Source organism: Paenibacillus sp. PL2-23 (genome assembly GCF_040834005.1).
Taxonomy (GTDB): Bacteria; Bacillota; Bacilli; order Paenibacillales; family Paenibacillaceae; genus Pristimantibacillus.
Genome location: NZ_CP162129.1, coordinates 1933015 through 1990685 on the forward strand (window position 1 = coordinate 1933015; position 57671 = coordinate 1990685).

The window sequence follows — 57671 nt, forward strand, 5'->3', positions numbered from 1 at the left end:
AATGAAAGTGTCTATGGCTTCTAACCAAATGCCTGACATTTTTCATTATTGGTCGGGGGATTCATTTAAGCTGTTTGTTGACGCTAATGTAGTCGCTGACTTAACGGATCATATCAACAAAGATGAGTCATTTAAGAACAGCTTGATGCCAGGGGCACTGGATAGATCAAGTTACGATGGTAAGGTGTATGGTCTTCCTAACGCCATCAACAATGTCATACTCTGGTACAACAAAGATATTTTTGCTCAGTATAATCTGCAACCGCCAACTACCATGGAAGAATTAGAAGCAGTAGTTAAGGTGTTGAAAGAAAATGATGTGACCCCAATTTCATTAGCAGGTAAAAGACGTTGGCCTGTACTTCATTGGTTCTCCTATCTGTCCAATCGTATTGGAGGCAACGAGCCTTTCCAGAAGGCTATCGCTGGTGAAGGGGACTTTACCCAAGAAAGCTTTATTCAGGCAGGAGCAAAGCTTCAAGAGTTAGTTCAGAATGGCAGCTTTACAAATGGATTTTTAGGCGTGGATAACGAAGCAGCCGAAGCAGAATTTACGTCTGGAAAATCCGGCATGTACTTGATGGGTGACTGGTCTTTAGGCAACCTGAAGAAAAATTCGAATTTTGAAGTCGGTTATACGATGTTCCCTGTTATAGACGGTGGAGCTGGGGAGCCCAATCATGTGCATGGCGGTTTTGGCACCGGCTACGCTGTTTCTAATACAGCAGACTTAGATGCAGCATACAAATTTTTGGCCTTCTTATTAGGAACGGAAGAAAGAACCAAATTCATTGAAACCATGGGTGAACCTTCACCCGTTAAGACCAATCCTTCAGAGGATAAGCTTGATCCTGTATCCTATTCGTATTTGAAGTTTGCAGGTTCCACGCCTACGGGATATTTTCCGTTTTATGATCAAGCACTTGGACCTAAGAAAGCAGAATTATTATTAAATGCTGTTTCAGCTATTGCTGGGGATCCAAGCTTGGATGTGAAAGCAGAATTGTCGAAAGTAAAATAATTCATTAATTGAAAATAGGGGTCACCGCAGGGTGACTCCCTATTTACTCATAAGGAGAAGGTTTCATGGAAAAAGGAGTAAAGGGATGGATCAATCGTATTGTATTTATGTCTCCGGCTATGCTGATTTATCTTATCTTCATGATCATACCTATTATTTACAGCTTCTATTATAGTATCTTCCAATGGGACGGCGTTTCCGATAAGGAATTTATAGGTTTTGATAATTATTTTAATTTAACGAAAGATGCAGTTATATATAAGACGCTTATGAATTCAGGCTTACTGACTTTCTGGGCTCTAGTTATTCAACTGCCAGTAGGGCTGCTATTAGCAGTATTGTTAAGCAGACAGATTAAAAGAGGCATTCGTTTTTTTAAAACAGTCTTTTTCTTGCCTGTCGTTCTCTCGACTTCAGTTGTAGGTGTGCTATGGGGATTGATTTATGATCCTAATGTCGGCCTGCTTAATCAAGTGCTTAGCGCTGTAGGTTTAGATGAATGGACACGTGTATGGCTTGGCGAGACTGAGTCTGCGTTAAATTCAATCATTGCGGTTGTTAGTTGGCAATATATAGGGTTTTATATGGTCGTATATTATGCTGCACTTCAGAATGTTCCAGATGATGTGCTGGAGGCGGCCAAAATTGATGGAGCTTCTGAATACAGGTTGCTGTTCCAAATCAAGATTCCGTTAATCTGGCATGTTATTAACTTCACCATTATTTATTGTATTGTTAATTCATTAAAATATTTTGATTTGATTTATATCATGACAAATGGCGGTCCCAATGGATCCAGCGAGGTCATTGCCTCATATATGTTCAAACAAGCGTTTAGGTTTTATGATTTCGGCTATGCCAGCACGATTTCAATATTTTTATTTTTATTAGGCGTACTGCTTGCAATAGTGCTTAACAAATTATTTAGACGCGAAGCAGTAGAGTACTAGGGGGATAATATGTCGAAAGTAATTAAGCTGTTTTTTTTATTCGTGTATACATTGATTACTGGCTATCCTTTAGTATGGATGATAATATCTTCTATGAAAACTAATTCTGAATTTCATGCAAACCCATGGGGATTTCCTGAAAAGCTGCAGCTATCCAATTATGTGAATGCATGGGAAAATGGCATTCAGAATTATTTGTTGAACAGTGTGTGGATTACGATTATTACTGTTATTGCCACGCTTCTAGCTGCTTCATTAATCGCATTTATTCTTGCGCGCAGACCATTTAAGGGCAGTAAGATTGTTCTCTCTTTATTTTTACTTGGTATGATGATTCCCATTCACAGTACTTTGATTTCCCTGTTTGTGATGCTAAACAAAATGCATTTGTTGAATACTTACGGGGCATTATTTTTTCCTTATGTGTCATTCTCGCTTCCGGTCGCAGTGTTCTTATTATATGGATTTTATTTGCAACTGCCCAAAGAATTAGATGAAGCCGCTTATATGGACGGCTGCAACATATATTCTGTGTTTTTCAAAATCTATACTCCCTTATCCAAACCCATATTAGCAACGGTTGCGATATTTACTGCATTACACGTGTGGAATGAATTTGTATATGCGTTGGTGTTCATTTCTGACGAAGCGATGAAAACACTTCCCATTGGATTATTATCCTTTAATGAGGAATACAGCATTGATTACGCAAGTCTCACGGCTGCATTAGTCATAGCTACATTGCCTACAATAATTCTCTACATTATCATGCAAGAACATGTGACTAAAGGTGTCGCTGCAGGTGCGGTAAAAGGCTAGATGGAGTAAGAATTCAATTAGATTGTACAAACGCCCTGATTACGGGGTGTTTGTTTTTTATAGTTAATCAAAAGCCAGAAAGTGGTGAGATTCATGAGCTGCAATGATGTATTGGTCTCGGTAGCGGACATAGCTCCGGTCATCCTTCGCAGTGCCCGTAATGTATTAACCCCTGGATTCACAACGGGTGAGAGGGTCATTCCCCATTACCAGATTCAATATATTCAAGACGGGTTCGGTACCATCTCCATTGATGATAAAGAATATAAAATGAGGAAGGGCATGCTTTGTTTTTGGGGACCCGGCACGAAGCATCAAATCTCTTCGGACCCCAATCAACCTCTGATTATTTTAGGGATACAATTTCATATGAGCCATACCTTACAACCCGTTGGATTTACGGATTTTTCTGGTTTCCCTCCGGTGACAATAGTCCATGCCCAAGCTCGTGTCGAAGCCCTGTTAAGGGATATTGTTAAAGAATATATGGGGCAGCGAATATACTGGGAAGAGTCTGCCGGTGCGTTATGCAAAACTCTACTTCTGCTGCTTGCGCGCCAATCTATTATGTCAGACGGGGAGGGAGACGTGTCGTGGCAGATGACCGAGATGATTCTCAAGTTCATTGAGGAGAATTATCGCGAGCCTTTAACTAACGAGGCCATTGCTAAACAATTTCACTTTCATCCGGCCCATGTCAATAAATTAGTGATAACGTCTACAGGCGTTTCCCTTCATCAGTACTTGATGAATTTTCGAATCAGTCAAGCGGTTGAATTGCTGCTATCCACTTCTATGAGTATTCAGGAAATCGCAGATGCTGTCGGATATAACAATATTCATTACTTCTCAAGAATCTATAAGAAAAAAGTAGGAATTTCGCCTACAATGACTAGACGACAAGCCCTCTCCGTTAAATAAAGCGATAATGCAGAACCTCGCAGCCGATTAAAGACTCAGAAAGGACAAAAAGTAATGCAGTTTGTCCAAAGCTCTCTTCCAACCTGCGCCGTATAATAGGTAACAAGCAACTGCGGAAGGGGTATGATCTATGACTCAGAAGAACATATTGTTTCTATTTACAGACCAACAACGGCACGATACGATTGCTGCGCTCGGCAACCCAATGATTAAGACCCCCGTGTTGGATCGTCTCGTTGAAAGCGGAATTTCGTTCACAAGGGCATACAGTCCATGTCCAGTCTGTGTTCCGGCACGTTTCTCGCTTCATACCGGCCAGCTTCCTCACCGAACCGACTGCGTTATCAATGAACGTATGCCCGAGGGGCATCGCAGCTTTATGGAGCTGCTGGCTGATCAGGGGTATCAGACGCACGGCGTAGGAAAGATGCACTTTAATTTCAGAGATAAACCGACATCTACATTATGGGGATTTGAATCGAGAGATGTCAGCGAGGAAGGCGGACCGCGAGATGATTTTAAAATCTTCCTAGAGGAAAATGGTTACGAGCATGTTCACGACCCGCAGGGCGTGCGCAGCGAATATTACTATATTCCGCAGCCTTCTCAGCTTCCCGAACGGCTGCATAATACGACCTGGGTAACGGACCGAAGCATTGATTTCCTGAAGCAGCGTGATCAAGAACGACCATTTATGCTCATGACGAGCTATATTAAGCCTCATCCACCTTTCGAGACCCCGACGCCTTGGAACAAGCTGTACCGAGGACCGGAAATGCCGCTCCCCAAAAGGCCGCAAGAGAGTGAAAAGCTGATTTCGTATTGGAATCGGTTCCAGAATCGATATAAGGGTCGCGATCAAGGGATTGACGACAACTTGATGCGTGTGATGAAAGCAGCTTACTATTGCACCATCTCCTTCATTGATTATCAAATAGGAAGACTGCTCAGCTATATGGAGGAAAACGGACTATTGGAGAATACATTAATCGTGTTCTCGTCCGACCACGGAGAGATGTTAGGCGATTATAACTGTGTGGGGAAACGGAATTTCTTAGATTCCGGTGCTCGTGTGCCTTTGATTGTTGTCGATCCCAACGGACCAAGGGGCCAGCGTTGTGAGAAGCCAGTCTCTCTCGTTGATATTATGCCAACCTTCTTACAAGCCGCAGGAACAAAATCAGAGACTCCGCTTAGCGGTGAAAGCCTCCTTGATATCGCCAATGGCATCGTGAAAAGAGAATGGATTGCCGCTCAATATCATCGTAATGACTATGGTATGTACATGGCGGTCAGCGATCGCTTCAAATATATTTACTCCGCGCCTGACGATAAGGAATGGCTCTTCGATCTTAAGGTTGACCCTGACGAGACAAGGAATCGAGCGGGGAATCCAATGTATCTAGAGCAGACTGAACAAATGAAGAAGGATCTCATCACATTCTTCAAAGATGAGGGTTATACAGCACCGATTGACGGGGATGACTGGATTCGCTATCCGAAACAAAGCATCCCTGAGGATCCCGATGAGATGCTGCTCTTTCAAGATACGCAATCCAGCATACCGAACATACCTGGGTATGAGCGGAATAACCCCAAACCAACCGCGAAGATGAAATTTAAGGTAGGATTTTAATCATTATCAATGACAAGAAGGCAGCAGACTGCAAATCTGCTGCTTTCTTGCACTTGATGATATAGATACAGATGATCCGGCATATTAGAAGTCTGTTCCCACCAAGCCGGACATGTCAGCAATGAACACCCGGCGGGTGCCTCCTACAAAGCCATTGAATACAAGATGCTTATAATCTGGAGTCCAAGCAGGGTGAGGATCTACGCGAAGCGCATTCGTCACCTTTGTTCCCGGATTGGCGACAGGGATTCGAACGATTGTTGCTTCCCTTCCCGACTGCAGATCAATAAAGCGCAGAGGCACCGTTCCATCGCCGAAGGCTACTTTCTCTTGCTCATAGGAGTCCGTCACCATATGCAGTCCATTCGGATGGACGGTGGGGTGGCCTGAGCCGGGAATGTTGTCGATGATCTTCTTCATATTGGAGCCATTCGCATCGACTTGGACCAATGATAACTGCTTGTCGTCATCCAGACATAGATTCATAGAGAGTCTCTGTCCGTCAGGGAACCAGTTAATATGATGACCGCCCTTCTTCCATTGCTCCGGCCCAACCGCGACACGAATGTCACTGCCGTCTGTATTCATGGTGACAACCCAAAACCGGAGACCCTCTGCGATTTTGTTCCATGGCTGCTGTTCATCTGTATGAAACCATCTCATGGTGAATAATATACGATCGCCTTGCGGGTTGAATTTGCAATGGAAGCCATAACATTCGCCATGCTTGTACATTTCCTTATTGATAGCAGGCTCGGCGCGGTCGAATACATCCTGAATGGAGACTAACAGCTTTCTCTCGCCGGTTTCTGTATCCAAAGTATATAAACCGTCATCATCCCGGAAGCCATAGTTACGCGGCACATGCTCGTCAGGAACAACGATGCCGTAACCATACTGCGTGCGTCGCATTCTCTTGGTGCATGCGGATATAATCGTTTTGCCGTCCGGGGAAATTTTGTAGATACTTCCCTTCATTATTTTTTTGTCCCCGGTATGCGGGTTCAGACGTACACACAGCTCTTGCCACGTCTCTGGATCAACATCGTTGTAATAAATAAATTCGTCGTCAGGTCCCCAGTTGATGTTAGCGCCCAGCTGTGTCTCCCAGCCGTAGGTTGGAGAGACGATTCGCTCCTCGGCTGTATGCAAATCAACGAGCACAATATGAGCCGCTTCACCAGGCTCTGGCAGTCGCTGCTCTTGCGGCAGCTGAAGCAACGCGGCATAACGCCCGGAAGGGCTGATTGGCGAGGTGTCGAAAAAACGATGAAAGCAGCCATCTGTTTGAGGGGTTATACATCTTACCGGAACAAGTGGATTAAAGTCAGTATAGGTAGGGAAATCCTTGCTTATGTTCACTAGAGCTCACTCCTGTCAGTGTTATAGGCGGATCAAGTTAAGTTGTCCTGCTACTATTGTATAGGCTGTATAGGGAGGAGTCTTTGCTTGGATGAAGGCATTATTTATCTGAAGGAAGGTTTTGTGCTGGTGGAACGGGGGGATGCCTATGCACAAATTGGAGATAGAGTTGATCTGGGTATCGCGATATGATTACGAAAAAGGTATACAACTGGCTGTGCACGCTCATGACTATTATCAAATCATTTATTTGATTGATGGGGACATTAATTTCTCATATGGAGGGGAGCCATATCCGTTGAGTCGAGGGTATTGCGCCGTTATTTCTCCTGGAGTAGAACATGGCTTTATTCATGATAACCAATCAGTTGTCAAAACACTTGATGTCAAATTCCGCATTCACAGCACCAGGTTAAACCAACTGATGAAGCAAATCACTGGACTGCATACGAAGGTGCCCAAGGAAATGGTGGTTTTGCTGGAGCAGATCAAATATGAGGGAACGCATCAACAGCCTTTTTTTCGCGAGATGGCCAGCTTGAATTTGTTGAAAATCGTGTACATGCTCCATAGAAAATCAACAGAGGCACAGACCTTCAGTCATAGCCGCTTATTAGGTATGGAGGTATTGTCTGGGACGGAAGATGGACAGGTAATCGTTGAACGGACAAAGGCATATATTCAGCATCACTATTCGGGCGAGCTGCGAGTGGCGGATATGGCGAAACGCATCGGGTTTCATAAAAATTACATGGGACAAATGTTCAAGCGAGTATGCGGCCAATCGATCTCCATGTATATCAAAGAGCTCCGAATCGGGAAGGCCAAGGAATTACTGGCCTATTCGGAACTGACGCTTAAAGAAATTGCACCGGAGGTAGGCTTTAAAAATATACATCATTTTAATCGCGTGTTTAAGCAGGTAGAAGGAATTAGTCCTGGACAGTGGAAGCGAAAGGAAATTCAGGGCATACGCAAGGACATTCATTTTTGATTCGAGCATGTAAGGATCATGCCAAAGGGGCGATAACATGGATAAAGTATGGTCAGCAAGCTGGTTAATGGATAAGGCGTTTGAAGGGGTGTCCCCTCCTGACAATCTTTTTCATAAAGAACAGAGCAAGCCTGTTGCTATAGAGCACAGAGTGGATCTAGCCAATCGTCACTGGTTAATTAGGAAATCGTTCGAGCTGGATAAAAGCATGAAGCGCGCTGTACTGGATATTACAGCTGATGATTACTACAAGCTATATATCAATGGGCATCTGGCAGGTCAAGGACCAGCCCAGTCTACATTTGATCATTACTATTATAATCGTTACGATGTGACGGAGCTTCTTCGTCCTGGGCCCAATGTAATTGCTGTTCACGTCTATTATCACGGATTAATCTGCAGAGCGTATAACAGTGCAGACAATCGGCAAGGTATGATTGCGGAGCTTCGAATCGATGATGAGGTATTCGTGCATACGGATTCAACCTGGAGATGCTGGAATACGGAAGAATACGGTCACGGTGAAATCATAGGGTATGATACACAATTTGGAGAGCCCCTTGACCTGCGGCTCAAGCAGCCGGAATGGAAAGCCAACGGATTTGACGACTCTGCATGGGAAGAGGCTGTTGTCCAATCCACCGATCATGTGCTGTATCTGCAGCCTACCCCTCCTGTATCGGTATATGAGAAGTCTCCTGTTCAAATAACACAAGCGGCGCCGGGGCATTACCGCATAGATTTTGGCGAAGAAGTGACGGGACAAGTGAAGTTCACTGCTAACGGACAGGCTGGAAGCAAAATTGAGGTTCGATATGGTGAAGAGCTTCAGGACGATGGCGCTGTTCGTTATGAGATGAGATGTAATTGTACTTATCAAGAGGTATGCACCTTGTCGGGTGGCGTTGACGAGTTTGAGTTTTTTGATTACAAAGCGTTCCGTTATGTAGAGCTTTTGTCTTATGAACCGGGGATACACATTGATTTGACGAGTATAGCAGCAATTGTGAGGCATTACCCGATGAAGGAGGACGCGTGTATCTTCGAATCCTCTGACTCTTTGTTAAATAATATTTGGTCAATCTGTCGGAATGGGGTGAAATATGGCTCTCAAGAGGGGTATGTGGATTGTCCGTCGCGCGAGAAGGGACAGTACTTGGGAGACAATACGATAATTGCTCCAACCCAGGCCTACTTAAGTGGCGATCTTAGATTATACCGTAAAGCACTGCTGGATTATGTGATCCTCTCCTCCAAGGTGTGCCCGGGTCTAATGGCTGTTGCGCCGGGACATTACATGCAGGAAATTGCCGATTTCTCCCTGCAGTGGCCGATGCAGCTGTTGAAGTACTACAAAATGAGCGGCGATATGGAATTCCTGCGTGAGATGTATCCGCATGCCTTGGGAATATTAGAGCATTTCGCTGCTTATGAAAGAAGTGACGGGCTCCTGGAGCGGGTCACGGATAAATGGAATCTAGTAGATTGGCCTGATGGACTGAGAGACGGATACGACTTTGATCTAAGAAAGCCGGTTGGCGATGGCTGTCATAATGTCTTAAATGCCTTTTATTATGGAGCGCATGTGAGTGTAATGGAAATGGGCGGAATTCTTGGCGAATGTTCAGATGAGCAGAAGCTAGCAAGCTTGCGCCAGGCTTATACCGAAGCGTTCTATCATGAGGAAACTGGATTGTTTGTCGATGCGGCAGGCTCCTTACATTCCTCTCTGCATGCTAATGCATTGCCGCTGTTGTTCGGATTAGTCCCAGCAGATGGGAAGCAGCCTGTCATCGAGCTCATTCGGAAGAAGCGTCTGTCATGCGGCGTGTATATGGCATATTTTGTCCTGAAAGCTCTTGCTGTCGCAGGGGAACACGAGCTAGCTTACGATTTGATGACGTCCACGGATGAAAATTCCTGGGCAACGATGATTAAGGAAGGGGCCACTACCTGCTTTGAGAGCTGGTCCAAGGAGCATAAGTGGAATACAAGCTTATGTCATCCGTGGGCCAGTGCTCCGATCTTGATTCTCATTGAGGATATCATGGGCCTGTCTCCGGCAGAGCCGGGCTGGACGAAGGTAGGCTTCAAGCCTCACATTCCTCAAGCGCTCGATGCTCTCCAGTTAGAATTCGAGACACCAGCAGGGCGAATAAGCGTGTGCTATAAGGACAACAACATACAAGTTCGTGTACCTGTCACTAAACAAATTGTTTAACAGAGGCCGCCAAAAAACATAATGATGGATATGGAAGCAATATGAACACAAACGTTTATATATAAAATTATGTTTGACATAAAAAACGAGGGGGGTATAATTGAAGTAATTGAACGCAAAGGGGAATGCGGGATGCGGATAACAAACATTCAAGTGCACGTCATGAAATCGCTGCTGGAGGAACCTTTTTATTTCTCTCAAGGCTGGGTGAAGCAGCGCTCTTCGGTGCTGGTGGAGATCGAGACGGATGCCGGTATTACAGGATGGGGAGAGTGTCTGTGCCATGGGCTCCAGCCGCCGGAGATTGCCGCCGCCTTTATTAGACACGCGTTTGCGCCACTTCTAATAGGAAGAGATCCTCATGACACGGATGTGCTCTGGGAGGAAATGTACAATCTGTCTCGTCCTTACGGCCAAGGCGGCGCGGCGGTGAATGCTATAAGCGGCATTGATATCGCATTGTGGGACATTAAGGGCAAAAGCTGCGGCCTTCCCGTCAGCAAGCTGCTCGGCGGCACGTTCCGCACGCAGGTTATGCCGTATGCGACCGGCTTCTACCGGACGGCGAAGGGCAGCTACCCCGCGGATGGCGTAGCAGAGGCGTTGCAGCATAAGGCGAATGGTCTTCGCGCCATGAAGCTTAAGATCGGCTTCGGCATAGACGAGGATCTGGCCTTGATCACCTCCGTCCGGGAAGCGGTGGGACCGGAAATGCGGCTCATGGCGGATGCCAATGGCGCCTATAACACGGGACTGGCAAGAAGGCTGCTGCTGGAGTCGGAGTCGTCTAAGCTGTATTTTATGGAAGAGCTGCTGGCTCCTGAGGATATTGACGGCTATAAAGCGATCCGCCATCTTACAGGAACATTGATTGCGTCCGGTGAGAATCTGTTCGGCAAGATGGGCTACCGTCACTGGATTGCGCAAGGCGCGCTTGACATTGTGCAGCCGGACCTCTGCTCCTCGGGAGGCTTCACGGAATGCAAGAAGATTGCGACGCTCGCGCAAGCCTGGAATACGATGATGGTTCCGCATGTATGGGGCTCTGGAGTTGGTCTTGCCGCCTCCCTCCAATTCATTGCGTCATTGGCGCCGACCCCGCTGGGCCTCTTCCCTGAGGAGCCTATGCTGGAATACGACCAATCATCCCATCCATTCCGCGCGGATCTGATTGGTCATGCCATTACGATGAAGGATGGTATGGTGGCGATTCCGGATGGACCTGGTATTGGTGTGGAGATTAATCGAGACATTATTGACAAATATGCGGTGAAGGCTTAAAGCGAGCATCGAAGTGCCGAATAAAGAGGAGATGAAGGGATGTTAACTGTACAGCAGCAGATAGAGACAAGCAAGGTTGTGGCCATTCTGCGCAATGTCCCGCTGGACAGACTGCCCAATGTGATGGAGGCGCTCTATGAGGGCGGAATTCGGGCAGCCGAAATTACGTTGAACTCGGAGGGGGCTCTGGAGGGGATTCGCTCTATGAGGGGCCAATATGAGGGGAAAATGTCGATTGGCGCCGGGACAGTTATTACCGCTCTGGACGTGGAACGCGCGACGGATGCAGGGGCCGAATTTCTAATCTCGCCCCACACGGATGAAAGAGTGATTGAGGCGGCGTTATCCCGCTCCAGCGTCCCAATTCCCGGAGCGCTTACGCCGACGGAGGTTGTGCGTGCTGTAACGGCGGGAGCGCCGTACGTGAAGCTGTTCCCTTGCACGTCCTTTGGCCCGAGCTATGTGAAGGAGCTGTTAGCGCCATTGAATCATGTCAAGTTCATGGCGGTCGGCGGGATAACAGCTAAGCTGGCGGCGGCTTATATACAGGCTGGTGCGATTGCGGTCGGTGCCGGAAGCGGTCTGGTCTCCCATGCCGATGTTATGGCGCATAACTATGCCGCGATAACGTCCAATGCGCGTGAGCTTGTAAGGCATATTGAAGGCTGACCTGTATCAATGGTAGGATGAATAGATAAGCTTATGGAGGAATCGTTCCGGCGATTCCTCTTTTGGTTGGAATGGAACAAGAGGAGGCGTTGCTGATTATGCAGCATACCGTCAAATTCCGAACGGATCGGGTGCCCGCCGTGGACAATGTTGGCTTGTTCAGGACAACCGCATTGTGGGCCCATATGGACCGTGTTCTGCCTCATGACGTGTTGATTGTTGTCAGGGAAGGACTTGTCCATATTATTGAAGATGGCACCGAATATCATATTTCGCCCGGCGAGGTTTTCCTGATGAAGCGGGGCGTGCGCCACTATGGCTTGCCGCAAACGCTGCCAGGCTCCGAATGGTATTGGATTACGTTCGGCGCTCCGGAGACGGAGGAGCATGATCACCAGATGGCAGAGACGGAGACAGAAGCAGAGGCAGAGATTGCGGATGCTAAGGGAATGAGCCTTCTGAGGGGCCAATTGCCCCAAACCATTGAGCTGAAACGTCTCAAGGTGAGCGACTTTCAGGGCATCTGCGTCAGAATGAATAAGCTCTTGCATCACTATGCTATGGGAACGGCTTACGACCGGCTGAAGCTCATTCGATTACACGGCAAGAGATGGCGGTTATGCTCTATCGCGCCAAGGCCTATATCGACCGGATTCCGGCCCATGGGCAGGCCAAAACGGCGTCAGATCTGGACGAAGCAGCAGGATGGGCGCAAGAAGCGATTGCCGATATGCTGAAGCTTGGCTGGATGCAAGGACGCGGTGAAGACGTATTTGCTCCGCTGGGGATTACGAGACGGGAAGAGGCAGCACAGGTGCTTGCCGCCATTCTCGCGCCTTAGCGGCAGATTGATAAGAAGAAAGAAGGAAGCCCGGACGTCGATGTCCGGGCTTCTTTATGTGCGACGGGCAGTCGTATCACTAGCGCTTATGCGCTATGAGTGATCAATTACAGGCGGCGGTAACGATACATAAAGTAAAAACGAGCCGAGAGCCTGGAACGAAAACTTTTCTCGAAGGTGTAAGTCCTTCCTCAAGAGTTCTGGTACAGCTTGAGAAGCCTAATCTAGGGCAGGAATCGCGAGGTACTTGTCTGAAGGAGATGCGGATAGTCGAGAGACCCGTAGGCGGATGAGCAGACCCAAATGCGAAAGCGTGAAGCACGCAGCGGCGGGGTAAGTCGGCGACTGTGCGTAAATAACGGGAAGCCTGCTACACGGCAAACTGTTGCCCCAAGAGCCAGACGAGCAACAGTGACTTATCATGTGAAGGTGCTGGGTATGTTCAGAAGGAAGATACGATGACCCCGTGAGGTTCTCTGTCCTCCCTGCAAAGGATGGGTATCTATAAGGCTTCGCCGAAGTGATACTCATGTCAGAGAATTCAGACGTTCTCATAGTACGGAAGTAGGCAGGCGACCAAACGTCTGCTGAACGGAAGGGGAACGACCTCGTGAACGAACACTTGAATGTAGCGTCGAACAACCGTAACGATACTGCGGTAAGAACGAACGGAATGGGCGCAATGAAAGGTGGGAGATAGACATGAATCAAGAGTTGAAGCTAAAGTGGCACAGCATCTACGGGCAGATTTTGTTCGAGAGGCGACTTTATGAAGCGTGGGAACAAGTCAAGGCAAATAAAGGAGCCGGAGGCATCGACGGAGTAACACTGGAAACGTACGGGAGGAAACTGAAGGACAATCTTGCCAGTCTCCTGAACAAGCTGAGGGCGAAGGAGTATGTCCCATCTCCCGTGCGCAGACGGTATATACCCAAGAAGAACGGGAAATTGCGACCGCTAGGTATACCCAATATCGAAGATCGGATCGTACAGCAAGCCATTGTCAACGTTCTTCAACCAAAGTGTGAAGAACTCATCTTCCATCGTTGGTCATGCGGATACCGACCCAACTATGGGGCGAAACGGGTAGCACAGATCATCCTATGGAACGTCGAGACAGATCACAATTACATTTACGACTGCGATATCAAGGGCTTTTTCGATAACATTTCGCACAAGAGTCTTATGCGAGTGCTTACGAAATATATAGCGGATGGAACAGTGTTAGACATGATCTGGAAATGGCTGAAGGCAGGGTACATGGAAGAAGGAAAATACCACGAGGTAGACTCTGGCACCCCCCAGGGCGGATTATGCAAAGCTTTGCATAAGCCCCCTTATGAGAAGTAACTCGTTATGCAAAGTAAACCCCACAAGCCTCTGGTAGTAAAGGGATTTGTTCCAGATTACTTTGCATAATATCCGAAATGTTTAGTAGGAGAAGAACCTTCTCACTACACATTTCGGGGGTATCATCATGGAAATCCTACCTTTTCGAGAGTTAACGACCTGTCTCGAGAAAGAACTGTACCGTCTGCATTACAACGAGCAGACGATCAAGTATTACAGATCGATGTGGCGACGAATTGCCAGCTATTTGGAGTCGGAAAGCATTCATCACTTTTCCGAGGAGGCCGGACTTCGCTTTCTCGAACGGGAGTACAATTATTTCGAACTCGAGAAAGCCGGGAACCTTACACAGTCCATCATCAATGTCTTCCGGGTAGTTAGAATGCTTGGAGATTACCAACTGCATGGCTGCATTCTACGCCGATATTACAAGCAGAAAAAGTTATTACAAAGTATGGCGTACGAAGAAATGCTCCAACGCTACTGCATGCACTGCGAAAGGAAGGACTATTCAAGAGCAACACAGCAACATTACAGGAAGGCCACTGAAAAATTTTTGAGCTTCTTGGAATCTAAGGGGATTTCAGACTGTGCGGCTATCTCCGCTGCCAGCTTGAACGACTACATCAACACCTTACTCGGATACAGTTACAAGATGGTCGAGCAACAACTTTGCGCGCTTCGTTCTTTTCTTCGTTTCCTTCACAACAACCAGCTTCATCCGCTGGATCTGACTGCAGTCATCCCGTCCATAAATGCGAGAAAGCAAAGCCGTATTCCTTCCGTCTGGTCACCAGAGAATGTGACGAAACTGCTTGAGGCAATTGACAGAGGCAACCCAGCCGGAAAACGGGATTATGCTATGATTCTCATCGTTGCTCGTCTGGGGCTAAGATCCATAGACCTTAAACGATTGAAGCTGGAGAATCTGAAATGGCAAGAGAATCGTATCACGCTTATGCAGTCGAAGACTTCGAGAGAGCTACATTTGCCGCTTTTACCGGACGTCGGTTGGGCGATTATTGACTACCTCAAACACGGGCGTCCGAAAGTGGATTCTCCCTTTGTATTTTTGCGGCATCTTGCACCGCTTGAGCCTTTCGCAGACGAGCACCATCTACACCGGATCATTGAGAAATACATGAAGCTAGCCAAGATCCCAATGAGTCCCCAGAAGAAAAGAGGAATGCATTCTTTACGGCATACGCTGGCTAGCCGGCTTCTTCAAGAGAATACTCCTTTGTCTGTCATCTCCGACATATTGGGGCATGTGAGTTCGGACTCGACAGCCGTTTATCTGAAAGTTGATGTAGAGATGCTACGCGAGTGTGCCTTGAACCCTGAGGGGGTACTCCCCCATGCCTGAATACATCTACAGTAGTCCATTCCAAACCTACATCCGGGAAGTGATCTGCCAAAAACAGTCGCTCGGCTACAAATACGACAGTAGCGCCCGGTCACTGTACAAATTTGATCAATTTTGTTTGGAATATGGCTACACCGAGTCTGTACTCTCTAAAGAACTCGTTCAAGCCTGGAACCAGAAGAGGCCAAATGAAGCCCAGGCAACCCTCCGTAACAGAGTCGTGGTGGTCCGGCAGTTAGCGTTGTATATGAGTCGGCTTGGCATCCAAGCTTACATACTGCCCAAAAACACCTTGCCAAAGGAACCACGATACATCCCATATATATTCAGCAATGAGGAACTCGCGGCGATTTTTAGGCAAGCTGATGCTTGTCATTACCGTCCCGAGGTTCCCAACAGACAATGGATTATGCCACTCTTATTTCGTATGCTTTACGGATGCGGTCTGCGGATTTCAGAGGCCCTTCATCTTAAAATGCGGGATGTGGACTTGGAAAACGGTGTGCTAACCATTCTGGATGGGAAGTTCGATAAAGACAGGCTCGTCCCCCTTTCTCATGAGCTTCTTCAGCGATGCCATACCTATGTGAAGCAGGTTCATATGTTTTCGGGTGCGGACGTCTATTTTTTCCCGAACCCGAACGGACAAGCAGTCACTCACAACAATGTGTACAAGAACTTTCGAAAATTCCTATGGAAGGCTCGAATTTCCCACGGAGGGTGGGGAAAGGGACCACGCATCCACGACTTCCGCCATACGTTTGCCGTCCACTGCCTGCGTCGCTGGGTTCTGGAAGGAAAAGACCTAACCGCTTATTTGCCAGTCCTTAAAACGTACTTAGGACACCATTCGTTTAGCGATACATCCCAATACTTGAGACTAACCGCGGAGCTTTACCCGGATATTACGACAAAGGTGGAACATGCTTTCGGCCACGTGATCCCCGCTAAGGGAGGCGATGATCTTGAAGCCGACTGACTTTGCCAAGGTGTTATCCCGCTATTTATCTGCTTATCTTCCGGGACAGCGGAATATGAGTCCTAATACGATCTCTTCCTACCGCGATACGTTTAAGTTGTTCCTCACGTACTGCAAACAGAACGGGCTCTTGATTGAACGGCTTACCTTGGCGCAAGTAGATGAGGCACTTGTTCTCGCCTTTCTAAAGTGGCTCGAAGAGGAAAGAAACAACGGCATTTCTACGCGGAACCAACGTCTGGCTTGCATCCATGCGTTTTTTCGCTATGTACAGACGGAACATCCTGTCGGTTTAGTCATCTACCAGAAGATCCTAGCCATTCCAATGAAAAAGACACCAAAGCCGACGGTGAAACATCTTACCCCCGATTCGTTGCAACTCATACTGGCGCAGCCCGATCTGGAAACGCCCGGAGGCCGCAGAGATGCGACGCTGCTATCCGTTTTGTACGATACGGGAGCACGGGTACAGGAATTGGTTGATCTTCGTGTCCGAGACGTTCGCTTAGACCCGCCACCAGTTCTAAGTCTGACTGGCAAAGGACGAAAGACAAGACATGTCCCTATTATGTCAAACACGGAGGCTATACTCCGGCAGTATATGGTCGAGAACCGCTTGCTACACAATGGCGAGCAAGACCGGCCGCTTTTCTGTAACCGCCAACATAGCAAGATGACGCGGGAAGGTGTCGCCTTTATCTTGGATAAATATGTTGCTCGTGCTCGTGCAGTCTCTTCCGCCATTCCAGATAAGGTGACTCCACATGTACTGAGACATACTAAAGCGATGCATTTATTACAGGCCGGGGTAAATCTAATTTACATTCGAGACTTGCTCGGACATGTTGATATTGCGACAACGGAAGTGTACGCACGGGCAGATACAGAGTTAAAAAGAAAGGCGTTGGAGCAGGCCTATCCCAACATGGTGGTGGAGGGGCTTCCCCAATGGAACCAAGACGAGGGCCTCATCGAGTGGCTGACCAGCCTTTAGCTTGACCCGGTATTATGCAAAGTAAAATTGCGGTCAACCCCTGATCTATCCTAGGTTCGTACTGTTTACTTTGCATAATACTTTACTTCTCATAAGGGGGCGTGATATCGCCGCTACTTGCCAACCTGTATCTAAACGAGCTCGATTGGGAGCTAGAGGAGCATGGCATCCGATTCGTGCGCTATGCAGATGACTTCTTGCTTTTTGCCAAAACAGAAGAGGAGATCAAGAGAGCCGCGGAAATTACCCAAACGAAGCTACAAGAGCTAGGGCTCGAAGTAGCCATAGAGAAAACGAAAACGGTAAATTTCAATGACGACGATTTTGATTTTCTGGGCTTTACATTCCAGCATTGGCGGGAACGCAAAAAAGATGGAAAGCGCTACTTCATAGCCAAGCCGAAGGACAGCACGTGGAAGGACTTCAAACAGAAGATCAAAGCCAAAACGAAGAAGACGCTGACCCTCAACAAAAAGGAGTGGTTGGAGAGAGTAAATCCCGTCATACGTGGGAAGGTGAATTACTTTCTGAACTTGTTCAAAGCGATGGAGGAAAACAGAAGGTACGGGCAAGAAAGCCGCTGCTTCGTAAATGCATGTCGTAATAACCTACTAGACGTGGATGGGTATATAAGGAAGAGGCTACGAGTCGCCATGATACACAAACATCCAAGTCAAAGGAAGGGACATGCGATGAAAACGAAATGGAACAACGAGTTCTTTGCTCGTATTGGACTCATTCCTGCGCACTGGCTGTACCTCCATGAGCAATATGGCTACTCCCTTGACGATTACCTAGATTACATGAAGACGCGTCAGGCAGCAAAACAACAACGTAAAGTGCAAAAAGCAAAAGAACGCGGCGAGGAGTATTATACTCCCGAGCGCGTTCGTAAAATGCAATATGCCCAGCGACTAGCAACTTATTGATCACATGTTGAAACACGTTGGTGAGCCGTATGCCTTAGTAGGGCACGTACGGTTCGATAAGGGGGAAGCCATGAGAGTGGTTTCCCTACTTTATCATATAAGAAAGCTTTCTCTATACTGGGCTTATAGGTTTGGATGCCACAATGCTAACGGACAAAAAACGCACTTAGAGCTCCAATTTGGCGCTGCCCAGTATGTAACGGTCAAATTGGACGCTTAGCCGTCCTCAACGCACCGACATTCCATTAAATTTCGTTCTAACGTTCGAAAATGTACGTTACAAATTCGGTCGACCGATTAGAAGGTGTAAAGGTTTTTTATGTTCGTTAGAAGCCACAATGGCTGGGCTTATATTTCAACACGAAACGCAGGCTGCGCCGCCAAGGACGGCGGCAGCCGTTTCACCTTGCACGCTATGGTTTCCTGTAGCCAAGCTGCTCCGAGATCGCCTGGGATTGCTCCAGAGCGAGACCGATATAGCGGTCCATAGTCTTCTTCGACATGCGGAAGATGGGACCGGATACGCCAATGGCTCCTTCGATCTGGCCGGCCGCATTCATAATGGGCACACCGATGCACCGAAGTCCCTCACAGGATTCCTCCATGTCGAGCGAGTAGCCTTGTGAGCGAATCTGCTCCGCTTCCTCTCTGAGCTTCGCCGGATCGGCAATAGAGCCGGGAGTTGCAGGCTCCAGCTCATGATGGGCCAGATACAGCTCCAGCAGATCCGGACTGTAGGCCAGCATCGCCTTGCCCATCGCGGAGGTGTGGGAGGGATATTCCAGACCGACAGTCGAGAGAAACTTGATCGGCTCCAGACTCTCCAGCTGATCCACAACCAGCGTTCTGCCCAGCGAGCCTGGCCTCGTGAGCAAGGTCGTTTCCCTTGTGCCGTCTCTGAGGGCGCGCATGGAGGGCTCCGCTACCTCCTTCAGCGTAATCCGGTTGGCGATGGAGCTGCCAAGATAATACAGCTTGCCGGTCAGCTGATAGGTGCTGTCACTTTCCCTTTTCTGAATATACTTCTTCTCCTCCAGCTCCTTCAAAATCCGAAAAACAGAGTTTGTTGTAATGGATAATGTGTTGCTGATCTCCGTAACCGAAAAGGACTTGTTCTCTCTGGCCATTAGCTCCAGAATATCCAGCACCTTCTCGGCTGCTGGGGCCTTATATTTCTTGTTCGTCATGAGCGCGGATTGCCTCCATCATTAACCGATTCATAACTCCATAGTATGTTACTTCAATTGAAGGTTCAAGGGGAAAGTTGCTGAAGCGGTGGTCAATCGAAGCGAACAAACAGCAACACGGCATCCCATTCCATAGGGGAAGGGGATGCCGTGTCCAGGTTTGCCGGGGATGCTATTCCAGATTGGCGTGATTGTTGTACATCGCTGTACCTTGAAGCTTCATGTTCTCCATTAGCCGAAGCACGGTCGCATCCAATAGAAGCAGCAGGCATTGCTCGAACAACGTGCCCATGGGCTGATTGGAGCTGCCCGATGTGCTGTCCTTGGTAACAGCTGGGATATGCACAATGGTAGAAGCCAGTTGACCTATGGTTGAATCTGGAGCAATGGTCAAGACGCCAATCGTTGCCTTGATGTTATGGGCTTTAGCTGCCATGCTTGCCAGGGTTTTGGTCTCGCCTGAGCCTGAACCGATGAGAAGCAGATCACCTTCGGCAATGCCGGGGGTAACCGTTTCGCCTACGACATAAACGTGGAACCCCATATGCATCAGTCGCATGGCGAATGCCCTCATCATCAGTCCCGAGCGTCCGGCCCCGGCTACAAAAATGTTCCCGGCTTCTGTAATCTGCTTGGTCAGCGCCTCGATTTCGTCCGAGTTGACCGCTTTAAGCGTCCGGTCAAGCTCCTGAAGAATAGAAGATGAAACAGTCAGCATATTCATCCGTGCTTACCGCTGTTTAATAAGCTCATGCATTTGAGCTGCTACAGCCTGCTTGTCGCTTGCACCCGTAATGCCGCCGCCGACAATGACCAGATCCGGCTGCGCGCTGATGACCTCAGGCAGAGTTTGAAGCTTGATGCCGCCTGCAATTGCTGTTTTCGCCTGCTTGACGACACGCTTGATCGTAGCCAAGTCCTCAAACGAATTTTTGCCCTCCGCCTGATGGTCATAACCCGAATGAACGCAGATATAGTCTACGCCAAGCGCGTCAATCTCTGCCGCACGCGAGGCAATATCTTTAACATTAATCATATCGACCATAATCTTTTTGTTTTGCTTACGCGCCTCGTTAACCGCACCCTTGATCGTTGAGTCGTCGGACACACCAAGCACAGTAATAATATCCGCGCCGGCTTCGGAAGCCTTCATGACTCCATAACCGCCGGCATCCATAATTTTCAGATCGGCTAATACCTTCAGCGTCGGGAACGCGTCCTTTATTTCTTTGACGGCGCGCAGGCCTTCGTTAATGACGACAGGAGTGCCAATCTCGATAATATCGATATAAGGGGCAACCTCTTTAACGACTTCTTTTGCCTCCGGGATGTTCACAAGGTCTAATGCCAATTGCAGTTCCATAGGTTGAATCTCTCCTTTATTGAAGGTGGTTGATCGCAATGAGTTTATGGTAGTACGATCGCGCAAGGAATGGAAGTACGCACTTTCAAGTAAGTCCGTATCCTGGAGGAAACTGCCCTTGAAACAAAAACAGACTCCAGGCGGAGTCTGTCGATTTTAAGGAGAGCAGGAGGTTGTGCTTCTTCCGAGCACCTCTTCGCCATAATGCTTGCCCCAGTTATACATCAGCTTTAAGATCGGGAACAGGCTTGTTCCGTGCGGGGTCAGTTTGTATTCGACCTTCGGCGGAACAACGGGATAGACGGTCCGTTCCACAAGCTGGTCTTCTTCAAGCTCGCGGAGCTGATTGGTGAGAATCTTTTGCGTGATATGTGGAATAAGCTTTTGCAGCTCACTGAACCGTTTGGTCCCATCCATGCCCAAGTGCCAGAGTATAATCAGCTTCCACTTTCCTCCGATTAATGCTAGGGTCAATTCTTTCTCACAGTTAATATGATCAATTTCGATTCGGGAACGAATATCTTTCGCCACAGTTAAGCACCTCCACCTCGGTATTCCGTCTTCATAGACTATAAGAATATTAGCTTCATGTCCAGTCCAGGGAAGAACATTTGAGCTGTCACGGTTGAAGGGCTCCGCGGCCGAATCTGATTCTTATAACCGATGAGTCTTTCGGTATTCCGAGGGGCTCATCCCTATATGCAGGGAAAAAACTCGGCTGAAGTAGAAGCCATTGTCATACCCGCACTCCTGTGCGATATGATCCACGGTAAGGGGGCTCTCAATTAAAAGTCGCTTCCCGTGGTCAAGGCGAAGCTGGCGTACATATTCCGAGGCTGAGCAGCCGAATGCAGCCTTGAAGCGACGGGTAAACTGGACGGGACTTAGCCCTGTTTCATCTGCAAGCTCTTTCATCGATACATTCTGGAAGGCCAACTCTTGAAGCTTGCGTCGCGCGCTGAGCATGAGAGAATCTTCTGTGCCCCAATAATCAGCCATTGGAAGCAGCTGCTGCAGAACGTAACCGTCCCAAAGCTCTTGTATGAATCGATTGCGCCACAACATGGCCTGTTCGGGAGGAAGAGCGTCAAGCTGCTGCAAGTATCGGTAAGCAGAGGCAAGGCGTTCTTGGTCGGCGAAGGTCAGCTTGCCCAGCGGCAGGTTGGATGGAGGTGTTGACCATTCAAAGCCCAGATAAAAAAAGCTGAGCGGCTGCAAAACTTCACGCCGAAAAGCCGTTCCAGGCGGACAGACCACCCAATCGCCGTTAACGGCTTCTCCCTCTTCCAAACTGCCTAATTCGTACCGAAAGCGGCCCCCTAGCACTGCAAAAGCGACCCAATGGAGGTAGATGTCTTCTTTGTACTGAAAGGCTTGTTTTCTCTCCCAGTAATGATAATGAAGCAGTCGAATTTCTCCGGTGTACAATCCGATGGTGTTCACCTCGTCTATGAAATAAAGTATATCCCTTATGATACTTTACTGTATGTCATATGAAAACAGGGTGATATAAGATGAAATAAAAGTATATAAGAGGTGAGTCTGGTGAAATTGGAAACAGTGAAAACAGATATTACGGTCATCGGCGGCGGCTTGGCTGGTGTATGTGCCGCGGTTGCGGCAGCAAGACTTGGCCATACGGTTGCTCTGGTTAATAATCGCCCGGTCCTGGGCGGTAACTCCAGCAGTGAGGTCAGAGTATGGGTGTGCGGCGCAACCGGCCATGGGACCCATCGCTTTGCGAGAGAGACCGGCATTATGGGAGAGATGTTTGTTGAGAATCAATATATGAATCCGGACGGCAATCCTTATTATTGGGACATGGTTGTACATGAGACGGTGAAGAGGGAAGCCAATATTGGGCTGTATCTGAACACGGATGTCCATGAGGTGGAGGCTTTCGGAGATGCCGATAACCGTGTTATCCGCTCCGTTACGGGCTGGATGATGGGCTCGGAGAGGCGAATCCGCTTCGAAAGCAAGACGTATGTGGATTGTACGGGAGACGGTCTGGTCGGTTTTCTGGCTGGGGCCAAGTATAGGCTGGGCCGTGAAGCGCGAGCTGAATTTAATGAAGACTGGGCACCGGAGACTCCGGATGATATTACACTGGGCAGCACGCTTCTATTCTACACAAAGGATGTCGGCAAGCCTGTCAAATACGTGAAGCCCAGCTTTGCGATCGATATCACGGAGACCTCTATTCCCATCCGCCGCGTCATCCGCAGCGGCGATAATGGATGCGCTTACTGGTGGATTGAATGGGGCGGCGAATTGGATACGGTTCATGACAATGAACGTATTCGCGATGAGCTGTGGGCTGTTATTTATGGTATCTGGGATTATATTAAAAATTCAGGAAGCTTCGACGCCGAAAGCATGACGCTGGAGTGGGTCGGCGCAGTTCCTGGCAAACGGGAATATCGGCGATTTGTTGGTGATTATATTTTGAATCAGAATGATATATTGGCTCAAGAGCCGTTCGAGGATCGAGTGGCCTATGGCGGCTGGTCGATTGATCTGCATCCGCCGCAAGGCGTGTATTCGCAAGAGAGCGGCTCCAAGCATCTGCATGCAGACGGCAACTATCATATTCCGTTCCGCTCTCTCTATTCCATCAATGTAAGCAACATGCTGATGGCGGGACGGGACATTAGCGCCACGCATGTTGCGTTTGGAACAACTAGAGTGATGGCCACCTGTGCCGTTATTGGTGAAGCTGCCGGCACCGGCGCCGCGCTTTCTGTTCAATATGGCATCTCACCAAGAGAAGTGCATCAGCACTATCTGGAGGAGCTGCAGCAAACCCTGCTTCGTCAAGACGCCTCTGTCCTTGGCATTCGCAACGCCGACAGCAGCGATCTGGCGAGAGTGGCTCATGTATCGGCATCCAGCTCGACAGCACGCCTTGCAGTTGAACACGCTTACAGGACGGAAGCGGCCGATACCGATTTGGGCATCTTGTTTCCTGTGGAGCCTTCCCTGAACGGACTGGAGCTGCTGCTCGATATCGAGAGCCCTGCGTCGGTTACGGTAGAGCTGTATGCAACCGGCAAGCCGCAAAATTATGTGCCTCAAGAGCTTATTGATTCCTGTACCGTTGAGACAGCTCCCGGGAAAAATCAATGGGTTCGGTTCCATCTGGAGTGGCAGCCTGATACGGCTCAAAATGCGTTTGTTGTTATCAAGGCAGCTAAGGGCGTGCTCCTGCATCGGTCCAGTCTGCCGCACACCGGTGTGCTTGGGTTCCGCAAGGGCAATCAGCCCATTGTTGATCCTAGGCTTGAGGATCAGCCGGATCAGCCCGTGCTGCAATGGAGAACGGAGAAGCTGGATCGCCATCCATTCTGCTTCCGTATGCATACGGCAACCGATGCGTACTCAGCATCGAAGGTGCTGAATGGGCTGGTAAGGCCTTATGGCGGTCCCAATCTATGGCGTTCGGAGCCGCTGGAGGGACGGGAGGCTTGGCTGGAGCTTAGCTGGGAGAGCGCCGTAGAAGTGGGAGAAGTGCATCTGACCTGGAATGATGATGTTAACGAGGACTTAATTAATCTGCATCATCATCGTACTCCGTTTGACGTGATTCCGGAGCTTGTGAAGGACTATCGTATTGAACTGCTGGGGGCTGACGGAGCTTGGAAGCTTGTGCATATGGAAAAGGGTAATCGCAAGCGCAAGAGGGTTCACCGCTTGCAGGCCGGCATGGCTGCAAAACGTATGCGAATTGTAATGGAGTCCACAAACGGCTCCGCCTGTGCGGAATTGTTCGAGATTCGCGTGTACGAATAAGAATTCATTAAGCAGACAAGGAGTGTTAAGCACATGAGACAAGAAAGCTTGGCTATGCGCAGAGCAAGAGAACGCGAATATGGGAAGGACAGCACCTGGTATTGCCAGTTCAAATATGCTTCTGTAACGGGGCTGGGCTATGAGGAAGGCATTCACCGGCGCGATCCCAGCAGTGTAATCAAGATCGGAGAGGTCTATTATGTCTGGTATACCAAATCCTCGGGTTCAAGCGTCGGCTATGATACTGGCGATTTGGATGCCAAGGTATGGCCATGGGATTGGTCCGAGATCTGGTATGCAACATCCAACGACGGGGTGAACTGGCATGAACAGGGTCTCGCAGTAGGTCGAGGAGAGCCCGGCGCTTATGATGATCGAAGCGTCTTTACACCTGAGGTGCTGGCTCATAACGGCAAGTATTACCTTGTCTATCAGGTCGTGAAGCACCCCTATTTGAGACGCTCCAAGGAGTATATCGGACTTGCTCAATCGAGCTCTCCTGACGGTCCATGGGTGAAGGCTGATGAGCCGATCCTGTCGCCTGCAAGCAATGGGGAGTGGTTCGGAGAGGTGGACAACCGCCACCTAGTCAAGCATAGAGGCGACTTCGACAGCCATAAGACCAATGATCCATGTCTCTTCTTCTATAAGGATCAATTCTGGCTTTATTATAAAGGTTATCCTATGGGTGAGCAGCTCACCTGCGCGGGCAGGGAAACCAAGTGGGGAGTCGCTGTAGCTGACCGACCGGAGGGACCTTATACCAAATCGGTGTACAATCCGATAACGAACAGCGGGCATGAGACGTTGCTCTGGCCATACAAGGGGGGCATGGCGGCCTTGCTGACGACAGATGGACCGGAACGTAACACAATTCAATTCGCTCAGGACGGGCTGCAGTTCGAAATTCAAGCCTTTATCGAGCACCCTCCGGAAGCGGGAGGCCCGTTCCGTACGGAGCATTCTGATATTCATCCGCTGGAAGGGCTGCGCTGGGGACTCAGTCATGAGATTAACAGCCCATGGCATTATATTCAGAGGTTTGAGGTGGATGAAAGGACAAAACATTTGTGCAATAACAAATGTAATCACTAGATATTTACGCTACAGGAGCCTGCAAAACTTGCGATATTCGCCTGGCGGCATGCCCTCCCACTTGTGGAAAATGCGAACGAAATAATGAACATCCGTGTAGCCAATGGTATGGCCGATCCATTCGATCGTGTCGTTGGTGTCGCGGAGCAGTCGCTTGGCCTGGGTGTGACGGATCCCCTGGACAAATTTGTTAGGGCTGGTGCCCATGATTTTTTTGAACAGACGACCCATATAATCCACATTAATATTCAGCATATCCGCCATTCTTTCATTGGACCAGAGCTCTCCAGCGTTCTGCTCAATAGCAGCCGCCAGTTCAGCAATCGCCAGCTGCATACCGGCGCTGGCGCCTGCCCGTTGACGCTGATGAATAGCTCTCGACAGATGAGCGAACAGCTGCAGCAGCAGGCCCTGACAGCACATCATATAGCCTGCCGGCCGATGAGTGAATTCATGAATAACGGCTTCCAGCAGGCTGTACACCTCAGAGGTCGCATGCAGGCTGCCGGCGTTCATCCATTCCAGAAATTCCGGCGTCTGAGGCATGCTGCCAAAATGATAATCGCCCTCGTGATGGTCGAGAGAGACAATAATGTCTTCGTCCTTCGCGATAAGGAGCTCATTGTAGAAGTCAAAGTGAACGCCAAGGAACAGCGCGTCTGGCTCCGACAGCACCTCAACACGATGCTTAAGCTTCGCGGGCAGCAGGAAAAATTGGCCAGGCTGAACGCGGAAGGGCGCCTCCGATTCAATCTGAACCTCCACATCTCCATTCTCCAGCAGCAGAATTTCGAAATCTCGAATGCGCCGCTCAATTACCCGTTCCTTGGCCTGCCGATGCTGCTGCGCCCAATGGACAACCGGGTTCAATCGTCTGCTCTCCATTGTTGCTTGCACGTTGAATTCCTCCCTGTTTCATAAGTCGGTAAAGTCCAACTATTGACCTCAATCGTTCAAATACAAACAAGTATACCCATGATAACATAAGGGATATCAAGAGTCGAACAACAATATGAGGAGTGATTGGAATGTCGGATTTGAATAAGCTGCCAGAACTAACAAGTGATTATGAGCTCACGAAGGAGCAAATTCAAGAATTCCAGGAAAAGGGACATATTAAGCTGAATCAAGTCGCATCCAGCGAAGAGGTAGGTGTATACCGTTCCATCATCGGCGAGAAAGTGAAAGAGCTGAATGATCATAATAAGCCGATTGAGGAGCGGGACACTTACGGCAAAGCCTTCATCCAGGTTTCGAACATTTGGGAGAAATCGGCGGAAATCCAACGCTTCGTATTTGCGCGCCGATTCGCCAAAATCGCTGCTGAGCTGCTGGGAGTAGACGGCGTTCGCATCTACCACGATCAAGCGCTGTTCAAGGAGCCGGGCGGCGGAATTACGCCATGGCACCAGGACCAAATCTACTGGCCTGTAGATACGGACAACTTCATCACGATGTGGATGCCGCTTGTTCCTGTTTCGGAGGAAGTAGGCTCGATGAACTTTGCGAACGGCTCCCACAAGTTTGGCTATATCAGCAAGCTGGCAATCTCCGATGAATCCCAGAAAACGCTGAGCCAATATATTGAAGCCAAGGGCCTTGAGGTTGAAAATTACGGCGCGCTGGAAGCGGGCGACGCAACCTGGCATTATGGGTGGACGCTGCATAGCGCTCCGGGCAATCCAACAAACACGATGCGCGAGGTCATGACCGTTATCTATTACGCGGATGACGCGAAGGTTATCGAGCCCGACACGAACGCTCGCAAGACGGATCTGCAGAAATGGCTGCCTGGCCTGGCGCCTGGCGATCTTGCGGCAAGCAAGCTGAACCCGATTCTTTATAAGAAGAGCGAATAAGCTCCAAAGACCGCACTCGCATCCTGTCCTTATGGGCAGAATGCGAGTGTTTCTTTTGTTCATTGACAAATGCTTCGCTCTCTTGTTAAAGTATACATTGTATACAATAACAATTGAGGTGTTAACCATCATGACTATCATTGACACGCATGTGCACCTGGGCAAGTCGAAGTTTTCGGGAGTCGAAAGCCATGAAGCGGACATCCTGAACGCGATGGATCGGCATGGCGTGACGACGAGTCTCGTGATGCCGCAGCCGACGCTGGACGATGTGAGGGATGTGCATACCCGAATCGGCGTAATGGCGAAGCAATACCCTGGACGGATATACGGCATGGCAAGTATTGATCCGTGGTGGGACGCTCAGCAATATCACGAAGAGGTGAAGCGATGCGTGGAGGATATGGGCTTTGTCGCTTTGAAGCTCCACCCTCTTGGGCATAATGTATCCCCGCTGTCTCCCATTTGTGACAAGGTATATGAGGCTGCAGCCGAATACGGCGTTCCTGTATTGGTGCATACCGGGACAGGCAACCCGTTCGCCTTGCCTTCTCTGCTGCTGGATGCGGCTAAGCGATTTCCCTCCGTATCCTTTATCTTGTGCCACGCAGGGTTTGCCGTCTATACCGACGAAGCGATTGTGGCGGCCAAATATGCGGACAATATTTACCTGGAGCCGTCCTGGTGTCCGACCTATACCATTGTCAAAATGGTAAAGGAGGTTGGCATCGAAAAAATAATAATGGGCTCCGATCATATCAGCAATCTGCCCGTTGAGCTGACGAAGTTCAACCACATCGGATTAAGCCAAGAGCAGCTGGACATGATCTTCAGCGAGAATCCGAAACGAATTTTTAAGTTAAAGCCATAATGCGGCTGCGAGGGGAGCGATAAGCATGTATCGAGGAATAACGATAGGAACAGGCCACTTTGCCGGCATACAGCTGGAGGCGTGGTCACAAGTACAAGGCGCGGAAATTGTCGGCTTGGCGGGCAGAAATGCGGTTACTACAGGGGCGCTTGCGGAGCAGTTCGGGATCAAAAGGCACGGTCAGGATGTTATTGCTTTAATCGAGGAGCTGCAGCCCCATTTTATCGATATCTGCACCCCGCCGGACTCTCACCTCCATTATGCTCAAATCGCGGCTGATCGCGGCATTCCGGTGTTATGCCAGAAGCCCGTAGCGCCAACTCAGGAGGAGAGCAAGCGTCTGGTCAAGTACTGCAAGGAGCGTGGCGTTCCCATTATGATTAATGAGAATTGGCGCTGGCAAGGCTGGTATAGAGAGGTAAAACGTATTCTGGAGAGCGGGCTGCTTGGGAAGCTGTTCCATGTGTATTTCGCCATGCGTCCCGGAGATGGTTACGGTCCTCAGCCCTATCCGCTGCAGCCTTATTTCAAGGATATGGAGAGGTTCCTGCTCTTCGAAACCGGGGTGCATTGGATCGATACGTATCGGATGTTGTTCGGCGAGATTTCGAGCGTATTTTGTGACGTGCGCACTTGGAACCCCGTCTGCAAGGGAGAGGATGCCGCCATTGTATACTTCAGCTTCCAATCTGGCATGACGGGACTGTATGATGCGAATCGTGTCGTTTATATGGAAGAGGTGCGTTCACCCGCATATGGCTGGATGACGCTGGAGGGGGAGAACGGCAAGCTAAGACTAGCGCAGGACGGCAGCATCTATGTGACGCTTCGAGGCGGTCAGGAATTCAAACATCATTATGAGCTTCCGCCGGGATGGAAAGGAGGCTGCGCCGTTGCCACTCAGCAGCACTTTATCGATGTGCTGGACCAGGGAGGGGTGTTCGAGACCGACGGAGATGACTATCTGATTTCCCAGGAAATCGTATATGCCTGTTATGAATCAGCCCAATTGAAGAAAATGGTGGGCAAATGGAGTATAATAGAGGAAGCTATCGAAAAAGCAGAGTGAAGCAAGGAAGTGGTGTGCCGTGCCTAGACAAGCAAGCGGAGATACGCTGGATCATTCCGCATACGTACAATTAAAGGACATGATTCTGAACAAGCGGTTTGAATCCGGCAAGTTGATTATTCAGAATCAATTAACTGAATTATTAGGCGTCAGCCGTACGCCGCTGCGCAAGGCGATGGCCGAGCTGGAGATGGAGGGCTATTTGATTCGAACGCCCAAAGGCTGGTATGTGAAGGAGTTTTCTCTGGAGGATATGATCTCGGTGTTCGAGCTTCGGGCTGTTCTGGAGGGACTTGCTTGCAGGCTGGCCGTGGCCAATCTGGAGCGTGCTGACTTTGCTTACATGCGCGCGTTGTTCCAGCATGCCTATGAGGAGCTGGATGCCAAGGGCTCAGGGGACTATTATGCTGCGGACAAAAAATTCCATCGGCTCATCGTAATGAAATCCGACAATGCGTATGTCATCAAAACTGTAGAATCGTTTAACATCATCGAAACCAGCTTGACGCAAGGTCTCTATCGCAGCCCGCATGAAACGTATTTGGAGCACATGGAGATGATTAGCGCGCTGGAGGCGGGTGACGGCGACCGGGCTGAGGAGCTGATGAGATCGCATATTCGCGGCGCGATTGATAAGCTGAAGGCGGGCATCGTATCCGGAAGCTTGGAGATATTCAGATAATGTATACGAAACGATAGTATAATTGTACTCATTCTACTATCGCTCAAGTACATAGCTTTTATTGTATACAGTGTATTCAAAAATGGGGTCGAGGAGGCGTTTGGCGAAATGGGAAAAACAAAGGTAAGCATTCAGGGTGAAGCTTTTTACATTAATGGGAGGAAGGTATACGAGGAGATCGAGGGAAGTCGGCCGGAAGCTCATGGCTTGCTTATGAATGCCCGGTTTATCCAAGGGGTTTTCGACGATAAGGGGGATATCTCCCGTTACCAGCGTTTCGGAGGAACGTTTGACCCTGACAGCAATACCGATGAACTTATTCAAGCGCTTCCGCAATGGTATGCGTATGGCCTGCGAGCGTTTACTGTTGGCTTTCAGGGCGGCGGCCCTTGCTTCACAATCCCAAATGATACCATTCATAACAATCCGTTTGGCGATTCCGGAACTCAACTAGATCCGGATTATGCGGCCCGAATGGATCGCTTGATTCGCGCTGCGGATGAGCTTGGCATGGTCGTCATTGTCAGCTATTTGTATCCGGGACAGACACATAGATTGGCAGATGGCAAGGCGGTTCTTAACGCGGTCCGAACTGCCTCACGGTTCCTGAAGCAGGGAGCGTATACCAATGTGTTGATCGAAGTGTGCAATGAGTACGACTGGAGCCGTCATCCGCTTATTCAGCAGCCACAGGGCATAGTGGCGCTCATGGAGATTGCCAGGGAAGAATCAGGGGGCATGCTGGTGGGCTGCAGCGGCTCGGGCGGCATCATGAACGAGGAGATTTGCAAGGAAAGCGACATTATCATTATTCATGGCAACGGGCAAAGCAGGCAGCAATATTACAACATGATTGCGCAGGCAAGGAAATGGTCGCCGGGAAAACCTGTTCTATGCAATGAGGATTCACAGGCATTGGGCCAACTGGGAGTGGCCTTCGACACCAGAACGTCCTGGGGCTATTACAACAACTTGACGAAGCAGGAGCCGCCTGTGAAATGGGGAGTGACGCTGGGAGAGGATTTGTTTTTTGCGCAGCGTATGGCAGAAGGCATTGGCCTCCCCGTCCCGCCGATACCAGAGGAGAAGCGCTACATGCTCCAGGGTCTTGCCGCTGACGAGTCCTATGAGGGCAAACGCTGGATCAGGCTGGCTGCCCTGTACCCGGAAGGGATTGATCGTGTCGAATTTTATGTCAAGCAGTCGCTTGTCTACACCTGTTATGTGGAGCCCTTCACGGTCAACTTCAGAAACAACTGGCTGCAAGGCCCATGGACGGGAGATGAGCTTGCGGAGGATTGGCTGGCCGTTGTCTATTTGAAGAATGGCGAACAACTGGAAGTAAGGGCATAGGGGATAGATAAACAAAGAAAAAGACCCTGGGCTTGAGGTTTCGGCCTAGGGCTTTTTTCAATGGTTACAGGACTATAATTGAGGAGTGGTGAACAATGAAAACGTACAAGATTGCAGTTCTTCCGGGAGATGGCATCGGCACGGAGATTACGAACGAAGCGTTGAAGGTGCTGCAGACGGTGCAGGATCACTTAAGCGATGTGAGATTTGAGCTGGAATCATTTGATGCGGGTGCTGAACGATATTTGCGAACCGGCGTAACGATGCCGGAAGAAACCTTTCATCATTGCAAGGAAGCCGATGCCATCTTGATGGGGGCCATTGGCTTGCCGGAGGCGCGTCATCCGGATGGCCGTGAAGTGAATGGAGATGTGATCTTCCGTCTCCGATTCGATCTGGATCTATATGCGGGCGTAAGACCGGTCAAGCTGTATGAGGGTGTCGTGAGTCCGCTTCGAGATGTGAGCCGGGGCATCGATTATGTCATTGTGAGAGAAAATATCGAAGGGCTGTATGCCTCCCGCACAGGAGGCTGCAATGTTCGCGGGGAAGTGGCGACGGATACCATCATTATGACCAAGACAGGTATTGAGAAAATTTCAAGCTATGCATTCCGGCTGGCGGAAAAGCGAAGGGGCCGAATTTCGGACGGAGCATCCATGGTGACCTGTGTGGATAAAGCGAACGTGCTGAGCTCTTATGCATATTTCAGAAAAATATTTGATAGTGTCGGCGAGCAGTATTCCAAAATCGGCCGCGACTATGTTTATGTCGATGCGATGACGTTATATCAGGTTATGAATCCGCAAATGTTTGATGTGGTGGTGGCGGAGAATATGTTTGCTGACATCATCTCCGATCTGTCTTCGGCTACAGTCGGGGGCCTCGGAATGGCGCCTTCAGGAGACATTGGGGATCAACACGCCCTGTTCCAGCCCGCACATGGGACTGCGCCATCCATCGCCGGACAAAGCATAGCCAACCCTTACGCGATGATTCTCTCTCTGTCCATGATGCTGAATTGGCTCGGCGATAAGCATCAGGATAACAGCTTGCTTGCTGCTGGAGAGGGGATTGATCAAGCGGTTCAGCACATTCTCTCGAGCGGCGGTGCCAAAACAAGGGATATTGGCGGGAACAGCAGTACGACGGATGTTGGGGACGCGGTCGCGCAAGCGTTAAAGCTATCGGCGATGAAGTGGGTTAAATAATGTTTGCGCATAGGATTGAAGACCATTTGGAGATGGGCATTGTATACAATGCAATGTACCCAGACGCCGTTCAGGACGATGCCGCTTTGCTTCAGTCAGTCGATCCAATTTTGCACGATACGTATTTCAGGCGAATAGAAGTTTCGGGTATTCAGCATGCGGAGCTCCGCGCCCGCTTTAGGCAGAGGCTTGCCGTTTGCCGTGTGAACACAAGCTATCTGGCGCAGCCTGTTATTTTTAGAGAGGGACTTGATCTGGGAAGCCATGACCCGTCGGAACGATTGAGTGCTATGAACAGGATGCGGATCTGCATGGAGGAAGCGGAGGCTGTGGGCGCGGATATGATTGAAATGATAAGCGGTCCGTGTCCGGCAGGAGGCGCAGATGAGCAAAGCATAAAACGATTTGCCGAATCCATTCTTGAATTAAGCCAGGAGGCTCGGGAAAAAAGCTTGACGATAATGGTGGAAATGTTTGATTACGATGTGGACAAGAAACGTCTGATCGGGTCAGTGGAGGACACCATTCAATGCTTTCAGCATATTGGAGCAAGCCAATCTGTGCAATTATTGCTGGATTTAAGCCACATCCCCATGGTTAGGGCTGATATCTTCGAGGCTGTCAGACAGCTGAGTCCGTGGCTAGGCCATGTTCATGTTGGAAACACAGTAATGATGCCTGGCAACAGTAAATATGGCGATACGCACCCCTACTTTGGTTATCCCGCAGGCGCAATCGACATCGATCAGCTGGCAACTTACTTTCAGGCGCTTCATGAGGTTGGTTATATACGAGAGGACCGATCAGCAAGGCTTACCTTTGAGCTGATATGCACCTCCGCGGATAGGCCTGCTGATCTGATGGCCAATGCGAAGCGGACGCTGCAAGCAGCGTGGCATACCTTCCTTAGCAAAGGAGGGAATAGGAGGTCATGAGAGAGCAGCCGCGGGTATTGGCCTTTTATGGCGATGATTTTACAGGCTCTACGGATACCATGGAGGTGCTGGAGAGCCAAGGCGTGCGAACGGTATTATTTGTCCAGCCCCCAACGGAGGATCGGTTGAAGGCTTTTCCCCATGCCCAAGCTATTGGTGTGGCCGGTGTTGCGCGAACCATGAATCCGGTCGCCATGGAGCAGGTGCTGGAGCCTCTCTTCCAACGTTTAATTGAAATGAAGCCTCACGTTCTGCAATACAAGATGTGCTCTACCGCCGATTCCTCACCCGATATTGGAAGCATTGGCAAGGTGGTGGAGATAGGCAAAGCATTGTTTCATGCCCAGAGAGCTGTTCCTATACTCGCAGCGGCTCCGCACCTGCAAAGATACACGGCGTTCGGCAATCACTTTGCCGCCTATCAAGGCAAGTGTTATCGCCTGGATCGGCATCCCTCCATGTCCAGACATCCTGTAACACCGATGAAGGAAGCGGATCTCTTGCGCCATCTGTCCGAGCAAATGAACGGGAATATTGGCTCCTTCACGATTGTTGATCTTGAGCTGCCTCCAACAGAACGGCTTGCACGATGGGAGACTGCCATCGAGGCCTATGATGCACTCGTTATTGACGCCATGAACGCAGAGCATATCCGAACCATTGGGAGCTTGATTGGGCAAGAGGCGGAACCGTCTACGAGATTTGTAATCGGCTCATCGGGCTTGTCCCTTTCGCTTGGCGCCTATTGGAGGCAGCGTTATGGACTGACAACGAGACAGGAGCAGGAGCTTGAGCCAGCTCAGGTGCTGGTATTATCCGGGAGCTGCTCGCCGATCACGCAGAACCAGATCGATACAGCTGTTCAACAAGGCTTTAGCAAAATCAAAATAGATGCCCTCGAGCTTCTGGCCGAAAATAATCCGGGCGCAAGGAGCAAACGTGTACTGGAGGAGGCTGAGCGAAGCTGGCGGAATGGACAAAGCCTTATTTTGTATACAGCGGATGGACCTGAGGATGAAAGCATTGGGCGGCTGCATGACAAGCTGCTTCAGGATGGTGAGCCGGTATCTGCGTCAGGTGAGCGAATCGGTCGAAGGCTGGGGGAAATCGGCAAACAATTAATTGCCGCTCTCGGCATTAAACGGGTGGTATTGGCTGGGGGAGACACCTCAGGGTTTGCCGCGTTATCTATTGGTCTGGACGCATTGGAGCTGATTCAACGAACGGCGCCAGGCGCGCCCTTATGCAAAGGCTGCTCCATGGATCCCGCGATCGATGGTATTGAGATTGCTCTGAAGGGCGGGCAGCTGGGTCAGCCGGATTATTTGGTGAGAATCGCCTCAGGCGGGAAGGGGGAATAGAAGATGGACCTCAGGAAGGATTTATGCAAATTGGGGCGGTATATGCTGGAGAACCAGCTCGCATGGGGGAATTCTGGCAACATCAGCGCTCGGCTATCCCATACGCAAATGCTCATTACCGGATCAGGTACCGATATGGGGCAATTAGCTCCATCGGATCTGGTCGCCGTGGATTTCGAGACTATGGAATGGGGAGGGGAGCTGAAGCCCTCCAAGGAAATTCCCATGCATGCAGAAATCTATAAGCATCGTCCGGATGTGCATGCTGTTCTCCACGCATCGCCATTCTGGACCACGCTGATGTCCTGTACGGACATTCCTTACGTATCGGAGCTTTTTGTGGAGTCTATGTATTATTTGGAGCGGGTAGCTTATGTGGAGTACCATCATCCCGGCTCGAAAGCGCTTGGGCAGGCGGTGGGGGAGCAGTGTACAGGCGCAAATGTAATGATTCTAAAAAATCACGGGGTTCTTGTTTACGACTCAAGCCTGAAGGAAGCCAAAATGGCGCTGGAAACGGTGGAGATGACAAGCCGCATGATCATGACGGCACGCATGAGCGGCCTCACACTTCATGCTTTATCGCCGGCTACGGCCAACGATTTTCTGGAGCATGCGGGCTATAAGCCTCGCAGACGCTTAAGACCCCCGTTGCCAGACACGCACTGTCAGACATAGTATTCTGCGGCTAAGCTTTCTTAACCCATCCTGCATGCAGGATGGGTTTTATCTGTTTTCTACACATCTATGGCGTTGGAGCTTCTATGAATTCTTGACCAGAATAGAAGAGAGCGCTATAATGAATATGTCCAATAAAAATGAAATGTGTTCCGAAATTAATAGTATTATTGTGAGGAAATGGTGTTTGGTCTTAATACACACTTTGAGGAAGAAGGTATCGAAATGAAGAAAGAAAGCGCTGCAACGATTCGAGGCAAACAATATACTAAAAATGCCGACTGGTTCTGTGATTTTACGTATGAGCCGGTTGAAGGTCTGGGCTATGAAGAGGGCGTTCATCGCCGTGATCCCAGCAGTGTGATCAAGGTGGGAGAGTTATACTATGTATGGTATACCAAGTCCGTTGGCGAAGCTGTTGGCTTCCATACGGGCGATCCGGACGCCAAGGTATTCCCGTGGGATCAATCCGAGGTGTGGTATGCAACCTCTCCGGATGCTAACACTTGGACCGAACAAGGTCTTGCAGTCGGTAGAGGACCGAAGGGTTCATACGACGACCGCAGCGTGTTCACGCCCGAGATTCTGCATCATGACGGCAAGTTCTATCTGGTGTATCAAGTGATTGAAGGCCAGTACCTGCTCCGGAAATATGAAAATATTGCAATGGCCGTCGCGGAGTCGCCAGAGGGACCTTGGCGCAAGACTGATGCGCCGATTCTTCGTCCGGCCATGAACGGCGAATGGTTCGGCGATGACGATAATCGCTTAACCGTGAAGCATAAGGGCGACTTCGACAGCCTGAAGGTGCATGATCCCGTTCTCTTCCATTATAATAACCAATTCTGGCTCTATTATAAGGGGGAGCAGAAGGGCGAAGAGATGACCTTCGGCGGACGGACGACCAAGTGGGGCGTGGCCATCTCCGATCATCCGGAGGGTCCTTACGTGAAGTCGGAATACAATCCGGTGACCAACAGCGGTCACGAGACGCTGCTCTGGCACTATCGCGGCGGTATGGCAGGGCTTCTCTCGACAGACGGTCCGGAGAAAAATACGATCCAATACGCACATGACGGCATTAACTTCGAGATTGAAGCCGTTATTAAAAATCCGCCGGAGGCTGCTGGTCCATTCCGGACTGAGGATACGGAGCGCAGCCCGCTTGAGGGTATTCGCTGGGGCTTGTGCCATAACGTCCATGCCAAGTGGAACCACATTCTGAAATTTAGAACGGTGGAGGATTATAAGCATCACTATGCCAATAAGGTGAACCCTGAGGTGCTCTGGTTAGGCAAAAAAGCGGAGCAAAAAAAGGATTAATGGTGTAAGGCCGAGTTGTCTGCTGCAGACACTCGGCTTTTTGCCATTGGTAGGTTCTGCAGTTCGTAACCAGAAACAAAGGGACGCTGCCCGCGGGCAGCGTCCCTTCATGACGATGTGAATGGAGCTTAGGAGAGGTAGACGGAGCGCATGGACGGTACGAAGCCCAAGCGCTTGGAGATGAGCGAGGATTTCTCCTTCACATGCGCCTCCAGCTCATCCTGCTTATCGAAGATGCGAGCGGTCGGTCCCGCTACGCTGATAGCCGCGATGACCTTGCCGGTGTAATTGAAGACAGGGCCGGCGATGGAGCTTAAGCCATCATCGTATTCCTCGCGATTGACGGCGATGCCTGACTGTCTAATTTTGCTCAGCTCCTGCAGGAACTGCTGGTGGTCCGTAATCGTTGTTGGCGTATATTGCTGCAGCCCCTTCTCGCTCACGATCTTGTCGACAGCTTCAAGCGAGAAGTAAGCCATGATGGCCTTGCCCAGACCGGTGCAGTGTACAGGGTTTCTGGAGCCGAGAATCGCATTCATGATAACGGAAGCGCTCCCGTCCACCTTATAGATGTAGATAACTTCCCCTTCATTATAAACCGCGAGGAAGGCCGTTTGGCCTGTCTGCGCTGCCAAATCCTGAAGATGGGGAATGGCGGCTTCCACCAGATCGATGTTATGGAGGCCCGCCATCCCAATCTCAATGGCCTTCAATCCTACAAAATATTTCTCCGTTGAGGGCTCCTGCATCACAAAGCCCGCCTTCATCAATGTTTCCAAAATGCGGTGTGTTGTGCTCTTGGGCAGCTGAGTCGCTTCCGACAATTCGCCAATACCGGCCCCGCCCTTGTTCAAGGCGAGCTGCTCAAGCAGGAACAGTGCGCGCTCTAATGTGGAATTCGTTTTGTTCATTTCCATGCTCAAAGGAAGCACCTTCTTTCATTTCATCTCTATTCCGTTATTTTAAATAATGTTTTGATACGAGTCAATCTTAATTATAAATTGATATATTGTTCCGATTTTGTATTGACGAATCTACATAAGTGTAATAACATTTCATTAATTGGAACGTTGGGTTCCGATCACTGATAATAGAGGGTGAACATAATGGCTAATGGAAAACGAATTACTCATATTCAAACCGATTATTTTCTTGTGCCGCTCGCGGAGCAATTAGGGGATGCACGGCACGGCATTCATTCGCATTTCGAATTAATTACCGTCACGATTGGCCTGGAGAACGGCAGTCAAGGTGTCGGCTATACCTACACCGGCGGCGTAGGCGGAAGAGCGGTCTGTCAGATGATCGAGCATGATCTGAAGCCGTTCCTGCTGGGCAAGGACGCCAGCTGCATCGAGAAGCATTGGGAAGAGATGAATTGGAAGATTCATTATGTCGGGCGCGGCGGCATTGCGTCATTCGCCATCTCGGCCATTGATATCGCCCTGTGGGATCTGCGCGGGAAGAGCTGTGATGAGCCGCTGTGGAAGCTGCTTGGCGGCCATGCCTCCTCAACGAAGGCTTACGCGGGAGCGATCGATCTCAACTTCACCAAGGAGAAGCTGTTAGCTAATATTCAAGGGTATATGGATAAAGGCTTCCAGGCCGTGAAGATCAAGCTGGGACAAGAGCGTCTGGCAGAGGACATCGAACGTGTAGCAGCCGTTAGAGAGCTGATTGGACCTGACCGCACCTTCATGGTGGATGCCAATATGAAATGGTCGGTCGAGACCTCTATCAAGGCTGCTAAGCTGTTAGCGCCACATGATATCTTCTGGCTGGAGGAGCCGACCATACCAGACGATTATGACGGCTATCGCCGGATCGGCGCAGAGGGCGGCTTGCCTATCGCGGCAGGCGAGAACTTCCATACCGTTTATGAATTCGTGAACATGATTACTCGCGGCAAGATTGATTTCCCGCAGCCGGACGCGTCCAATATTGGCGGCGTAACGGGCTGGCTGAAGATTGCGAATCTTGCTTACGCTTACAATCTGCCTGTGTGCACACACGGCATGCAGGAGCTGCACGTCAGCTTAATGTCAGCGATGCCGAATGCGTCGTATCTGGAGGTGCACAGCTTCCCGATCGATCAATATACGAAGCGGCCGCTTGTGATTCAAGAAGGAAGAGCCGTCGCTCCGGATGTGCCGGGCACAGGCGTAGAGTTCCGGTGGGAGCTGCTGCAGCCGTACAAGCAATTATTTTAAACATCTAATAGGGAGTGGATGGCAATGAAAGCTGCATTCTATGAGGGGAACAAAACCATTGTTGTAGGCACAGGCGCGCGCAGAGAGCCAGGCCCTGCCGAGGTAGAGATCAAGGTCGCTTATGCGGGCATCTGCGGAACGGACCTGCATATTTATCACGGCCACATGGACCATCGTGTGAAGCTGCCTCAAGTGATGGGGCACGAGATGTCGGGCGTCATCGAGCGTGTTGGCGGCGACGTTGCGGATTATAAGCCGGGCGACAAGGTTACGGTGAAGCCGCTGGGACCATGCGGGGAATGTCCGGCATGTCAGGATGGCTGCAGCCATATCTGCCATCGCTTGCAGTTCATGGGCATTGAGACGGACGGAGCTTTCCAAGCCTATTGGACCGTTCCTGCGAGCACGCTGCATAGGCTGCCAGATGAGCTCAGCCTGCAGCATGGCGCGATGATTGAGCCGCTCGCCGTAGCTTGTCATGACGTTCGACTGGGTCAAGTAGTGCCGGGCGAATATGCCGTTGTAATCGGAGGAGGACCCATCGGCACATTGATAGCGCTTGTTGCCCGTGCTGCTGGAGCAAGGGTTGTTGTGGCGGAGATTAATCCCTATCGTCTCCAGCTGCTGGAGGAGCTGGGCTTCGAAACATGCAACTCCAAGGAGCGGGATTTGGCGGAGTATGTGCAGGAAGCAACTGGCGGCAAAGGCGCCGATGTCGTGTTCGAGGTGACCTCCTCCCTGGCTGGTGCTGAGGTCATGACCAAGCTGCCGAAGGTTAGAGGACGTATTGTCATTGTTGGCATATTCAGCAAGCCTGTCCCGGTAGATCTGCATCGCTTCTTCTGGAGAGAGCTTCAGCTGTTCGGCGCGCGCGTGTATGAGCATGAGGACTTCGAGCAAGCGATCCAGCTTGCAGCAAGCGGCGAGCTTGGGCTTGATCGTCTGATCAGCGAAGTCTATCCCATCGAGCAGATACAAGCGGGCTTTCAGCAGATGGAATCAGGCAGCGGCGTGATGAAGGTTCTTATTCAGTGCAATTAAGCGGGAGGTAGCGGGATGGCTATATTGGATTTATTTTCACTGCGGGGCAAAAAAGCATTGGTGACGGGCTGCAAGCGGGGCATCGGCAAATCTATGGCGATTGCGCTGGCGCAGGCTGGTGCGGATATTGTTGGCGTAAGTGCAACCCTGGAGCCAGGGAGCGAGGTGGAGCAGGAGGTGCGCCAGGCAGGGCAAAGCTTCGCCGGTTATGCCTGCGACTTCAGCGACCGCAACGCGTTGTACGCGTTCATCGCCAAGCTGAAGGAAGAGCATGCTGATATTGATATTATGGTGAACAATGCCGGCACCATCATGCGCAAGCCGGCAGCGGAGCATCCCGATGATTATTGGGATCATGTCATGGAAGTGAATCTGAACTCCCAATTCATATTGGCGAGGGAGATCGGACAAGGCATGCTGGAGCGTGGAGCGGGCAAAATTATTTTCACCGCGTCACTGCTTACGTATCAGGGCGGCATTAACGTGCCTGGTTATGCGGCGAGCAAGGGCGGCATTGGACAGCTGACCAAGGCGCTGGCGAATGAATGGTCCTCGCGCGGCGTTCAGGTGAATGCGATTGCTCCCGGCTACATCGAGACGGATAATACGGAGCAGTTGAGAGGGGACCCTGTCCGTTATGAGGCCATACTGGGCCGGATACCTGCTGCTCGCTGGGGAAGACCGGAGGACCTGAACGGAGCTGTTATCTATCTGGCTTCCTCCGCATCTGATTATGTAACCGGCACGATTGTTACGGTGGACGGCGGATGGATGGGCAGATAGCTGTCTTATGAAAGTAGGGGACGAATGATGCGTGAGCTTAGGACCGTTGTCATTACGGGAGCTACTAGCGGCATAGGCCGCAACATGGCGCTTTATTTTGCGGATAAAGGGTATCAGGTAATTGGCACAGGCAGGGATACGGAGCGAATCACTGCCCTTCAGGAGGAGCTAGCTGGCTTTCCTGCTCCCGGGAGGGTTTTCCAGGTGGATGTTCGCAGATATGAGGAGATGAAGGAGCTTGTTAGCCATCTGGAGTCTGAGCTTGGGACGATACATGTCTGGATTAATAACGCAGGTGTCAATCGTGCGATAGGTCCTACGTGGGAGACTGACCCCGTCACCTGGGCGGACGATGTTGACATTAATCTTCTAGGAACCTTCTATGGCGTTCATGCTATTGTCCCTATGATGCTCAGACAGGGCTTCGGCCGGATCATCAACTTAATCGGCGGCGGAACCACTCATGCGATGAAGCACAGCAACGCCTATGGAACGGCCAAGACGGCGGTCGCCAGATTTACCGAGAATTTGGCTGAGGAGTTGGATGAGACTGGAGCCCCTATCAAGGTGTTCGCATTGAATCCAGGACTTAATGATTCAGAGATGACTAGAGCTCTTCGAGCAACGCCGGAAGGAAAACGATATTTTCCGGATATGGAAGAATGGATCCGCAGCGGCGCAGCGAATCCACAGGAGGCTCCCGCTTGCGCTTACAAGCTGGCGGAGGGGCTGGCAGACCAATACCACGGCCGCATGGTTACGATATATGATTCTATAACGGAAGCGAGTTCCCTCGAGCCTGATCAATACAAGCTGCGAATGCAGCGCTGAGAAAGGGGAAATCCATGAAACTACATCTATACAAAGCGCTCTGGGGGATGGAAGGCACTTATAGCGAGCAATTCAAGCGAGCAGCAGATGCGGGGTATACCGGCATTGAAGCGCCCATGCCTCTGCCAGAGCAGGAGACGGCCTTCCGAGAAGCGCTTCAGACCTATTCGCTTGCGTATATCGCCCAGATTTTCACTGGCGGTGAGGATCATATTGAATCCTTCAAGGAGCAGGTGGAGAGAGCTGCCGGCTTCGAGCCCCGGCTCATTGTGTCGCACAGCGCCCGGGATCGTATGAGTCATGATGAGCAGGATCGCTTCTTCGAGGAGGCGCTCCGAATAGAGGCGGACAACGGTATAACCGTTGCACACGAGACACATAGGCATCGGGCCATGTTCTCGCCGTGGACAACGGCAAGACTGCTGCATAAGTTCCCGGAATTGCGTATTACGGCGGACTTCAGCCATTGGACGAATGTATGTGAGTCTCTTCTTCATGACATGGAGGAGGAGATCGAGCTTGCCATCGCACACACCCATCATATCCATGGCAGAATCGGCTTCTCCCAGGGCCCTCAGGTTCCGCATCCTGCAGCTCCGGAATGGAGCATGGAGCGGGAGCGCTTCGAGGGCTGGTGGAAGCGGATGTTCAGCCGCCGCCAGTCGCAGGGGGAAGCTGTAAGCACGATGACACCGGAATTTGGACCAGTTCCCTATATGCCGACGCTTGCCTTTACGAAGCAGCCTGTTGCAGATCTATGGGATGTGAATGAATGGATCGCCAATCGGGTGAGATTCAGCTATCCAGACTGGATTGCTGCTAATAGCAATTGATGCCTTGCCCGGCTGAATAACACATAGAGCACTCGGGTTCCTTCGGAAACGGGTGCTCTTCGTCTCCCTTAAGGGAATAGCCTAACTATTATAGGAGTGATACCTTTGCTGGAAATCGATAAATATTGGGAAGATCCCCGTACGCTGCACATAAACCGCGAGAAGCCAAGAGCTTATTATATTCCGCATGCAGATGCCGAGGGAGCTGTCTCCCGCAAGAGAGGACGCTCTCCTTATTATCAGACCTTAAATGGCGCTTGGAAATTCCAATATCACGCCAGCGTGGAGGAGGTTCGCGACAGCTTCTATGAAGCGGATTATGATGCAGGAAGCTGGTCCTCCCTATTAGTACCCTCCTGCTGGCAGAATAACGGCTACGACGGCATGCATTATTCCAATCTGAACTACACCATTCCATGTGATCCTCCCTTTGTGCCGGACGACAATCCCGCAGGGCTGTACATTCGGGAGTTCAACCTCTCCCCGGATTGGACGGAGAAGGACAAATATGTGGTGTTCGAGGGTGTGAATGCGTGCTTCTATCTATGGGTGAACGGAAGCTTCGTCGGCTATAGCCAAGGAAGCCGGGTGCCTGCCGAGTTCAATATCAGCAAGCACCTTGTCTCTGGCGTTAACCGGATGGCGGTTATGGTGCTGAAATTTTGTGACGGCACGTACCTCGAGGATCAGGATTTGTGGCGATATACGGGCATATTCCGGGATGTCTATATGCTGGCGAGGGATAAGGCGCATATTCGCGACGTGTTCGTGCGTACAACGCTGCTGAACGGCGACCGGGAAGCTCAGCTGAATATCGAGCTGGAGATGGCCGGCGGTGCCGTTGTACAAGCTGTTCTGCGAGATCCAAGCGGCATTGAAATAGCTGCGGCGCAAGGTGAAATAGGGCAAACGGGACAGCTTCTTATGCAGGTGCTGGACCCGCAGCTTTGGAGTGCGGAGCAGCCGGTGCTGTATGAGCTGCTATTGTCCTCGGGTGAAGAGGTGCTGCGCTTCAGCGTTGGCTTCCGCCGTGTGGAGATTCAAGAGGGCGTGTTCCAGATCAATGGCGTTCCCGTGAAGCTGAAAGGCGTCAATCGTCACGATTCCCATCCAAGCCTTGGCCAGACCATTCCTCTGCAGCACATGATTCTCGATCTTCAGGTGATGAAGCGCCACAATATTAATACCATTCGGGCATCTCATTATCCCAATGATCCCCGATTTCTGGAGCTCTGCAATGAATACGGCTTCTATGTGGTGGACGAAGCGGACCTGGAGTGCCATGGGCTGGCTATCGCCGATAACTGGGACAATATGGCCAAAGGGCTTGGAATGCAATCCTATACGGACTTCCATGAGCTGTCCAACAATCCTGATTGGGAGGAGGCCTTCGTCGATCGGGCGGTGCGTATGGTGGAGCGCGATAAAAACAACCCTTGCGTGGTGATCTGGTCGATGGGCAACGAGTCCGGATACGGTCCTAATCATATTGCCATGGCGAAGTGGACGCGGGAGAGGGACAGCGCAAGGCCTGTTCATTATGAAGGAGCAGCCTCCCTGTATCTGGGTCATCCCGATACAAGCGCGTTGGACATGGAAAGCCGCATGTATGCATCTGTCCCGGAGATTGAGGCCTATGCCAAGGATGAGTCGAAGCTGAAGCCGCTGTTCCTGTGCGAATACAGCCACGCCATGGGCAATGGCCCCGGCGATCTGCTGGACTACTGGAATGTCATCTACGCCGAGCCGAAGCTGATGGGCGGCTGTGTGTGGGAATGGTGCGACCACGGCATTGAGAGGAAAACCGAGCATGGCGACACGTATTATGCGTACGGCGGCGACTTCGGCGAGAAGCCGCATGACGGCAATTTCTGCATTGATGGCCTGGTAGCTCCCGATCGTACGCCGCATACTGGCCTGCTGGAGCTGAAGCAGGTCATAGCGCCTGTTCGGATGGAGGCCGTTGAGCTGGAGAAGGGCCGGCTGCAGATTCACAATCTGTATGACTTCGTGGACCTCTCCCATCTGGTCTTCTATTGGAAGGTGGAGCGTGAGGGCGTACTCCTTCAGCAAGGCGAGCTTCGAGGCTTGCGAACGGCTCCGCACACCGGAGAGGTGGTGGAGCTGCCGCTGCAACCGAAGCTGTTCTCTCTGGATGCGGTTAGCTTGACCATATCCTGCTGCCTGGAGGAGGAGAACGTGTGGGCGGAGCGTGGGCATGAAATCATGTTCCAGCAATTTGAGCTGACGTCAAGTGTTGGCAACGGTGCTTCCAAGCGATTCGACAACAAGGCCTCTCATACCTCCATCCAAGTGCTGGAGGAGGAGCGTAAGCTCCTTATTACGGGCTTTGACTTCAGCCATTCCTTCGATCTGCGGAAGGGTATGCCGGATCAGCTGACAAGGCACGGGGTGGCGCTGCTGGAGCAGCCTCTGTCCTTTAATATGTGGCGGGCTCCGCTTGATAACGACAGACCGCTGGTCGCGAGATGGGAGTACGAAGGACTGGAGCATGCCGGCATGAAGGTGTATCGCTGTGATTGGGAGCAGCGTGCCGAGGGAGAGGTTGTCGTGACCGTTGAGTTTTCATTGGGTCTCTACACGCGTAGACCTATTGTGCGAGGGTCAGCCCGGTGGTTGTTCGATGCCCAAGGCGCGGTAACGGTGAAGGCAAGCGCAGAGGTGAAGAAGGAGATAGACTTCCTGCCTCGCTTCGGCTTACAGCTGAGAATGCCGGCAGCCATGAATACGGTGGAGTATGTCGGTTATGGACCGCATGAGAGCTATGTGGACAAGCGTCAGAGCGTACGCAAGGGCAGATATGTACAGCGCGTTGAGGAAATGGGCGAGTCATATATTATGCCGCAGGAGAACGGCTCCAGATGGGGCACGGAATGGGCTGTCGTATCCAATGAGCTGGGTATGGGCCTGCTGCTGGACGGTACAGAACCTTTCTCGTTGAACGCTTCCCGTTATTTGCCTCAGGATCTGACGGCGGCTAAGCATACGTATGAGCTCCAGCAGAGGAAGGAAACGATCGTTCAGCTCGATTACAAGATGAGCGGCGTGGGCTCGCACTCCTGTGGCCCCAAGCTGATGGACAAGTACCAGCTGAAGGAGAAGCAATTCGACTACCAATTTACCTTAAGACCTGTATTTAAGGAAGATGAGTAAAAACGTATTGACGCCTATCCTATCCAACTGTATAATCAACTCAAAACGGAACAATGTTCCGAAAATAGCAATAAAATAATAATTTTCGGATTAATGTTCTGTAATATTATGCAGGTATAATATGGGAGGTTATGGCATGTCACGTGTAGTAAAGGATTTAAGCGGCAAGCTCTGGCAGATGGAGAAGATGAGAGTAGGCGAAGGGGAACGAGAAGGGTTCCATATCCTTCCGGCAGAGCGGCAGGGTGTTATATTTAGCTGGAATTATGCTTCTGTGCCAGGGGATGTATACACGGATTTGCAGCGCGCCGGTGAATTGGAGGATCCTTACTTCGGCCGCAATATGCATAAGGCCAAGTGGGTGCAGGAGTATGAGTGGTGGTACATTCGCAGGTTCAACGTCTCCCAGGATATGAAGGGCAAGAAGGTGCATCTGGAATTTGAAGGCGTTGACTACAGCTGCACCGTATGGCTGAATGGCCAATTGCTGGGCAGTCATGAGGGCATGTTCTCTCCTTTCTCCTTCGAGGTCAGCCAGTACCTCAACTTTGATGGATGGGCTGGCGGCTCCAATCAGCTGGCGGTCAAGCTGGACCCGCCGCCGAAGAACTTCCGCAATGTCGGCGGCAAGAAGGTGAACTTCTCCGGCGATTATTTCACCGGCCTGGTGCCATTCGGCATCTGGCGCCCGGTACGCCTTGTGGCTACAGAGGATGTGCGCATTGTGAATTATCGCACCGAGTCCGAGCTTAAGGATGGGGGCGCTGCCGTTCATGTGGAGGTTGAGCTCGACAATATGGCTGCTGAGCCGGCAACCGTCCAGCTCCAGATCGCTTTGAAGGGCCATAACTTCGAATCCGAGACGATCACTCGTACAGTGGAGGCAGAGGTTCAAGCCGGTTGCCATTCTGTGAAGGCAATTGTAGATGTGGCGGACGCGAAGCTGTGGTGGCCTTGGGACATGGGCACTCCGAATTTGTACGATATGGCAATTACAGTCCGGAAGAACGGTTCGGAGCAGGATCGTGTTGAGGACAGAATCGGCATCCGTACGATTCAGATGGAGAAGAATCCAGGGTTCACCGAAGAGGAGTCGGAATATCCGTGGACCTTCGTTATTAACGGCAAGCGCCAATTCCTGCGCTCGGCATGCTGGGGCGGACAGCCGTCCTTCCTGTATGGACGGAACAGCACGAAGAAATATGAGCATCTGCTGAATCTGGTGAAGGAGAGCAATATGAACAATCTGCGGATCTTCGGCTGGCATCCGCCGGAAATTCCGACCTTCTATAAGCTGTGCGATGAGCTGGGCATTACAGTGTGGACGAACTTCACATTCTCTACCCAAGCCTTCTCCAATGATCCGGCATTTGTAGACTCGGTAGCGAAGGAATGTATTGAAATTGTGAAGCTTCGCCGCAATCACCCCTCCAACATTTATTGGATGGGCGGCGAAGAGGTATTCTTCACAGATGCTCATATTGAGAGCGGCAACAAGGAGCTCATGGAAGCGATCGGCGTTGCCATTGGGGCATACACCTCCGTTCCTTACGGGCTGGCATCGCCGCTTAGCAACGAGTTCGGCCAGAGCATGGGCTTCAAGCCCAAGGAGTCCCAGCACGCCAATGAGCATTATTACGGCGGCGGCCGGAGCTTCATGGAGGAATATTACCCGGCTCTGGATTGCTCCATCATTCCGGAATTGACGGCGGCGTCGGCGCCATCTATCGACAGTCTGAGGAAGTTTATTCCGGAGAACGAGCTTTGGCCGATTGGACCAAGCTGGGGCTACCACTGGGCCGATATCCACATTCTCCAAGGACTGAACATAGAGGTGTTCGGGGATAAGAGAATGGATTCGCTGGAGCAGTTCGTGGAATCGACTCAAATCGCCCACGGCACGATTCTCCAGTTTGCCCTTGAATTGTACCGCAGACGGAAGCCTCGTATGAGCGGCGTGTCACTCTGTCACTTCATTACGCACTGGCCGGACATCAAGTGGGGGCTTGTTGATTATTATGGTCAGAAAAAAATCAGCTTCGACTATGTCAAGAGGAGCTATCAGCCGCTTCTGCCAAGCTTGGCATTCGCGAAGAGAAGATGGAACCCGGACGAGACGTTCCAAGGCGAGCTGTGGATTGTGAATGACTACCATGACGCCTACGGGGACACCGAGCTGGAATGGACGCTGAGCAATCATAAAGGCGAGGTTGTACAAAGCGGCACGGTAGAGGCGCAGGTGGCTTCCAACAGCTCCGCCAAATTCAGCGACATCGCATGGAAGGTGGATGCTGACGCGGCAGGCGAGTTCTCGGTTGCGCTGACGTTGAAGCAAGGCGGCAGCGTGCTGGCCAGCAATGCCTACAAGCTGCTTATTGGCGATCAGGCCGAGGCGAAGCGCATTTGTATCGAGCATCTGGACGAAAGCAACAAGCTGCGCGATGAATATGGCCACAGCTATTACCGCTACAACCCTGAGCTCTGGGAGCTGGAGTAGTATCGGCAAGCGGATGTTTCTTGGAAGAATGTTACGGCTGGGGAGGGGATGGCTTGCTTCCATTAGAGGGTTTGCTCGTTGTGGAATACAGCACGCAGCTAGCCGGACCCTTCGCGGGGTTAAGACTGGCTGATCTTGGGGCGCGAGTCATCCGAATCGAGGGGACGGAGGATGAGCCGCTTCCGCTTGTCAGCTTGTACCGCAACAAAGAGAGATTTCAGTTCTGCGCCGCCACTGAAGGGGAGCATGGGAAGCTTAGCAAGCTGATTGCGAAAGCTGATGTTCTCATCGAAGGTCCGCCTGCTAGCGGGTTGCAGACAACGCTTTTCCCCTATGAGAGAACGCAAGCGCTGAATGCCAAGCTGATCCATGCCAGCATAACGGGTTATGGCCGGGAAGGAGCCTGGAGTGCGAAGCCTTATGACGACTTGTTCGTCCAGTCACTCACTGGTATGCCTTGGCTGAATGGGAATGCGGATGATCCCCCAATCCCATTCCCGCTGTCCACGGTGGAGATGTTCGCAAGCGCCAATCTCGTGCAAGGCATTCTGGCCGCTCTTGTACACCGTTCCAAGTCGGGGGAGGGGATGCTTGTTGAGGTTAGTCTGCTGGAGTCGGCGATTGATTATCAATTCGAGGTGCTGACGACTCATCTTCATGATGGAGGACAGCTGCCGCAGCGAAGCTCGTTAAATAATGCCCATGCTTATCTGGCGGCTCCATATGGAATCTATGAGACGGCTAATGGGTATTTGGCTCTGGCTATGGGCTCTGTGCTGGAGCTGGGCGCGCTGCTGCAATGCGAAGCTTTGGCCCGCTATGAGGATCCTGCCAGCTGGTTCTTGAGGCGGGATGAAATTAAAGGGCTGCTCGCCGATCATCTCAGAACCAAAGCGGCTGCGGACTGGGCGGAGGACCTGGAAGCGGGCGGCTACTGGTGCGCCGTGGTTCAGACGGTTGACGAGCTGCTTCAGCACGAAGGCTTCCTAGCCTTGCGCCATATACAGCAGGTTCAAACGGAGGAGCTAGGCTTATTCCTTACGCCTTATTGTCCCATTCGGTTCGACAACAGCTATATGGGAAGTCGCCGTGGAGTTGGGCGGGCGGGCATGGACAACGCCAGGCTTGAGGCGGAATTTCAGCTGCTATAGCCGCAGCGGCTGCATATTAAGTTGAAGCGAGAGTGATCCATCATGATGCCGAGACCGCTGGAGGGCTTGCTTGTGCTTGACTTCAGTCAATTCCTGTCTGGTCCTTATGCAGGCTTACGATTAGCGGATTTGGGCGCGCGAGTCATAAAGATTGAGCGGCTGGACGGCGGGGATTTGTGCAGAAGGCTGTATATTTCGAATTTGGAGCTGGATGGGGACAGCACGCTGTTTCACTCCATCAATCGGAATAAGGAAAGCTATGCTGTCGACTTGAAGTCCGAGACAGATCGCTGCAAGGTGCGGAAGCTGCTGAGCCATGCGGATATGATGGTTCAGAATTTTCGGCCGGGTGTCATCGAGAAGCTTGGTTTCGGCTATGAAGAGGTGAAAGCCATTAATCCGCGTCTCATCTACGGCTCTATTAGCGGTTATGGAGGGAACAGTCCACTCCGTGACAGACCCGGTCAGGATCTGCTGCTCCAGGCGCTCACGGGGCTGCCCTGGCTGCACCGAGATAAGTCCAGACGGGGGCCTATCCCATTTGGTCTTGCTATTGCAGATATGATAACCGGAGCCCACCTTGTGCAAGGCATGCTGGCGGCTCTTGTGCGGCGGTCCATCCAGGGCAACGGCGCACTTGTAGAGGTCAATATGCTGGCATCCATCTTGGATGTCATGCAGGAGATCTGGGAGGAGAAATGGATGCCGGATCAAGGCTCCAGCTTACCTGCCGAAGGAGCAGAAGGATCGGCGTCCATTCGCTGGCTGAAGGGTCTGTATCCAACAGCTGGGGGCTATATTGCGCTCGGCGATATGCCTCTGCACACATTGGCCCAGGCGCTTGCTCCTCACTTCACCTTGGATACGCTCGGCGAAGCTGCGGCTGCCCGCATGGAGGAGCTGCTGACAACACGTCCTGCTCATTATTGGAGCGAAGAACTGCAAAAGGCCGGCATTCCTTGCGAGGAGCTGCTGGATTGGAAGCAGCTTCTGCAGGAGGAAGCGTTCAGCGAGCTGCGTATGACGCAGGACATCTATCGAAGCAACGGAGCCCGCATGACGGCAATCTCCTGTCCCATCAGGCTGAACGGCCATCGGCTGTTGTCCTCTAGAGGAGCGCCGCGTATTGGAGAGCATAACGCCGTTGTTGAATCGGAATGGATCATTACACGTTGAAGAGATGGTGATGAAGTTGAAATTAAAAGGAATGACATGGTCTCATGAGCGCGGCTTGAACCCATTGGTGGCTGCCTCACAGGCGTTTCGCAAGCTGGAGCCTAACGTCGAGATTGAATGGGACGCGCGTTCTCTGTCTGATTTCGAGCTGTACCCGCTGGAGCTGCTTGCAGATACCTATGATCTCATTATGATTGATCACCCCCATATCGGAACAGCGGTTGCGAAGGGACTGCTGCTGGCTTTGAATGATCGGGTAGAGGAGGCTTTTCTGAAGGATCAGGAGCTTCATTCGACAGGGTTGAGCTACGCCAGCTATACGTATGAAGGCAGACAGTGGGCGCTGCCTGTGGATGCGGCAGCTCAAGTCAGCGCCTATAGACAGGATTTGCTGGATCAGGCTGGATTGTTGCCAGCCCGCAGCTGGAGCGACGTGCTCGCTATCGCCAAGCAGCTGCCCAAAGGGCAGTCAATTGGTCTCCCTCTTGTGCCAGTGCATGCGTATTCAACCTTCTTCACGTTATGCGCGCAGCTGTCGAACCGGGCCTATTGGAGTGAAGGTCTTGATCTTCCTATGGAGGTAGGCGAGCAGGCGCTTGCGCTTATGGAAAGCCTGATGCCGTATGTACATTCGGAATCGGTGCATCAGGATCCCATTCACATGCTGAATCTTATGGGTACCAGCAATGAAATAGCGTACATTCCGCTTATCTACGGGTATTCCAATTATGCGAGAGTCGGCTTTCGGCCGTCTGTGGCGAGCTTCGGCAACATTCCGTCTGACAGCGGCGTGCCAAGCGGCAGCATGATTGGCGGTGTAGGGCTTGCGATTTCGTCGCAATGCCAGCATGCTGACATCGCTGCCCGATTTGCTGTTATGGTCGCTTCACCAGAGTTCCAACGCACCTCGTTTTTCCTGAATGACGGTCAGCCGGGCCATCGAGAGGCATGGCTGGACCCCGAGGTGAATCGCCTCTCCGGCGGCTTCTTCAAGAATACGCTGGACACATTGACACACGGCTCCATGAGACCGCGTTTCCATGGCTATATCAGCTTCCAGGAGCAGGCTGGCAATCTGATTCGGTACCGCCTGATGAATCAGGCGCCGGAGCGGAGAACGGTAATTCAAACTTTGAACGAAATGCATATGCAGGTTAGACGAGAGCATCAGGAAACGGGGCTGTGAGCAGAATGAAGCTGCTGGAGGATATTGTTGTACTGGATTTCAGCCAATATCTGGCAGGTCCTGTGTCCGCGCTTCGGTTAGCCGATTTGGGGGCGCGAGTCATCAAGATCGAACGACCGAACGCGGGTGATGGAAGCCGCCAGCTGACTCTGTCGAATCTAAGGGTAGACGGAGAGAGCACCGTATTCCAGTCTATGAATCGGAACAAGGAGAGCTACGCTGCCAACCTGAAGGACCCCTCAGATCTCGTAAGAGTAAAGCGGTTGATTCAACAGGCGGATGTCATCATAGAAAATTTTCGCCCCGGTGCTATGGAGAAGCTCGGTCTGGACTATGAATCCGTGAAGGCGCTGAATCCTGGCATTATATACGGCAGTATTACTGGATACGGTGTGGAAGGCCCCTGGAAGAACAAGCCGGGTCAGGATTTGCTGGTCCAATCCATGTCCGGCTTAGCCTGGCTGAACGGCGACGGCGAGCAGCCGCCTGTTCCCTTCGGATTAGCAACCATTGATCTGCACACCAGCTCCGTATTTGTTCAGGCCTTGCTGGGCTTACTGTATAAGCGAGAGAAGACCGGCCAGGGCGGACTAGTGGAGATCAGCCTGATGGAGGCGGCTCTGGACTTCCAATTCGAAGTGTTGAGCGCTTATATGAACAAAGAGCCGAGAGAGCTGCCCAAGCGAAGCAGGTTCCGGAATGCCCATGCTTACCTTGGCGCGCCATATGGCATCTATGAAACAAAGGATGGCTATATCGCGCTGGCCATGGGCTCCATTCTGACATTAGGCGAACTGTTGCAATGCGAAGAGCTGCTTGTCTATACGGAGCAGTCAGCTTGGTTCGATGAGCGGGACACCATTAAGGGAATATTGAATCGTCACCTGAAGACGAGGTCGACAATGGAGTGGCTCGATATGCTGGAGCCGGCCGACTATTGGTGCGCTGAGGTGTTCAATTGGGAGCAGTCTCTTCAGCATGAAGGCATCAAGGTGCTGGATATGTTCCAGGAGGTCGTAAGGCCAAGCGGCGCGGTGTTCAAGACGACGCGTTACCCGGCAAGGGTGAACGGACAGCTGCTCAAGCATGAGAAGGGAGCGCCTCCAGTCGGCGAGCACACAGTACGAATTAATAGGGACTTCGGTCTTGAGGATTCGGTGGACAACGATGGAGGGAGGTAAGGCGATGGACCATAACGATATTCGATACGAGGTTGACAACTATATAGGGACGATTACGCTTGCCAGACCGGGCAAGCTGAATACCGTCACACGTGCGATGGGCGAGCGGCTCAGCGAGCTCTGTCAGGAGATCAACAGGGACAAGGGCGTTCGAGTCGTCGTCCTCACCGGCGAAGGCGAGAGGAGCTTCTCCGCCGGCAGCGACATTGAAGTGCTGGATGACTATGGAAGTCCATGGGATTTGCGTAATCGTGACGATTATTGTATGGCGATTCGCAGCATTCGCAAGCCAGTCATAGCAATGGTTTATGGGTATGCCATTGGCGGAGGACTGGAGCTTGCGCTGCAGGCCGATATTCGTATGGCGTCATCTCACGCGAGGTTCGGCGCAGCAGAAATTAAGCTGGGCTGGATCGGAGGCAGCGGAAGCACGCAGCTGCTTCCGAGAATGGTAGGTGCAGGCAAGGCTGCGGAGATGGTGTTGACGGGGAGGCTGCTGTCTGCGGAGGAGGCTTTGCGTTGCGGATTGGTTGAGCAGGTTGTGGAGCCTGGTGAGCTGAAGAAGCTGGTCTACGAGACGGCAAGCGCCATCGCGGCTTATAGCCCAATCGCTGTCGAGAACGCGAAGCTTGCACTTCGAGCGGCCATGAATATGCCGCTTGACGCAGGCCTGCAATATGAGAACAGTCTGTTCTCCTTCTGCTTCACGACCGAGGACGCGCAGGAGGGCAAGGCAGCCTTCAAGGAGAAGAGAGCTCCGCAATTCAAGGGCCAATAATAATAGAAGCGAAAGGGAGATGGAGCACAATGATGAAGGGCAATCGCAATGGACAAGACTATTATCGGTTATATATAGACGGCCAATGGGTAGAGGCAGCTTCGGATCGGCTGATTGAGGTGCAGAACCCGGCGAATGAAGAGGTGATTGGACGGGTAAGCGATGCCTCTGCCGAGGATGTGCAGAAGGCGCTGGAATCGTCCGAGCGGGCGCAGCAGGCGTGGCAGGCGCTGCCTGCCGTGAAGCGTGCGTCTTATTTGGTCAAATTGGTGGAGAAGGTGAAGGAGAAGCGCGAGTTCCTAGCCAAGCTGCTGGTGATGGAGCAGGGCAAGACATATCGTGAGGCGCTCGGAGAAGTGGATGATACGATGGCTTATATGATGTTCGCCGTGGAATCCGCCAACAAAATTAAAGGTGATATTCTTCCTTCCAATAAGGAAGGCGAGATGCTGCAGATTCGCAAGGTGCCTTATGGCGTCACTATTGGCTTATGCGCATGGAACTATCCGCTGGCCTTGATCGGCCGAAAGCTGGGACCGGCGCTTGTGACGGGCAATACGATGATTATTAAGCCGCATGAGCTTACGCCAATCGCTTCGGCCGAGTTTTTCAACCTGGTTCACGAGGCGGGCTTCCCCCCTGGCGTTGCAAACTTCGTGACAGGCACAGGCGCGGAGGTGGGACAGCTTCTGGTGAGCAGCCCCATTACGAAGATGGTAACGGTAACCGGCAGCGTACGCGCGGGTCAGCAGATCTACAAGGCGGCATCCGACAACATTACCGCATTGTCTCTGGAGCTGGGCGGCAAAGCCCCGTTCATCGTATTGGAGGATGCGGATATTGACCAAGCGGCGGCAGCGGCTGTCACAGCCCGATTCGCGAACTGTGGGCAGGTATGTGTGTGCAATGAGCTGGTGCTTGTTCACGAGAAGGTGGCGGAAGCCTTCACAGCCAAGCTTCTGGAGCATATGAAGGCTATTAAAGTGGGCGATCCCTTCGACAGCACTGTAACGATGGGGCCTAAGGCGAATGGCAATGATCTGATTAAAATTGACGACATTGTGCAAGAAACGGTAGCCCAAGGTGCCAAGGTAGCCTTTGGAGGCAAGCGTCCTAGCGGCGGCATCTTCGATAAGGGCTATTGGTATGAGCCGACTGTCCTTGTTGATGTGAAGCCGGACATGGCCGCAGCGCAGAAGGAGATATTTGGTCCTGTGCTTCCGATTGTAACCATCAGCAGCTTCGAGGAAGCGATTAACATCGTCAATTCCAGTGAGCTGGGCTTGTCGGCCTATCTGTTCACCAGTGATATGAAGAAAATGATGCAAGGTACAGATGTGCTTCAGGTGGGAACAGTGTTCGTCAACCAAGGTATGTCAGGCTGCATGCAGGGCTACCACAGCGGCCATAAGCTGAGCGGACTAGGCGGCGAGGATGGCGAATATGGACTGGAAGGCTATATGCAGAAGCGTGTAGTGTACTTGAATTATAAGTAAGGAGAGGGGCCTGCGGTTCACCGACCGCAGGCTGCTTCCCTATTCCACTTGTTTCGATGTAGAACGGAAAAGTTCAATAACATGGCGAATTCGTTCATTTCTTTGTGGGGTGAGCAGTGATACGATTCTATTATCAAGTCGATATCCCATGAGGAGGCAACAAGGATGAAGCTGGTACACATTCATTTAGAGGGCAAGTTAACCTGCGCGATTGCAGGAGAGCAAGGGATTCTGCCGATTGAAGCGAGCCTGGAGGACGTTATTGCAGGAAGGGCTGATGCTGCGGAGCTAGCTGCAGCTAGCCATGGTGAGTGGCTGCCGGAGCAAGAGGTGGTGTTCGCACCCTCCATTCCGGCAGGCAAAAAAATAATATGCGTCGGACTTAATTATAGGAAGCATGCGGAGGAGGCGGGCCTCCCCGTACCTCAGGTGCCCATTCTGTTCAACAAATTTTCCAATGGACCTGTCGGACACGGAGCGGAAGTGGCGCTTCCCGCTCAAGCGTTCAAATATGATTATGAGGCTGAGCTGGGCATTGTGATCGGCAAGACGGCCAGAAACGTCAAACAGGAAGAAGCGCTGGATGTCGTATTCGGCTATTGCAACGTCAATGATCTGTCTGCGCGTGATCTCCAGATGCGCACGAGCCAGTGGATGCTTGGCAAAATATTAGACGGCTTCTGTCCGGCAGGCCCCTATCTCGTCACAGCGGATGAAGTGGGCGATCCCAACACGCTGGATATTAAGCTGTATCTGAACGGAGAGCTTCGTCAGAGCTCGAATACGAGAGACATGATCTTCAACGTTCCGGAAATTATTCAATATATATCGCAATATATGACACTGGAGCCTGGCGACCTTATTCTGACCGGGACGCCTGAAGGCGTAGTGGCCGGCTATCCAGAGGATCGTCAGGTATGGCTGAAGGATGGTGACGTTGTTACCGTTGAGCTCGAGAAGCTGGGCGCCTTGACCAATGTTATGAAAGGATGCTAATCGAAGACTGATGAAGATATGGGCAATCATTATGCGGGAAGGACCGCATGACAAGGGAGGTTCACACCATGAAGATAACGGATATAGAGCTGTTCCAGATTGAGCCCAGATGGCTGTTCGTGAAGATTAGCACGGACGCAGGCTTCGAGGGCTGGGGCGAACCAATTCTGGAGGGCAGAGCTTCTACTACCAGAGCGGCGGTTGAGGAGCTGAAGGATTATTTGATCGGGAAGGACCCTCTCAAGATTGAGGATCACTTTCAGGTTATGTACCGCGGCGGCTTCTATCGGGGAGGACCCATCCTCATGAGTGCAATCTCAGGTATCGAGCAGGCGTTATGGGATATTAAGGGCAAGTATTATAATGCTCCGATCTATGATCTTCTTGGCGGCTCGGTTCGCGACAAGATCAAGGTGTACGCCTGGATCGGGGGTGACAGTCCAAGCGATGTGAGCAATCATGCCCGGATGCAGGTTGCCCTGGGCTTCAAGGCGCTGAAGATGAACGCGACGGAAGAGCTTCATTATATTGACGATTACAGGAAAATTGATCGGGCCGTAGAGCGGATGCAGGCTGTGCGAGCAGCGGTTGGTCCGGATATCGGCATTGCCGTTGACTTCCATGGCAGGGTACACAAGACGATGGCCAAGATTCTCGTGAAGGAGCTGGAGCCGTTCCGACCGATGTTCATTGAGGAGCCTGTGCTGCCGGAGCATAACGAAGCGCTGAGGGACATTGCCAGAATGACGAATACGCCGATTGCAACGGGCGAGCGTATGTATACGCGCTGGGGCTTCAAGCAGCTCCTGCAGGATGGCTATGTAGATATTATCCAGCCTGACCTCTCCCATGCCGGCGGTATTCTGGAGACCAAGAAGATTGCAGCTATGGCGGAAGCATACGATGTCAGTCTGGCGCCGCATTGCCCGCTTGGACCGATTGCGCTGGCCTCCTGCTTCCAGGTTGACAATTGCACGCCGAACTTCGTTATTCAGGAGCAAGGGTTAGGCATTCATTATAATCAAGGCAGCGACGTTGTCGGCTACTTGAAGGACCCGGATGTATTCCAATATGAAGCGGGTTATGTTCGTATGTCCGGTAAGCCTGGCCTTGGTATTGAAATCAATGAAGCTGCGGTCAGAGAAGCGGCCAAGAAGGGGCATAACTGGCATTCCCCAATCTGGCGCAACGAAGACGGCTCTTACGCGGAATGGTAGTCCCCATTG

General features: G+C 51.1%; 51 protein-coding genes (1 of these 51 running past the window's edge). 43 read left to right on the forward strand and 8 right to left on the reverse strand.

What is annotated here, in order from left to right; all coding sequences use genetic code 11:
• The 5 genes from AB1S56_RS08125 to AB1S56_RS08145 form a co-directional block, all read left to right on the forward strand.
• A protein-coding gene (locus AB1S56_RS08125) for an extracellular solute-binding protein (protein ID WP_340872655.1) crosses the window boundary here: on the forward strand, positions 1-1021 show its 3' portion. 275 nt of this gene lie to the left of the window's left edge; 1021 of the gene's 1296 nt are visible here — the last part of the coding sequence; the start codon falls outside the window, past its left edge; the stop codon is at positions 1019-1021.
• A 65-nt stretch (positions 1022-1086) separates the two neighbouring features.
• Positions 1087-1971 (forward strand): sugar ABC transporter permease, encoded by an 885-nt coding sequence (locus AB1S56_RS08130; RefSeq protein ID WP_340872654.1) that lies wholly within the window; start codon positions 1087-1089, stop codon positions 1969-1971.
• 9 nt (positions 1972-1980) lie between these two features.
• Positions 1981-2790, forward strand: coding sequence for a carbohydrate ABC transporter permease (locus tag AB1S56_RS08135; protein WP_340872653.1), 810 nt, complete (start codon positions 1981-1983; stop codon positions 2788-2790).
• 93 nt (positions 2791-2883) lie between these two features.
• A complete protein-coding gene (locus tag AB1S56_RS08140; protein ID WP_340872652.1) occupies positions 2884-3711 on the forward strand; it encodes an AraC family transcriptional regulator in 828 nt (275 codons plus the stop codon).
• Positions 3712-3841: 130 nt separating this feature from the next.
• Positions 3842-5347 carry a sulfatase-like hydrolase/transferase gene (locus AB1S56_RS08145; protein WP_340872651.1) on the forward strand — a complete coding sequence of 502 codons (1506 nt, stop codon included), beginning with the start codon at positions 3842-3844 and terminating at the stop codon, positions 5345-5347.
• Between the two features lie 84 nt (positions 5348-5431).
• On the opposite strand, the gene AB1S56_RS08150 is transcribed toward AB1S56_RS08145, so the two are convergent.
• Positions 5432-6709, reverse strand: a complete 1278-nt coding sequence (locus AB1S56_RS08150) for a hypothetical protein (protein WP_340872650.1) — start codon at positions 6707-6709, stop codon at positions 5432-5434.
• A 148-nt stretch (positions 6710-6857) separates the two neighbouring features.
• Between AB1S56_RS08150 and AB1S56_RS08155 the strand changes: the two genes are divergently transcribed.
• The 11 genes from AB1S56_RS08155 (at position 6858) to AB1S56_RS08205 (ending at position 18333) form a co-directional block, all read left to right on the forward strand.
• Positions 6858-7703 carry an AraC family transcriptional regulator gene (locus AB1S56_RS08155; protein WP_340872649.1) on the forward strand — a complete coding sequence of 282 codons (846 nt, stop codon included), beginning with the start codon at positions 6858-6860 and terminating at the stop codon, positions 7701-7703.
• A 37-nt stretch (positions 7704-7740) separates the two neighbouring features.
• Positions 7741-9924 carry a family 78 glycoside hydrolase catalytic domain gene (locus tag AB1S56_RS08160; RefSeq protein ID WP_340872648.1) on the forward strand — a complete coding sequence of 728 codons (2184 nt, stop codon included), beginning with the start codon at positions 7741-7743 and terminating at the stop codon, positions 9922-9924.
• 132 nt (positions 9925-10056) lie between these two features.
• On the forward strand, positions 10057-11205 hold the full coding sequence (locus tag AB1S56_RS08165) for a mandelate racemase/muconate lactonizing enzyme family protein (protein WP_340872647.1): 1149 nt from the start codon (positions 10057-10059) through the stop codon (positions 11203-11205).
• A 39-nt stretch (positions 11206-11244) separates the two neighbouring features.
• Positions 11245-11874 carry a bifunctional 4-hydroxy-2-oxoglutarate aldolase/2-dehydro-3-deoxy-phosphogluconate aldolase gene (locus AB1S56_RS08170; RefSeq protein ID WP_340872646.1) on the forward strand — a complete coding sequence of 210 codons (630 nt, stop codon included), beginning with the start codon at positions 11245-11247 and terminating at the stop codon, positions 11872-11874.
• 98 nt (positions 11875-11972) lie between these two features.
• Positions 11973-12611 carry an AraC family ligand binding domain-containing protein gene (locus AB1S56_RS08175; protein ID WP_340872644.1) on the forward strand — a complete coding sequence of 213 codons (639 nt, stop codon included), beginning with the start codon at positions 11973-11975 and terminating at the stop codon, positions 12609-12611.
• Positions 12605-12715 carry a hypothetical protein gene (locus AB1S56_RS08180; RefSeq protein ID WP_340872643.1) on the forward strand — a complete coding sequence of 37 codons (111 nt, stop codon included), beginning with the start codon at positions 12605-12607 and terminating at the stop codon, positions 12713-12715. Before AB1S56_RS08175 ends, AB1S56_RS08180 begins: the two co-directional genes overlap by 7 nt.
• 702 nt (positions 12716-13417) lie before the next feature.
• Complete coding sequence (locus AB1S56_RS08185; protein ID WP_367903442.1) at positions 13418-14065, forward strand: reverse transcriptase domain-containing protein; 648 nt, start codon at positions 13418-13420, stop codon at positions 14063-14065.
• Between the two features lie 127 nt (positions 14066-14192).
• Entirely contained in the window at positions 14193-15431 is a 1239-nt protein-coding gene (locus tag AB1S56_RS08190; RefSeq protein WP_340873787.1) for a site-specific integrase, read from the forward strand.
• Entirely contained in the window at positions 15424-16410 is a 987-nt protein-coding gene (locus AB1S56_RS08195; RefSeq protein ID WP_367903443.1) for a tyrosine-type recombinase/integrase, read from the forward strand. Before AB1S56_RS08190 ends, AB1S56_RS08195 begins: the two co-directional genes overlap by 8 nt.
• Positions 16391-17404: a site-specific integrase gene (locus AB1S56_RS08200; RefSeq protein WP_340873783.1), complete on the forward strand. Its 1014-nt coding sequence runs from the start codon at positions 16391-16393 to the stop codon at positions 17402-17404. The genes AB1S56_RS08195 and AB1S56_RS08200 overlap by 20 nt, the downstream gene beginning before the upstream one ends.
• 101 nt (positions 17405-17505) lie before the next feature.
• Positions 17506-18333, forward strand: coding sequence for a reverse transcriptase domain-containing protein (locus AB1S56_RS08205; protein ID WP_367903389.1), 828 nt, complete (start codon positions 17506-17508; stop codon positions 18331-18333).
• Positions 18334-18746: 413 nt separating this feature from the next.
• On the opposite strand, the gene AB1S56_RS08210 is transcribed toward AB1S56_RS08205, so the two are convergent.
• From AB1S56_RS08210 to AB1S56_RS08230, 5 genes are all read right to left on the reverse strand, one after another.
• Positions 18747-19520: an IclR family transcriptional regulator gene (locus AB1S56_RS08210; RefSeq protein ID WP_257446005.1), complete on the reverse strand. Its 774-nt coding sequence runs from the start codon at positions 19518-19520 to the stop codon at positions 18747-18749.
• 172 nt (positions 19521-19692) lie between these two features.
• Positions 19693-20244, reverse strand: a complete 552-nt coding sequence (gene hxlB / locus AB1S56_RS08215) for a 6-phospho-3-hexuloisomerase (RefSeq protein ID WP_340872740.1) — start codon at positions 20242-20244, stop codon at positions 19693-19695.
• A gap of 6 nt (positions 20245-20250) precedes the next feature.
• Entirely contained in the window at positions 20251-20883 is a 633-nt protein-coding gene (hxlA, locus tag AB1S56_RS08220) for a 3-hexulose-6-phosphate synthase (protein ID WP_257446008.1), read from the reverse strand.
• A 156-nt stretch (positions 20884-21039) separates the two neighbouring features.
• A complete protein-coding gene (locus AB1S56_RS08225) occupies positions 21040-21414 on the reverse strand; it encodes a helix-turn-helix domain-containing protein (RefSeq protein ID WP_257446010.1) in 375 nt (124 codons plus the stop codon).
• Positions 21415-21537: 123 nt separating this feature from the next.
• Positions 21538-22311, reverse strand: a complete 774-nt coding sequence (locus AB1S56_RS08230) for an AraC family transcriptional regulator (RefSeq protein ID WP_257446011.1) — start codon at positions 22309-22311, stop codon at positions 21538-21540.
• 117 nt (positions 22312-22428) lie between these two features.
• Between AB1S56_RS08230 and AB1S56_RS08235 the strand changes: the two genes are divergently transcribed.
• Positions 22429-24675, forward strand: coding sequence for an FAD-dependent oxidoreductase (locus AB1S56_RS08235; RefSeq protein WP_340872737.1), 2247 nt, complete (start codon positions 22429-22431; stop codon positions 24673-24675).
• A 33-nt stretch (positions 24676-24708) separates the two neighbouring features.
• Entirely contained in the window at positions 24709-25770 is a 1062-nt protein-coding gene (locus tag AB1S56_RS08240; protein WP_340872735.1) for a family 43 glycosylhydrolase, read from the forward strand.
• Positions 25771-25779: 9 nt separating this feature from the next.
• On the opposite strand, the gene AB1S56_RS08245 is transcribed toward AB1S56_RS08240, so the two are convergent.
• Entirely contained in the window at positions 25780-26667 is an 888-nt protein-coding gene (locus AB1S56_RS08245) for an AraC family transcriptional regulator (RefSeq protein WP_340872734.1), read from the reverse strand.
• A gap of 131 nt (positions 26668-26798) precedes the next feature.
• Between AB1S56_RS08245 and AB1S56_RS08250 the strand changes: the two genes are divergently transcribed.
• The 10 genes from AB1S56_RS08250 to AB1S56_RS08295 all read left to right on the forward strand — a co-directional run bounded on the left by AB1S56_RS08250 (position 26799) and on the right by AB1S56_RS08295 (position 37112).
• Complete coding sequence (locus AB1S56_RS08250; protein WP_340872732.1) at positions 26799-27629, forward strand: phytanoyl-CoA dioxygenase family protein; 831 nt, start codon at positions 26799-26801, stop codon at positions 27627-27629.
• Positions 27630-27759: 130 nt separating this feature from the next.
• Positions 27760-28500, forward strand: a complete 741-nt coding sequence (locus AB1S56_RS08255; RefSeq protein ID WP_340872731.1) for an amidohydrolase family protein — start codon at positions 27760-27762, stop codon at positions 28498-28500.
• Positions 28501-28525: 25 nt separating this feature from the next.
• Positions 28526-29569 carry a Gfo/Idh/MocA family oxidoreductase gene (locus AB1S56_RS08260; RefSeq protein WP_340872730.1) on the forward strand — a complete coding sequence of 348 codons (1044 nt, stop codon included), beginning with the start codon at positions 28526-28528 and terminating at the stop codon, positions 29567-29569.
• Positions 29570-29588: 19 nt separating this feature from the next.
• A complete protein-coding gene (locus tag AB1S56_RS08265) occupies positions 29589-30251 on the forward strand; it encodes a GntR family transcriptional regulator (protein WP_340872728.1) in 663 nt (220 codons plus the stop codon).
• Positions 30252-30359: 108 nt separating this feature from the next.
• A complete protein-coding gene (locus AB1S56_RS08270) occupies positions 30360-31604 on the forward strand; it encodes a hypothetical protein (RefSeq protein ID WP_340872727.1) in 1245 nt (414 codons plus the stop codon).
• A gap of 95 nt (positions 31605-31699) precedes the next feature.
• Entirely contained in the window at positions 31700-32815 is a 1116-nt protein-coding gene (locus AB1S56_RS08275) for an isocitrate/isopropylmalate dehydrogenase family protein (protein ID WP_340872726.1), read from the forward strand.
• The gene (locus AB1S56_RS08280; protein WP_340872724.1) at positions 32815-33750 is read left to right on the forward strand and encodes a TIM barrel protein; all 936 of its coding nucleotides are present in this window, start codon (positions 32815-32817) and stop codon (positions 33748-33750) included. Before AB1S56_RS08275 ends, AB1S56_RS08280 begins: the two co-directional genes overlap by 1 nt.
• Positions 33747-35111 (forward strand): four-carbon acid sugar kinase family protein, encoded by a 1365-nt coding sequence (locus tag AB1S56_RS08285; protein WP_340872723.1) that lies wholly within the window; start codon positions 33747-33749, stop codon positions 35109-35111. Before AB1S56_RS08280 ends, AB1S56_RS08285 begins: the two co-directional genes overlap by 4 nt.
• A 3-nt stretch (positions 35112-35114) precedes the next feature.
• The gene (locus AB1S56_RS08290; RefSeq protein ID WP_340872722.1) at positions 35115-35789 is read left to right on the forward strand and encodes a class II aldolase/adducin family protein; all 675 of its coding nucleotides are present in this window, start codon (positions 35115-35117) and stop codon (positions 35787-35789) included.
• Positions 35790-36014: 225 nt separating this feature from the next.
• A complete protein-coding gene (locus tag AB1S56_RS08295) occupies positions 36015-37112 on the forward strand; it encodes a family 43 glycosylhydrolase (protein WP_340872720.1) in 1098 nt (365 codons plus the stop codon).
• 128 nt (positions 37113-37240) lie between these two features.
• Here the strand turns inward: AB1S56_RS08295 and AB1S56_RS08300 are convergent, their stop codons facing one another.
• Positions 37241-38029 carry an IclR family transcriptional regulator gene (locus tag AB1S56_RS08300; protein ID WP_257446329.1) on the reverse strand — a complete coding sequence of 263 codons (789 nt, stop codon included), beginning with the start codon at positions 38027-38029 and terminating at the stop codon, positions 37241-37243.
• 189 nt (positions 38030-38218) lie between these two features.
• On the opposite strand from AB1S56_RS08300, the gene AB1S56_RS08305 reads away from it, so the two are divergent.
• The 15 genes from AB1S56_RS08305 (at position 38219) to dgoD (ending at position 57662) form a co-directional block, all read left to right on the forward strand.
• Positions 38219-39322: a mandelate racemase/muconate lactonizing enzyme family protein gene (locus tag AB1S56_RS08305; RefSeq protein ID WP_340872717.1), complete on the forward strand. Its 1104-nt coding sequence runs from the start codon at positions 38219-38221 to the stop codon at positions 39320-39322.
• Between the two features lie 24 nt (positions 39323-39346).
• Complete coding sequence (locus AB1S56_RS08310) at positions 39347-40363, forward strand: alcohol dehydrogenase catalytic domain-containing protein (RefSeq protein WP_340872716.1); 1017 nt, start codon at positions 39347-39349, stop codon at positions 40361-40363.
• Positions 40364-40378: 15 nt separating this feature from the next.
• Positions 40379-41146, forward strand: coding sequence for an SDR family oxidoreductase (locus AB1S56_RS08315; protein ID WP_340872714.1), 768 nt, complete (start codon positions 40379-40381; stop codon positions 41144-41146).
• Between the two features lie 24 nt (positions 41147-41170).
• Complete coding sequence (locus tag AB1S56_RS08320; RefSeq protein ID WP_340872713.1) at positions 41171-41977, forward strand: SDR family oxidoreductase; 807 nt, start codon at positions 41171-41173, stop codon at positions 41975-41977.
• Positions 41978-41991: 14 nt separating this feature from the next.
• Entirely contained in the window at positions 41992-42810 is an 819-nt protein-coding gene (locus tag AB1S56_RS08325; protein ID WP_340872711.1) for a TIM barrel protein, read from the forward strand.
• A 96-nt stretch (positions 42811-42906) separates the two neighbouring features.
• Positions 42907-45984, forward strand: coding sequence for a glycoside hydrolase family 2 TIM barrel-domain containing protein (locus AB1S56_RS08330; protein ID WP_340872710.1), 3078 nt, complete (start codon positions 42907-42909; stop codon positions 45982-45984).
• Positions 45985-46120: 136 nt separating this feature from the next.
• Entirely contained in the window at positions 46121-48481 is a 2361-nt protein-coding gene (locus AB1S56_RS08335) for a sugar-binding domain-containing protein (RefSeq protein ID WP_340872709.1), read from the forward strand.
• 53 nt (positions 48482-48534) lie between these two features.
• Complete coding sequence (locus AB1S56_RS08340; RefSeq protein WP_340872707.1) at positions 48535-49632, forward strand: CaiB/BaiF CoA-transferase family protein; 1098 nt, start codon at positions 48535-48537, stop codon at positions 49630-49632.
• Positions 49633-49674: 42 nt separating this feature from the next.
• Positions 49675-50808, forward strand: coding sequence for a CaiB/BaiF CoA-transferase family protein (locus AB1S56_RS08345; RefSeq protein WP_340872706.1), 1134 nt, complete (start codon positions 49675-49677; stop codon positions 50806-50808).
• A gap of 10 nt (positions 50809-50818) precedes the next feature.
• Positions 50819-51994: an extracellular solute-binding protein gene (locus tag AB1S56_RS08350; protein WP_340872705.1), complete on the forward strand. Its 1176-nt coding sequence runs from the start codon at positions 50819-50821 to the stop codon at positions 51992-51994.
• Between the two features lie 5 nt (positions 51995-51999).
• Positions 52000-53175: a CaiB/BaiF CoA-transferase family protein gene (locus AB1S56_RS08355; protein WP_340872743.1), complete on the forward strand. Its 1176-nt coding sequence runs from the start codon at positions 52000-52002 to the stop codon at positions 53173-53175.
• 4 nt (positions 53176-53179) lie between these two features.
• Positions 53180-53953, forward strand: a complete 774-nt coding sequence (locus AB1S56_RS08360; protein ID WP_340872703.1) for an enoyl-CoA hydratase/isomerase family protein — start codon at positions 53180-53182, stop codon at positions 53951-53953.
• 29 nt (positions 53954-53982) lie between these two features.
• A complete protein-coding gene (aldA, locus tag AB1S56_RS08365) occupies positions 53983-55449 on the forward strand; it encodes an aldehyde dehydrogenase (RefSeq protein ID WP_340872702.1) in 1467 nt (488 codons plus the stop codon).
• A 165-nt stretch (positions 55450-55614) separates the two neighbouring features.
• Complete coding sequence (locus AB1S56_RS08370) at positions 55615-56445, forward strand: fumarylacetoacetate hydrolase family protein (RefSeq protein ID WP_340872700.1); 831 nt, start codon at positions 55615-55617, stop codon at positions 56443-56445.
• A gap of 68 nt (positions 56446-56513) precedes the next feature.
• Complete coding sequence (dgoD, locus tag AB1S56_RS08375; protein WP_340872699.1) at positions 56514-57662, forward strand: galactonate dehydratase; 1149 nt, start codon at positions 56514-56516, stop codon at positions 57660-57662.
• Positions 57663-57671: the final 9 nt, after the last annotated feature.

Bases quoted from the DNA above. Each gene is read 5' to 3' on its own strand.
- AB1S56_RS08130 (WP_340872654.1), top strand. From the start codon at position 1,087: ATGGAAAAAGGAGTAAAGGGATGGATCAATCGTATTGTATTTATGTCT.
- AB1S56_RS08135 (WP_340872653.1), top strand. From the start codon at position 1,981: ATGTCGAAAGTAATTAAGCTGTTTTTTTTATTCGTGTATACATTGATT.
- AB1S56_RS08140 (WP_340872652.1), top strand. From the start codon at position 2,884: ATGAGCTGCAATGATGTATTGGTCTCGGTAGCGGACATAGCTCCGGTC.
- AB1S56_RS08145 (WP_340872651.1), top strand. From the start codon at position 3,842: ATGACTCAGAAGAACATATTGTTTCTATTTACAGACCAACAACGGCAC.
- AB1S56_RS08155 (WP_340872649.1), top strand. From the start codon at position 6,858: ATGCACAAATTGGAGATAGAGTTGATCTGGGTATCGCGATATGATTAC.
- AB1S56_RS08160 (WP_340872648.1), top strand. From the start codon at position 7,741: ATGGATAAAGTATGGTCAGCAAGCTGGTTAATGGATAAGGCGTTTGAA.
- AB1S56_RS08165 (WP_340872647.1), top strand. From the start codon at position 10,057: ATGCGGATAACAAACATTCAAGTGCACGTCATGAAATCGCTGCTGGAG.
- AB1S56_RS08170 (WP_340872646.1), top strand. From the start codon at position 11,245: ATGTTAACTGTACAGCAGCAGATAGAGACAAGCAAGGTTGTGGCCATT.
- AB1S56_RS08175 (WP_340872644.1), top strand. From the start codon at position 11,973: ATGCAGCATACCGTCAAATTCCGAACGGATCGGGTGCCCGCCGTGGAC.
- AB1S56_RS08180 (WP_340872643.1), top strand. From the start codon at position 12,605: ATGCTGAAGCTTGGCTGGATGCAAGGACGCGGTGAAGACGTATTTGCT.
- AB1S56_RS08185 (WP_367903442.1), top strand. From the start codon at position 13,418: ATGAATCAAGAGTTGAAGCTAAAGTGGCACAGCATCTACGGGCAGATT.
- AB1S56_RS08190 (WP_340873787.1), top strand. From the start codon at position 14,193: ATGGAAATCCTACCTTTTCGAGAGTTAACGACCTGTCTCGAGAAAGAA.
- AB1S56_RS08195 (WP_367903443.1), top strand. From the start codon at position 15,424: ATGCCTGAATACATCTACAGTAGTCCATTCCAAACCTACATCCGGGAA.
- AB1S56_RS08200 (WP_340873783.1), top strand. From the start codon at position 16,391: ATGATCTTGAAGCCGACTGACTTTGCCAAGGTGTTATCCCGCTATTTA.
- AB1S56_RS08210 (WP_257446005.1), bottom strand. From the start codon at position 19,520: ATGACGAACAAGAAATATAAGGCCCCAGCAGCCGAGAAGGTGCTGGAT.
- hxlB (WP_340872740.1), bottom strand. From the start codon at position 20,244: ATGAATATGCTGACTGTTTCATCTTCTATTCTTCAGGAGCTTGACCGG.
- hxlA (WP_257446008.1), bottom strand. From the start codon at position 20,883: ATGGAACTGCAATTGGCATTAGACCTTGTGAACATCCCGGAGGCAAAA.
- AB1S56_RS08240 (WP_340872735.1), top strand. From the start codon at position 24,709: ATGAGACAAGAAAGCTTGGCTATGCGCAGAGCAAGAGAACGCGAATAT.
- AB1S56_RS08250 (WP_340872732.1), top strand. From the start codon at position 26,799: ATGTCGGATTTGAATAAGCTGCCAGAACTAACAAGTGATTATGAGCTC.
- AB1S56_RS08255 (WP_340872731.1), top strand. From the start codon at position 27,760: ATGACTATCATTGACACGCATGTGCACCTGGGCAAGTCGAAGTTTTCG.
- AB1S56_RS08260 (WP_340872730.1), top strand. From the start codon at position 28,526: ATGTATCGAGGAATAACGATAGGAACAGGCCACTTTGCCGGCATACAG.
- AB1S56_RS08270 (WP_340872727.1), top strand. From the start codon at position 30,360: ATGGGAAAAACAAAGGTAAGCATTCAGGGTGAAGCTTTTTACATTAAT.
- AB1S56_RS08275 (WP_340872726.1), top strand. From the start codon at position 31,700: ATGAAAACGTACAAGATTGCAGTTCTTCCGGGAGATGGCATCGGCACG.
- AB1S56_RS08280 (WP_340872724.1), top strand. From the start codon at position 32,815: ATGTTTGCGCATAGGATTGAAGACCATTTGGAGATGGGCATTGTATAC.
- AB1S56_RS08285 (WP_340872723.1), top strand. From the start codon at position 33,747: ATGAGAGAGCAGCCGCGGGTATTGGCCTTTTATGGCGATGATTTTACA.
- AB1S56_RS08290 (WP_340872722.1), top strand. From the start codon at position 35,115: ATGGACCTCAGGAAGGATTTATGCAAATTGGGGCGGTATATGCTGGAG.
- AB1S56_RS08295 (WP_340872720.1), top strand. From the start codon at position 36,015: ATGAAGAAAGAAAGCGCTGCAACGATTCGAGGCAAACAATATACTAAA.
- AB1S56_RS08300 (WP_257446329.1), bottom strand. From the start codon at position 38,029: ATGGAAATGAACAAAACGAATTCCACATTAGAGCGCGCACTGTTCCTG.
- AB1S56_RS08305 (WP_340872717.1), top strand. From the start codon at position 38,219: ATGGCTAATGGAAAACGAATTACTCATATTCAAACCGATTATTTTCTT.
- AB1S56_RS08310 (WP_340872716.1), top strand. From the start codon at position 39,347: ATGAAAGCTGCATTCTATGAGGGGAACAAAACCATTGTTGTAGGCACA.
- AB1S56_RS08315 (WP_340872714.1), top strand. From the start codon at position 40,379: ATGGCTATATTGGATTTATTTTCACTGCGGGGCAAAAAAGCATTGGTG.
- AB1S56_RS08320 (WP_340872713.1), top strand. From the start codon at position 41,171: ATGATGCGTGAGCTTAGGACCGTTGTCATTACGGGAGCTACTAGCGGC.
- AB1S56_RS08325 (WP_340872711.1), top strand. From the start codon at position 41,992: ATGAAACTACATCTATACAAAGCGCTCTGGGGGATGGAAGGCACTTAT.
- AB1S56_RS08335 (WP_340872709.1), top strand. From the start codon at position 46,121: ATGTCACGTGTAGTAAAGGATTTAAGCGGCAAGCTCTGGCAGATGGAG.
- AB1S56_RS08345 (WP_340872706.1), top strand. From the start codon at position 49,675: ATGATGCCGAGACCGCTGGAGGGCTTGCTTGTGCTTGACTTCAGTCAA.
- AB1S56_RS08350 (WP_340872705.1), top strand. From the start codon at position 50,819: ATGAAGTTGAAATTAAAAGGAATGACATGGTCTCATGAGCGCGGCTTG.
- AB1S56_RS08355 (WP_340872743.1), top strand. From the start codon at position 52,000: ATGAAGCTGCTGGAGGATATTGTTGTACTGGATTTCAGCCAATATCTG.
- AB1S56_RS08360 (WP_340872703.1), top strand. From the start codon at position 53,180: ATGGACCATAACGATATTCGATACGAGGTTGACAACTATATAGGGACG.
- aldA (WP_340872702.1), top strand. From the start codon at position 53,983: ATGATGAAGGGCAATCGCAATGGACAAGACTATTATCGGTTATATATA.
- AB1S56_RS08370 (WP_340872700.1), top strand. From the start codon at position 55,615: ATGAAGCTGGTACACATTCATTTAGAGGGCAAGTTAACCTGCGCGATT.
- dgoD (WP_340872699.1), top strand. From the start codon at position 56,514: ATGAAGATAACGGATATAGAGCTGTTCCAGATTGAGCCCAGATGGCTG.